This window comes from Natronincola peptidivorans (genome assembly GCF_900111615.1).
Taxonomy (GTDB): domain Bacteria; phylum Bacillota; class Clostridia; order Peptostreptococcales; family Natronincolaceae; genus Natronincola_A; species Natronincola_A peptidivorans.
This window is the reverse complement of sequence record NZ_FOHU01000016.1, coordinates 1-57,671: the sequence shown is the minus strand read 5'-3', so window position 1 is coordinate 57,671 and position 57,671 is coordinate 1. Positions and strand designations below refer to the sequence as shown.

Here is a 57,671-nt window from a genome sequence, read left to right as displayed (position 1 = left end):
AAAAAACACCGGTAAAGGTTTATGTAAAGGGACAATTAAGTGAGATCGATTGGAGTAAATGGGAAATCAAAAGCTTTATCACTGGTGATACAGGAGTAATATTTGGTGAGTGGAAGGTAATATCTCGATTATTAGAGGAAGTAAAAAATAAAATCGAAGACTTTGTACTAGAAAATGATAGAAGAAATTCAGCCATACCTTTACTGGATATGAAGGAGATACCTGCTAGAATTGAGCCCGGGGCTATCATCCGTGAAAAGGTAGAAATTCATAAAAATGCTGTTATTATGATGGGGGCTGTTATCAATATAGGAGCTATCATAGGTGAAGGTACCATGATTGATATGAATGTTGTTGTTGGAGGAAGAGGAATCATCGGCAAAAACTGTCATATTGGTGCTGGTGCTGTAGTAGCTGGCGTGGTAGAACCGCCATCAGCAACACCTGTTACTATTGAAGATGATGTAGTTATAGGAGCTAATGCAGTGATTTTAGAAGGTGTTAGGATTGGCAAGGGTTCTGTAGTGGCAGCTGGAGCCGTTGTGACTACAGATGTACCAGAAAATGTTGTGGTGGCAGGAACACCAGCTAAGGTGATAAAAGAGATCGATGATAAAACGAAATCAAAAACTGAAATTGTTCAAGAGCTTCGTGATCTATTGGAGGCATAGCAAGAAATGAAGATTGTAGTACAAAAATATGGGGGCTCCTCTGTAGCAACAACAGAAAAAATTAAAAAAGTAGCCAATAAGATTATTAAGAAAAGAGAAGAAGGCTATCATGTGGTGGTAATCGTATCAGCTATGGGTAAAACCACCGATGAGTTGATATCCTTAGCAAAGGAAATCACGGATTATCCTGTACCCAGAGAAATGGACATGCTTTTGACAACGGGTGAGCAGATTTCCATAGCATTATTATCTATAGCTCTAAATGCTCAAGGGTATTCAGCTGTATCCTTTACTGGTTCACAGTTAAACATACAAACAACCTCAATACATCAAAAAGCAAGAATCAAAGATATCGAAGCTTCTAAGCTGTTAAAGGCCCTGGAAGAGGATAAAATCGTAGTAGCAGCAGGTTTTCAGGGTGTTACAGAGGACAATGAATATACTACCTTGGGCCGTGGTGGCAGCGATACCTCTGCAGTGGCCTTGGCAGCAAAAATTGGGGCAAGCTGTGAAATCTACACAGATGTTGATGGTATCTATACAATGGACCCAAGGAAATTGAAAAAAGCAAAAAAGATTAATAAAATCAATTATGAGGAAATGATGGAAATGGCCAGCCTAGGGGCGGGAGTAATGCATTACCGCGCTGTGGAGCTAGCCCATAAATACCATATACCTATCTATGTTGCTTCCACCTTTTCTGATGAAAAAGGAACAATTATAACAAATGGAGGAGACGCTTCAATGGAAGAAACCTTAATTACCGGGATGGCTTCAAGCTTAGAGGATATACAGGTTACATTATTAAACCTCCCATCCTCAACCACTAGCTTATATAGATTATTTGGGGAACTAGGAGAAGAAGAAGTCAATGTAGATATGATTTCCCAAATGCTGACAGAGGACAATAAAATGAATGTTAGTTTTACTATCCCAAAAACTGATCTCCATGCAGCAGAAGAAATCGTTGAAAAATGGAGACAAGAAGATACCAGTATCCAGTGGGAGGTCAACACAGATATTGCAAAAATATCCGTTGTAGGATTGGGGATGCGCTCTCATTCAGGGGTAGCAGCTAAAGTGTTTGAGCTTATGGCAAAAAATGATATTGAGATCAAAATGGTGACAACATCAGAGATCAAAATCACATGGGTGGTTGATCAAAAAGATGAATTAAAAGCCATTGAATTAATAGGTAAAGGATTTGAATTGGAGAGGGAAGAATGATGACGGATTGGATGACACTGGACCAAAAATATATCTTACCTACCTATGGCAGAATGCCCATTGTGGTAAAGAAAGCGGAGGGTATGTATATCATAGACGAAAATGATGATAAGTATTTAGATTTGTTTTCAGGTTTAGCGGTGAATGTGTTAGGACATTGTCATCCTCAGCTTTTAGAGGAAATGCAGTATCAAAGCAGTCAGTTTGGACATATCTCCAACTTCTTCTATAATAAACCAGCAATAGCATTAGCAGAAAAGCTTGTAAAGGCAACCTTTGAAGGAAAAATATATTTTGCCAACTCTGGAGCAGAAAGCACTGAGGCCGCCTTGAAATATATACACAAGTATAGTAAGGACAAAAACACAAAGGGCGTGGTAGTATTTAAAAATAGCTTCCATGGAAGAACATTAGGGGCTTTGAAGCTAACCAGAATGGAAAAGGTACAACAGGATTTTCCTACACCTGATTTCCCTGTATATGAATTAGAAAAAGAAGATTTAGCACAACTAGAAAAAGTATTTCAACAGCATGCTCCAGCGGCATTATTATTTGAGCCTGTCTTTGGCTCAGGGGGTGTGCAGGTTGTCTCTACAGAATTTATAGAGGGAGCTAGAGCTCTATGTGATGCATACGATGTACTACTTTGTATGGACGAAATACAAACAGGTATAGGGAGAACTGGAAAGATGTTTGCCTATCAGCATACCAGTATTACCCCCGACATCCTATTATTTGCAAAGGGTGTGGGAGGAGGCTTATCCCTAGGAGGAATACTGGTGGCAGAAAAAATAGCTGATTATTTTAAGCCTGGAGACCATGGTACTACCTTTGCTCCAAACTCTATAGCCTCAGCTTTAGGCAGTAAGACAATAGAAATACTTCAAGAGGGTATATTAGAAAAGTCAGAGGAAATGAGTCAATATCTAAGAGGAGAACTGCAACGGTTGAAGGAGGACTATCCTGAAATCATAGGTGAGATACGTGGTAAAGGTCTTATGATTGGTGTAGTTATACTAAAAAATCATGAAGTATTAAACAACGAGTTTGTAAAAAGAGGTATTTTGGTGAATGTAACAAATGTGAATATCTTAAGACTGCTTCCATCTTTAATCATCAACAAAGAAGAGATTGACACATTTATTGATAGCTTTACAGATATAATAAAGGATTGGTAAAAAAGAATGGACCCCTAGAGGGTCCTTTAGACTGTTGAAAAACCTCCATCTTCTTCGTTGCTTCAAAAACCCAGCACCTTTACGTATTACGTATACGCTGCAGTCGCTGGGTTTTCTTACGCCTCGAGGGTCTTTCCTAAGCGGTGTTACAATCTAGCATTCAATTAAAACTCATCAAAGTAAATCATTTCTTCTTTAAATCCTTTTTCTACTAAAGCTTCAATGGTAGATTTTATCATAGGAGCACCGCCACAAAGATAAGCTTCCTTGTTTTCCCCCTCCTCAAGGTACTTTTCTATCAAATCAGTAACCCTACCTTCTTCACCCTCCCATTGGTCCTCCTCAGTAGCTCTGGACAATACAGGGACAAATTTAAATCGGGGAAGGGATTCCTCAAACATTTCCATTTCATCCAGCATGAATAAATCCTCTCTTGTTCTAGCACCAAAATAGAAAACAGTGTTTCTATCAATCTCCTTGTGGAGCATTTCATAGAGAATGCTTCTGATGGGAGCCATACCTGTACTTACTGCCACCAGCACTGCATCTTTATCTGAATCATTTAAATAAAAATCTCCAAAGGGACCGTTAAAGGAAACTTCATCACCCTCTGATAAATGCTTATGGACATAGGTAGTAACAATGCCGTCAGGAACATAACCAATGATCAAATCAATAGAATTAGTCTCTGTAGTAGATGAAGCAATAGAGTAAGCCCTATATACCTCATCAGGATTTCCAGGGTATGGAGGTGCCAGCAACTGAACGTACTGTCCTGCTAAAAACTCTATTTCTTGTCCATCAGTAATTTTAAGCTTTAAGAATCGGATGTTAGGTGTGAGGTCCTTTGCCGTCTCTACTACTGCTGTGTACTTTTTAGCATGTAATAGATCCTCAGGTATCTCAATGTACATATCCTCCTTCACCTTCACCTGACAGGTTAAACGAATGTTATTTTCAACATCCTCTTCAGTTAAGTAAGAAAGCTCTGTTGGCAGCACTGGACCTGCACCCTCATTGATTTTACACTTACAGTAGCCACAGCTGCCTTTACCTCCACAGGCAGAGGGGAGATAGATGTCATGCTCTGTCAAAGAGGATAAGAGGCTGCTGCCGCCCTCCACCACCAGTTCTTCATCCTTATTCACAATAATTTTACATTCTCCATAATCTGCAATATAAGCATCGGCAAAGGTTAGTAAAAACGCCAATAGGGTGGCAATCCCTGTGATGATCAGTACTGTAATTAATATCGTCGACATCAGCTCACCTCCTATTGAATGTTTACAATGCCGGAGAACCCAATAAAGGCTAAAGCCATAAGTCCTGTGATGATTAAAGTAATGCCCGCCCCTTGAAGGCCTTTAGGGACAGGAGCATTTTTTATCTTTTGTCGAATGCCAGCCATAGCCACGATTGCCAGCATCCATCCTAGACCCGAACCGATACCAAAGGCGATGGATTGTAAAAAGCTATAGCTGCGAATAACCATAAACAAGGAAACACCCAAAATAGCACAATTCACAGTAATTAATGGAAGAAAAATACCTAGAGAATAATACAAAGTAGGCAGATATCTTTCAACAATCATTTCAACAATCTGCACAAAGGCAGCTATAGTGATAATGAAAACGATAAAACGAAGATATTCCAGCTGATAGGGTATCAAAATATAATGATAAATTAGATAGTTGATAACACTAGTACCTGTTAATACAAAGGTAACTGCCTGACCTATTCCCAAAGAAGTTTTTATTTCCTTTGAGACTGCTATAAAGGAGCACATTCCTAAGAAATTGGCCAGGATCATATTACTAGTAAAAATGGAAGCCATTAGTATGGTGATAGGATGAATATTTTCCATTATTTAGCACCTCCCATAGATGGTTTTTCTTCCGATTCTTTTGGAACATAGTAGTTGGCTACCCAAATGAGGATACCCAGCATAAAGAAGGCACCAGGAGGCATAATCATAAAGATCCAATTGACCCACCAATCGCCAAAGACAGTATAACCAAAAACAGTTCCAAATCCAAGTAACTCTCTAAAGAAAGCAATAATAAGTAAAACTGATGCATAACCGACACCAGAGGCTACCCCATCGAGAAAGGAAGGCAAAGGAGGATTACTTTGCGCAAAAGCCTCACATCGACCCATAATAATACAATTGGTAATAATTAAACCAACATAAGGCCCTAGGGCCTCACTCATGTCGGGCATATAGGCCTTTAAAACGATATCAACAATAATAACATAGGCAGAGATGATAAGGGTCTGTACCATCATACGGATGTGCTTAGGGGTAAACTGTCTAATAATAGACACCGTTAAACTGGAAAAGGAAGCCACAAAAATCAATCCTAAACCCATGATAAAGGAGTTTGTCATAAGATTTGTAACAGCCAGTGCGGAACAAATTCCCAGCATCTGTCGATAAATAGGGTTATCTTTAAGAATTCCTAAAGAAAAGATCTCTTTGGTTTTTCTAGTCATTCTCTAACTCCCCCTTTACCTCTGATATATAGATGGATAAATTATTATTTAAAATTCTTCTAACAGCGTTGGAGGTTCCTGTAGCACCAGAGATAGAATCCACCTGACCGTCGGGGTCAGGATTATATACGATAAAATCATCTTCCTTATCCAGATCCAGTGTTATATTTCTAAACTGCTCTTTAAAAGAGTCTTCATCAATCCTACCTCCAAGACCTGGGGTCTCATTATGGGATAAAAAATCTATCCCTAAAACCTCTTGAAAATCAGGAGTGACTGCAATAATTGCCTTTAACTCCCCCCATACAGCATCACCTTCAATAGGCAAAAGATAGCCTATCAATTCATCATCTTTGTAGCCTTCATAGATGGTTTTATCACTTACCGTAATCTCTTGAACATGATCGTCATAGAGACTGTTGATTTCTTCAGCATTTTTATCAGATGTATCTATATCCAATGCATAGAGGAAGGCCTTTCGCTCCCTTAGCTGGTTATTCATCTGTATCCTATCAATGGTTGCCTCATTAATGGTGGCTAGAACACCTGTATAAATGATGGTAAGCACCATCATAAATGCTATAGGCTTAAAGCTAAACTTTTTCATCAGCAGCCACCTGCCTTTTGTTAGATTTCATATACTTTATACCTTCATCCATGATAGGGACAAAGGTATTCATAATAAGCACTGCAAAAGCTGCACCACCTACAAAAATACCAAAGGTTCTTATTGCAACTGTGATCATACCAATCAGTAGGCCATAGATCCATTTCGCTTCATCTGTTTTGGGGGCAGTGATGGGCTCAGTTACAAAAAAGATGGATAAAAATATAAAGCCCCCGGAAAACAAAGCATACGTAGGATTGGCAACACCAGGTACATTCAATAATTGTAATAGACTACTTAAGGCAACAAAGCCTATAATAGGAGATGCCATTAGCTGCCAATCAGCAGTTTTTGTGTAAACAAGATAAATAGCAGCAATCAATATCAAAAGAGCGCTGGTTTCTCCTGAAGAGCCTGAAACACCTCCCAAGAACAATTGATGGATGGAAAAAATATCAGCATTTTGATTGAGGGCAGCTAAAGGAGTAGCTTTCGTAATGGAGTCCATAGCAGGGGTCATATAGCTAGCAAATCCACCAGGAAATCCTGAAGCTACCAAATTCCAACGGGCAGTCAGATATTCAGGAAAACACACATATAGAAAGGTTCTCCCCACTAAAGCAGGATTAAAAACATTTCTTCCAAATCCACCAAACACTTCTTTCGCAAACATAACACCAAAAACGATACCAAGAATAGCCACCCAGAAGGGGGTAGATACAGGTAAAGTCAAAGTAAAAAGCATACTAGTAACAATAACTGCTTCTGTTATTGGTTTGTTCAGCCTTTTTTCAAATAGATACTCTGTGAGGATGCCACAAAGAGTAACAACCGTCATTAAAACTAATGTCCTCCAACCAAAAAAATAAACAGCCCCTAAGGTAATAGGAATTAAACTATAAATTACTTTTCGCATCATAGGCTGTTTTAAAAACAATCTTTTTGATTTTTCCACAGGTTAGACCTCCTTCACCTAAAACTTCTATTTTACCTTTTACCCAAAGGATAGAGATAAAAACAAAAGCAGCCCACTTTATATTTTATGAAAAGCCCTTGTTAAAGATGAATGTGGATATTTTATAAGCACTATGCACATCTAGGGAGGCGGTCATTCTGAGGATAGTGAAGAATCTAACAACTACAGTGATAGATTTTAATATTTCAATTATATTCTAGTTGCAAAACCTATAGAAAATATGCTATAATAACTCTCACATGGGCAATTAACTCAGCTGGTAGAGTGTCTCCTTGACGTGGAGGAAGTCAGCGGTTCGAGTCCGTTATTGCCCACCAAGTCAGAATTGGTAATTTGCGCGAATGTTGGACACTTTTTGCACCAATGTTGGACATTTTGCACCAATGTTGGACATTTTGTGCGAATGTTGGACAATTTTAACAAGAAAGAAAAGGGGGTAGTTGTTATTTACAACTATTCCCTTTTCTTTTTTTATAAAATAATTAATAGATGGAGAGATTATATGAAGCAAATAGATGTATGTAAACAAAAAGAACTATGGAATAAGACCCTTCCAGTACTTTCAAATCCTTTTCAAGGAGAAAGTTTAATAGGATATCTATTTAGACTAGCTTTTATTAATGGACTTTCTCCAAATGCAATTATCAAAGAGGTACTTCCTGAAAAATACTTACGATATAATTCAGACCCTTATAAAATAGCTGAGATTGAATCAAATATTGATATATCAAAGGTTACTGAAATTACAGGTATTACCCAGGATTATATAAATAATATTAGCGTAAATGGCATCCGTAAAAAGCTATATAAATATAATAATCGACATACAAAAAATGCTTTCAAAATATCTTTAATGAAATTCTGCCCCATTTGCATTAAAGAATGGAAAATCCCCGTTTTGTTTTTGTTTAATGAAGTGAATACTTGTCTTATTCATGGAGCAAAGCTGATATATAAATGCAGATGCAAAAGAACAACTGATCTTTTCAAGGTAAGCCAACCATTAAAATGCTCCAATAAAAAGTGTAGTGCTTCATATAGAGAGTCATACCAAAAACAAGATTATGGAATAATTAAAAATCAATCTTTTGTACAAAGTATATTTACTAATTTTATTAATGAAGATATAAATTTAGTTAACAAAAACGAAAAAATCGTTAAAAGCTTATTTAGAAAGATGATTTTTCTACAGAAGTTTAAATATGAAGATATTAATCATATTCAGAACTTTTTTTCGTTTTATATGGACATAAAAATGCCAATACCATATCAGAATTATAGATGGCATAATATTCTAAAATTTTCTGAAATTATATCAAAGATGGAGGAGTTTAGATTCACAGCATATGAATTTTCAACTCTTAAGGTTCCTGAAGTGGAAAATTTCCAGTGTAAAATCTTAAATGTAGCTATTGACGGAGAAAAAGAGTTATTTAGCAATTATAAACAAATTGATTCTATATGCATTTTAGAAAAGTTTAATTACTTAGTTATGCAATTAGATTTATTTGAAAAACATAAAATAGATTATCCACATAAATCTTATCTTTACAATCAATTTTCTTATGGTATAAAAATTAAGGGGAAAATAAAAGTAGTATGTAATGAAATTACAGTATTTTATGAGTTTGAATTAGTTCCTCACGTATATTACGGTTTAAAGCGAGTTCATACATTAAAAATATAATTGATAAATGTTATATTAAATTATTGGTAATAATATAAAATTATAACAATTATGGTAGGTGTAGATATGAATAAAGGTCTTTCTATTTTTAAGCTAGCGAATAAATCAATAAAAGGATGGTTTCCAACTTCAAGAAGTATAAGCGTACATATACCTTTTGTTAGCACTATAGAAGAAAAGTTTTTATATTATGCTGAGTATCGTTCAGACGTATTAAATATTGAAAGGGCTGATATAGATGATGCTTTTTCTGAGTCATATAATCTGCCAAAGAATAATTTAGTGCCAATTGAAATTCCTTATGAAGTGAATGACAAAAGACATAATTACTACCCAGATTTTCTTTTAACACTTCACGATGGAAGAACAATCATTGCTGAGATTGGAAAAAGAGAAGATAAAATAACAAATATAGGTTTATCTAAAGCGGTAGCAGCAATTGATTATTGTGAAGAAAGGAACTGGGAATATTGGCTTATCTTTGATGAAAATATTATTTCTAAAACTCATTACGATAATTTGATACTATTGAAATCATATGATAAGTCTATGTATAGAAACCAAGAGATTGAAAGCAAAATTGTGGCAATATTTCAGGATAACCAGCTTGTTTCTATAGAAGATATTGTAAGACTTATAGCTAGCAAATTTTCTGCAAAAGAAGTTGAAATGTGTGTTTATGAGTTTGTTAATCGCTTGACTAAAGAGAGAAGGTTAAAGTTTGATATTGAAAATGAAGAATTAAAAAGAATGAGTAAAATAGGAATTAATTCAAAAGATCAATTCCTATACTTAACTAGAAATATTCATTTGACATATTCAGAAATATTAGAAATGCATAATAATAATGATACTGATAACGAGTCTCAGATTGAAAAAACTGATGTTAGAAATAGTTTTATTGACAATGAATTTCTAAATGAAGAAAAGAAAGAAGAATTTTTCAAAAAACGTGCAGCAGTTTTAGAAGCTATATCTTCACATAGGAAATTATCAATATCACAAATAGCAAAAAACTTTAATTTATCAAGATCTAATCTATATAATTTAATAAATAAATACTTAACCTATGGTGAAAAGGCTCTCATATCTTACTGGGAATATAATGGGCCAAAGACTTTTATAAGAGAAGATGTAGTAAATGAGATAAGAAAAATACATAAAAAAAATGCAAGCTGGAAAGCTATGCAAATTTATGAGTCCGATGAGTTAAGAAAAGCAATAATAACCCTTGGAAAGAAAACAAATACAATGATACCTTTGCCATCTTATGACCAATTATACAGATTATTAAAAAAGTTAGAACAAGATTCAGATTTATTAACTTCAAAGGGGAGAAAAAAATCCTCCAAGAGAAAGATGACAACCCATGGAAGATGGGTTGATTCTATAGCTTCACCATTAGATCAAGTACAAGTAGATGCCAACTGGTTGGATATAAAAATTGTCACATCAGACAAACAAGATGTAGCTGGAAAAATATGGTCAGTAGTATTGATTGATGTAAAAACTGCCAATACATTAGGATATTCTTTTTCATTAAAAGAACCTATTGAAGAAGATTACATGAGGGCACTAAAATGTTGCATGGAACCCAAAGATTCTATTGTCAGTCATTATAATTGCGAAAATGAATGGCCAAGCACAGGAATTCCAAGGAAAATTTTAAGTGATAATGGAAAAATATTTATTTCAAAACGAGCTACGGATGTACTTGTAAAACGTTTTGGTATTACTGAAGAAATTGCACCTCCAGGTACCCCTGATATAAAAGGTGCTATAGAGGCACTATTTACGTGGACTTTAAGAAGGCTTACTTCGAGGTTACCTGGATATTCAAAGGGCCGAGATCCAAAAGAGCTTGAAAAGGAAGTGCTGAAAGCAGGGATTACTTTAGCTGATTTTGAAGAAGCATTTGTGCAAGCGATAGTAGATAGTTATCATCAAGAATATGATGATTTAAGGAAACATACAAGGTACAATTTATGGATGCTAGAAGAGAAAAATAATAAACTGATGGTACCACAATGGCTTGGTAGTAAAGATGAGCTAAAGCTTTTATTAATGAAAGAAGAAAAAAGTAGGAAAGTAAATACAAAAGGCATTTCATTTGGCAATAGATGGTATCAAAATATAACAATGATGGGAAATATAGTAGATCAAAGGGTTAATATAAGATATGATAAGCAGGATATTTCTGTAATATATGTATATCTTCAAGATGGAACATATTATTGTGAGGCATATAGCCAAGAACTTCTTGGAACTCGATTAAGCATATGGGAAGATAAGGTTCTAAAAAAAGATTCTGAGAAACTAAAAAAAATAAGCAATAAAAAAGCAAGGGCTAATCATAATCGAATTATAAGTAATACAAAAAAGATTAAAAAATCTACTCTAAAAGAAAAAGATGCTCAATTTATTGAACAACAGAGATTATATAATAATCAAGATATTCATATTGAAAAGGTGCAAAAGGTATTATCGCAACAACGATTAAATGAAGATATAAATGAAATTTGTGATATAAAACCTGTAGATGTTAATATTGATAAATCTTCATTAAAAAAATTACACGTAAGGAAATTTTAAAATAAGGGTGTTAGAATGATTAACAACATTAATATAATTGACACGAATAGCAACATAGATGAAGAAATAGAGATTAAATTATTAGACATATATAAATATACATTCATTGAAACTGCATTTTCCCAGCGATTTCAAGACTTTATTAATGAAGTTAGGTTAAAGAAAAAGTGGGCAATTGTTGGTGCACATTCAAGAAATGGTAAAAGCTGGTGTATAAAAGATTTAGTTAAAAATAGTGGTGCAATAAAAGAATATAATGGCATAACACGCATACCAGTTCTTGCAATTAGATCACCTGAGAGTAATAATGCAAGTGATATAATTTCTTCATTATGTAGATGCTTTGGCACTCTTCCAAAATCAAATAATTCTGTTTTAAAAAAATGGCTTATCGATAATATCCCCAACTTTGGGGTTGAACAGCTGATTATAGATGATGCTCATGAATTAAATATACATCATTTCAAATTTATCAAGTGGTTAACCGACACACTAGAATTGGAAAAAAATTATTATATTAGTGTTGTATTAAGTAGCATACTTAGTGGTAATCAAATTAGTGTATGGAGTAAAATTATGAATACTAGAAGTGAAGATTGGATGCAGCAATTCTACGAAAGATTTGCTTTGTTTCGTGTGGTACAAGGTCATACTCCTCAGGAAGTAGCCGAGGTATTATATGTATATGATGAGTTATATAAACCTTTCTTATCTCAAATTAATTTAATACAGTGGTCTGATACTATATTTGCTTGGCTTACCCACCCTGATCTCGACGTCCATAATTGTAGAAGAGTTGCCATGGAGCATCTAGCAAAACTAATATATGAATCTGTTAGAGTAGCTTCTATACAAAAAATGAATGAAATTCCAATAGATTTGTTAAATTATATAGCAAAATTACATTTAATTAATAGAAATAAGTTATATTCTACAGAGAATGAACCAGTATATAAAAAGGGAAATACTCATAAAGGTAATCCACAAGAAGCTAATGCTTAATTAAGGACTAGATGTCTAATTGTTTTTTCGTTTATATATTCTTCTAAGAAAAAAACTTGCCTCATTACCTATAAGCTCGTGAGACCATTTTTTAAAATCCTCTTTTTGCTTTTGAGCATATTCCTCTAGGATAGCAATAAGACCGAGACGGTCAGCAAAATAACTTTTTCCTATGGGAATACCTGATGTTTTAAATGCTCCTGTCAAAGTGATAGGAACTCTTTGTTTAATCATATCGTTACAAGTGTTTTTTAACTTTTCTTGCCAAATACTGATTCGGCTACGTGCTCTTTCAATATCATATACTCGTAAACCTGGGTTATAATCATAACTTTGGATAATATCATTGCCAATAAATCTTGTACCACAGACCTTGCAATACCTTTCAGTAATGACCTCATCAGATTTTAAAGTCTTATTTCCATAGTGTTTTACGTTTCCCTTATCCTTTTGATTATAATATTTACAATAAATATTAGGACATTTCCAAACAGACTTCTCCTCTGCTTTAAAATGGACAGATTGTATCTTCTGTGCATTATAAGCAAATTCAAGATCTCTAAATTCCCTTACGGTACAATTAAAAAAATATAGCATTTCAGCAATTTTAGATATGGACAAATTTGATAACCCATGACCATTTTTAGTTAGCGAGATTTCATAGCCCAGCATATTCTTTATCTGCTTTGTTGGTATTTCATTTAAATTAGCCAAGTACTGCAACCTGTTTTCAAATCCAGCCTTTATATCTTCATGGTCATGAATAAGACTAATATTGTCATGCAGGAGGCTATTATATATATTGTTATAGAATAGCTGTTTTTTATAGGTAGCATTTTTCACATCAGCTTTGACAATAGGAAGAGTTGCATAAGGGGTACAACAATAAGGACAACAGTAGGAATCAGATTCAATAGAAAATATTTTCACTTGATTACCACATAGACATTTGTGATGGAGCAAAGTATTGTGTTTAAAACAAATAGAAATGTTATTAAAGACATGTACTAAAGGTAAATTTTTTTCAGCTATACAATTGGGACAAATTTTAAAAAATGGAGAGTAGCCGATTAGCTTTGGATATATATTATCCACCCTAAATATTTTCTTAATAACAGGTATTAGTGTCAATTTAAGCATGTCATCAATTCCCAAATTGATTAGTTCACAGAGTTTTGGTAGGTTTAGGACTGTAGCCACTGTAAATAACCCTGGGCGATTAAGAGATACCCGGCCAGTGTTATGATTTTTTATTATATCCAAAATAGACCCAGGAGAAAAATTATTAATTGAATCTAGCTTTAGTAAGTAACTATAGAGACTTTCATCATCATTGGGAATTGCTAAACGAGGTAATGTATTTTGCCAAATATTCAAATTACTTTTGATATGTACAGATTGAGTTTCAGCTATTTTTTTCATCATTTTCTTTCCTTTCTTTAGTTTAGTCTTTATCTATAAACACCAAGAGCTACCCCTTAACTCATACTTATTTTCCCAAAGAAACAACATTTTCAATGATCTATTGTTAGTGGTAATTATTTGAAAACAGAGATTGATTGGAATAAGTTGCAAATAAGTTGATGAAATTTGGAGGAATTTACAATTTTTAGTAGAAATAATAAGAAAAGTAGTAGAATTGTTGTGCTTAAATATCCCGAATAGATATTGAGCTAAAAGCTTAGTAGAGAAAGAGATAAGTAATATTAGCGAACTTGAGTTCATAAACATCTTACCACTGCAAGGGATTTGTGAACTTAATGTCGCTAATTGAAAAGTTATAGGAAATAGGCGTTCTGGGCATCTTTTACAGGTTTATTCGAGACTAAGAAAAGCAAAAGAAAATAGCTATAGGGGGTATATATATTATGGAACTAAAAGAATTCATAGAAGATGAAGATTTTATAAGTAAAATGAGCAAGGCGTTTGCAGATTTGAGAGCAGATTTTGAATTAGACTTACATGATACTGAAGAGAAAATTAGAGAGCTTAGAAGTACACATGTAGATTATAAAAATAATCTAGATAGTTTAGTTTCATGCTCAACGGTATCAAGCGGAGTAATTTCTGGATTAAGAGGAACTGGTAAAACTCATTTGTTTTTATTAGCTAGGGATAGAATAAACGGTGATTATGAAAATTGCAAGGTTTTGTGTGTTTACTTGAATGTGAAAAGATTACACTTACCTGAGGATTATAATCAGGAGATATTTAATAGAGTTTTTAGTATATATTTATATGATAACATAGCAAAGCAATTAGTAGGGTTTTTAAAGAATTTAAAAGAAGAACGTATCATAAATAAAATATTGTCAATATTCGATAACGATAAAAGAAAATTATATAAAAACATTGAGAATACTATTGTAAAAATATCTGAGTTTAAAAATATAGTAAAGAATGGTACCAATAAGTTAGAAGAATTATCTATTGGCAACATTAATATAGATGAATCTAATAGAGAGTTAATAGAAATAAAAAATTCAATACTAACAAAATTAAGCCTTTCTGACCTGGAAGTCGGTAATTCGTTAGATATCAGCATGTTAGAAGAATTATCAAGAAATATGGCTAAAGGAAATACTTATATTAATTTTCTAAACATTTATGATGTTAGGCAACAGTTAATTGAGATTAAAGAACTGCTAAAACTTAGATCTATTACTTTTTATGTAGATGAATGGGAAAAACTGTATAGAATAAAAAGTGCACAGGAGTTTTTATCATTCTATATTGATAAAATTAATGATACTCCTTTTTATTTTTGGATAGGAGTAGTACCTAATAGAGGAGGATTACATCACTTGCAAAAAGGTGCAGATCTCCAACACGAGATTAATTTGGATAAAAACCTAAAGATTGAATTATCTAGCCAAGACAAGGAAGAGTGTATTGCTTATTACAAGAAATTCATTAATCAAAGACTAAAGTATTACTTTAAAGAATTAGGCATTAGTTACACCATATTAATTGATAAAACAAAAAAACTCGAAATGTTGATACTTGGAAGTATGGGAATACCAAGAGATTTTGGAACAATTCTACTGGATTGTTGGGTAGAATTTAAGGAGTACAGGTTAAGTAAATTAATTCAAGGAAGGCCAAATAAATATATAACAGAAAGTATGATTATCAAAGCTATAAGAAATGATGGTGAAAAAAAAATAAGCAACATTAGTGATAATATAGCTGTTATGCAAGTTTGGAGGGACTTAGAAAACTTTGCAACTAACAAAAAATCTAGCCATATATGTATTGAGACAAGCCGCGATAATATTGAAATATTATCAAAAGAGTATTTTTCAGAATTGATATACCATAGGTTATTACATTTTAGGAAGGGGCATGTTCCACCAAAAGATAAAGAAATAAAAAACAAATTAGCTGTCTATGCATTAAGTTATTCTTGTACTTATGACTTACATCAGAAGGATAAGTTGTTTAGCTTTGTTACAGAATATGAGACTATACATGATAAAGTAAGACGATATATCTATAACCCCAAAGCAATATCTAATTATATTGATATTAAAGAGGGAGAAATAATACTATGCAAAAGTGAAGGATGTAGACAAGAGATAAATTTACATAAAATGAAACATGCAGTGAGTTCAAATGAGTGCCCATTTTGTGGGAGCAAGTTGTTTAACCACTAGAACTCTCTTAGAAGGAGCAGAAAAGCTGAATTTCAATGCACCTACTTCCTATAACAATGCATTGCCGGCTCCGCTGTGCTACGACCCAAACCTTTTCGATGGGAGACAAGCTCCGCCAAGAAGTATTCCTTTGGGGTCCAGCTCAAAGGCTTCGGCAATGCGAGACGTTAGTGCGCCAAGCAAAGCTTGGCATTTCTTGCAGGGTGGAAGTCCCTGTTGGGCAAGGTCTAACCAACCACCCATACCGAGTGTTGCACCGAAACTGGTAACAGTTAGGTGAAGCGTACACAGGGAACCATATAGACCACAGGGGAGACCGTAATCCCTGAAGCATATTGAGCCTCGTAAACGCTAAAGCAGATGGCGACATGTTTAACGTCATGGAAGCCAATACAGAGAGGTCGTTAAAGGTGAGACTTCCGAGGATCTGTCGGGGTCCAAGAACGTGGTATGTATGGAGAGAGATGTCAGGAACTTGGGAGGATCCTGTTGCTCCTGATAATACAGGTAGGTCTATCCAATCGAAAAAGAGGACGACCAATGTACACAGGAATTCGGATTAACTCATAGTACTCTGAGGTTGGGAGAGCCAGCTACATGGGGAAGGAGTTAACAGATATATGCAACCCGCAAAGGAAACATTATCCGGACTGCAGGACTGGAGGAAATAATGCAAACCTCACTGCGGGGAATAACAAGAAAAGCAAAACAAGAAAGAGACTATCGTTTTGGTAACCTATATGGACTACTGGATAAGAATGCTTTGTATATTGCATGGAAAGAAATTAACAAGAAAGCATCAGCAGGAGTGGATAAGGTAACAGCAAAGGAATTTGAGAAGAACCTTGACCAAAATCTGAATGAGCTATTAGAGGATTTAAAGAAAAAGACGTACAAAGCAAGACTGGTAAAAAGAGTTAATATACCAAAGGGAAATGGAAAAACACGCCCCCTAGGAATACCGACAATAAGAGATAAAATAATACAAAGAGCAGTAGCTAACATATTAGAAGCAATATACCAGTCAGATTTCCTAAAGAGTAGTTATGGATACAGACCAGGAATAGGACCACAAAGAGCGGTGACAGAACTCACAAAAGAAATACAAGGGAAATACAGCTACATAGTAGAAGCCGACATAAAAGGATATTTCAACAACATAGACCATGAATGGTTAATGGAAATGCTAAAGCTTAGAATAAAAGACAAGACATTCTTAAAACTGATAAAGAAATGGCTAAAAGCAGGGATAATGGAGACAGAAGGAAAAATAATACACCCACAGACAGGTTGTCCACAGGGCGGAGTAGTAAGTCCAGTTTTAGCCAACATATATCTACACTACGCATTAGATTTATGGTTTGAAAAAATAGTAAAGCCAAGAAGTGAAGGAGAAGCATATATATGCCGCTTCGCTGATGACTTTATATGCGCCTTTAGATACAAGAAAGATGCAGAAAAGTTTTATAGTGCATTAGGAAAAAGGCTTGGAAAATTTAAGCTGGAACTAGCAGAAGAAAAGACAAAGATAATAAGCTTTACAAGATTTAGAAAACATGAAAATACCAGCTTCGAATTTCTTGGATTCGAATACCGATGGAAAGAATCACATAAAGGAAAAGACATAATAGTCAGAAGAACTAGTCGGGATAAATTGAGAAAATCAATAAAAGCCTTTACTAAGTGGTGTAAGGAGAATCGTAATAATCGAATAAAGAGAATAGTAGATAAACTAAATATCAAGCTAAGAGGATACTTCAACTACTATGGAGTCATAGGAAATAGTAAAGGAATAAACGAGTTCTATAATATAGCCATAAAAATACTATATAAATGGCTAAACCGCAGAAGCCAAAGGAGAAGCTTTAACTGGGATGAGTTCAAAGAAAAGATGAAGTGGTATGGGCTGATAAAACCCAGAATAACAGAAACATCAGATAACCAATTAAGGTTTGAAGACTGTTTTGCTTGATTACGGAAGTGAATATATCTGAAGAGCCCGGTGCGGTAGTTCCGCACGCCGGGATCTGTGCGGGGTGCGTCGGGTAATCGACGCGTCTACCGTGACCATGAAAGTTGGAAAAAATTTAGTGCTTTTTCGGAGGTTGAAAAAGATTGAAAAGATTTTATAAGTTCTTTATACATTTTATAGTAATAGTACAGTCAATGTTAATTTATCAACTTTACTATTATCACAGCTATACTAAAGAGACAATACATTACTGGATTAACTTACCATATAAATTTACAAAAAGATCTTATATGAGTCTATATGTTAGATATGGAGAGATAAAGACTTATCTTATTAATAATGATCTTTTATTAAGCAATCGGCAGTTTGCTATTTTAATTTGGGCGACTGTTATCGGTGTAATATTGTTAAAAGAAAAGAAAATAAGGAAATCATTTTTACAAGTTCTTAAAACTTTCTTTTCAAAAAAATTGCTAATATTGTGGTTGTTAGCACTTGCTTACAATATGATAATTATCTATTTTATGTGGAAACAAGGATTTTGGAATATTAGTCACTTTAAAGTAACTATATTGTGGATGCTATTTATTGGCTATATTATGCTGTTTAATGCAATAGGTGTTGCTAAAGATAATAGATATTTTTTGAAATTGATACTTCAAAACCTAAAGGTTACAATACTATTCGAATTTATTTTGAACTTATATTCATTTTCCTTGGTTACAGAGTTAATTATAGTTCCAGTGACAGTGTTCATTTCAATGATGGTAGCAGTAACTGAACATAAAAACAAAGAAGATTATCAAAAAATAGCATCTTTTTTAAACACTATATTGTTTTTCGTCGGAGCTTGGATGATGTGGAATTCAATAAGCCAAATAATCGCTCAGTTCAATAATTTGAATTTGGAGAGATTAATAGTTTTGTTATCAATGGGATCAATACTAAGTATATTGTTTATCCCCTTTGTAATTATTGTAGCTGTTGTTTCTGCTTATGAATGTCTTTTTATCCCAATATCTTTCAAAAAAGTAATTAAAGAAGATATTAAAAAATATCTTTACTTTCAAATAGTCTTAGCATGTGGTTTCGATGTCAAGAAAATTAAGAATTTTATCAGTGATAGCAACGTACTACTTAGTTCCATGAGCAACAAAGAAGACGTTAATAGCTTCATTAAAGCATATAAACTTAGACAAAAAGAGGGAAACAACCTTCATCTAACAAGCCATTCCCACAAGGGTGCAAGAAGAACCGTCAGGTAGAAAGTCTCTGTAGGCACCGTCATGAAGCAGATCAAGTTGGTCAGGTTCAGGGAAGCCACAGATGCAAGGACGTTCAAATTGTTTGCAAAAGATTGAACCATCCTAGGGCGCTTTTAGTAAAATTAGACTTTGAAGTTTTGAGGAGAGTTATTTGTAAGCTATAATCGTAGACATGAAGAGTATTTAAATTAGGAAAATCATGGGAAGTTGAGTTAATATAGATTGATAGAAATGCGTGGTAAAAATTAATATTAAAGAGTTGATTTATAGATAATGGAAAAAGGAGGCATTAGATATGTCAAATCATCAGGCTTCAGAACAAATGATGGGATATTTGTATCAAGTTAGATATGCACTTAATCTTTTGCTCAAGAATCGTGATGAACAAGCTCAGATAAGCATTGAAAAATTTGATGATATTGCATTTAGTGACGAGGATGATTCACGAGTATTAATTCAACTTAAGCACCATATAAAGCATTATGGAGATTTAACAGATAGCAGTACCGATATGTGGAGAACATTAAAAGTATGGATTGATGCAATAAAAAAATCTCCTGAATTACTTAAAACAACTAACTTTATTATTATTACAACAGCATCTGCACCAGAAAAAACAGCAGCTTATTATCTTAAGAATCATAAAGATAGAGATATTGAATTGGCGTATCAGTTATTAATTAAAGTATGCGAAGAATCTAAGAATAAAAAGCACACTACATACTATAATGCCTTTTATACTTTGGATGAGAGAGTAGCAAAACGATTATTAGCCAATGCTATTGTGGTTGATGGAAGCAGTAACATAGTTGATGTGGAGAGTGAAATTAAGCGAGAAATCCGATATAGTTGTTTACCTAAATATGAAGATTTAATTTGTGAGCGTTTAGAGGGATGGTGGTTTAAAAAAGTTATTGAAGCCCTATGCTCTGATGATCCGATTTACGTTACACAGAGTCAAGTTCGTTCTTACATTGTGTTAGTTAGCCAAGAATATAACCCTGACAACCTACCTATTGACATAATAGATTTTGGAAAATTAAATTTAGATGATTTGCCTCCTAATGACAGAGTTTTTTACGAACAATTAGAATTAATTAGCATGGGAAGTAATCGTGTACGAATGGCACTAAGAGATTATTATCGTGCTTTCAAGCAGCGTGCGAGTTGGGTTAGAAATGACTTGCTGTATGTTAATGAACTAGATGATTATGAAAGAAGGCTTATTGATGAATGGGAGCATTGTTTTTATACTATGCAAGATAATTTGGACGAATATGGTGATCAGATTACTGAAGATATAAAAGTGAAAAGCGGAAAAGATCTATTTTCTGATATACAGAAAAAAGATATAAGAATAAGAGAAAAATGCAGTGAAGCTTTTGTAATGCGAGGGAGTTATCACATTTTGGCAAACCAACTGAAAATAGGATGGCATACGGATTTCTATGAACGTCTTAAGTGTTTATTAATATTGAGGTGATACTAAATGAGAGAGTGGAACAACCGTTCAAAAGAAGTAGCTTATTTACTTAATCCAGCTTTCTGTGGAAGAATTATATATAGCACAATAAAAACATATGGAGATATAACTCATAGAGCATTTTCATTTCCTTTGATTTATTTAATATTGCCATTAGTTCTTCATAAAAGCACAAGAGAATTGATTAACAGTAGAACTCAAATGTTAGTATGGTTACAACGCTATCCTGAAGCTTTAATTGACTTTCCAAAACGAGCAAAGGAATTAGTTTTGATTACAAATGAAGCTGTTGAATTACTATTGCAGTCAGGACTAGTACAGTTAACTAACAATGGTGAATTAGAAATTGTTCACACAATAAAAGCTCTCAGTAAAACAAAATACACCAATGATGAAGTAAAAGATTGTATAAACAAAAGTGAACATATAGCTAAATGGTTTGCAGCGACTGGAAAAGCTGAAACTATATTTATTAGTATGGGGGTAAAGCCATGATGCAAATAAAAGAAATTGTTATATATGGACTTAATGGGAAGGTGCGACGTTTGTCATTTAAATTGGGAACAGTAAATATTATAACAGGAAAATCTAAATCTGGAAAATCAGCTATTGGAGATATTATAGATTATTGTCTTGGTGGAGACTCTTGTAATATTGCAGATGGTGTTATTCGGGAAAATGTAGCATGGTATGGTTTATTACTTCAGTTTAAAAATGAAAGAGTGTTTCTCGCGCGTAAAAATCCAGATCCAGGACAACAATCAACAGGTCGTTGTTATATTGAAATAGGAAAAGAACTTGAAGCCCCAGAAAAATGTGATTTTGTGGCAAATAAAAACGTCGCAGGATTAGAAGAAACTCTATCATCTAGAGTTGGAATCTTAGAAAATTTACATACCCCACCTGATGGACAAAGTAGGAATGCACTATCGGCAAATATACGACATGCACTATACTATTGCTTTCAAAATCAAGATGAAATAGCTGCTAAGAATTTTCTTTTTCATAAGCAATCAGATGATTTTATTACACAAGCAATTAAAGATACACTTCCTTATTTTCTAGGCATAGTGAATGAAGAAGCATTAGCCTTGGAAAATGAAAAAAGCATATTAAAGCGACGCTTAGTTATTGAAAAACGTAGACTTGAAGAAAATAGAGTTTTACACGGTGGAGGAATGGAGCGGGCTATTTCTCTTATTTCTGAAGCAAAGCAAGTAGGAATTATAGATTATAGAGCAGATATAGATTATGATAACTATAACGCACTATATACTCTGCTTTCAACTATTGAAGAGTGGACTCCTAACAGTACGCATGAGGTTGGAATGGATAGGCTTAGTTATTTGCAAAGCATATTAGAAGAACGGAAACGTGATTTAGAAGAGTTAGAATTGAACATTTCAAGTGCAAAATCTTTTGCTGGAGAAACAACAGGATTTGCTGATGAGGTTTCACATCAAAAAATGCGTTTGGAGTCAATTGGATTGTTTGAAAAAATGGATTTTAGAGTAGGTGTTTGTCCACTCTGTTCAGGAGAGTTAACAAATCCATTGCCGGAAGTAGAAATGATAAAAACAGCTATTAGTAATTTGGATAAAAATATAGAAAGTGTTACTCGTGAAAGACCTAAATTAAGAAATTTCATTGATAGTTTGGAACTGGACAGACAAAAACTTAGAGAAGAAATTATAAACTTAAAAGCTGAAATAGATGGTATTTATATTCAAAACAAAGAAGCAGAACGAGTGAAAGACTTAAATTCCAGACGTGCAAGAGTGATTGGGAGGATTAGCTTATGGTTAGAGAGTGTTCAAAAGGATACTGAGTCTGGAAATAAAGAAATGCAAATAAAAGAACTAGAAAAACGGATTGCTGAAATAGATGAACTTTTAGATAAAGATACTTTGTATGAAAGGCGTCAATCTGCATTGTCTCGCATTTCAGTTGATATGAGTGAATGGGCAAAAAAATTAAACTTAGAGCATAGCGATAATCCTTATCGATTAGACCTGAATAAAGTTACAGTTGTCGTTGATAAGGCTGAACGTCCAGTTCCATTAAAACAACTAGGTAGTGGATCTAACTGGGTTGGTGTTCATCTAATAACATATTTTGCACTACATAAATATTTTATAAATGCTAATAGACCAGTCCCTCGATTTATTTTTTTTGATCAACCATCACAAGTATACTTCCCTTCTGAACTTGATGAAAAAAATACAGATTGGAGTATGGTGTATGACCTTTATGATTTTATTATTGAAAGAGTAAATGATTTTAAAGGTAATCTTCAAGTCATAATTGTCGATCATGCCGATCTGAAAGATGGAAAATTCCGCCAATTAATTACAGAGGATTGGTGGCATGAAAATAATCTAATACCGGAGAATTGGTACAAGTAATTAATTAAGCTAAGGAGCGTAGAAAAGGCAGAATAACCAATTAATTAACTTTCCATTATACATATGAGGTATAAACCAACAAGAATGACTTTGCAGGTTTTAAGAGGTCGTAATTTATGATGACCTTTGAATACGGAGGCAACAACTTCATTTAGCAAGCCATTCCTACAAGGGTACAAGAAGCAACGTCAGGAAGAGAGTTTCTGTATGCACCGTCACGAAGTAGGGTCAGCACCACACCTTCTCATTAGGTGACAAGCACCGCCAAGGGGGTATTCCTTTAGGGTCCAGTTCAAAGGCGTCGGGAATGGCAGAGACGTTATCTGAAATAATCAATACTATCATGAAAGAAGTTGGTTTTAATGTTTAAAAAATATAAGTCAATACTTACGTTAAGTATTATTATTGTTCTTTTGCCAATAATAATTAATTTTATTTTATTAATTAAAACACCAATTCCCGTAGCAGAGAACAATGACTGGATAAGTTTTTTTGGAGGATATATAGGTGGAGTAACGACTCTTCTTGGGGTTTGGTTTACAATTGATTATTATCGCAAGAAAGATGAAGAAGAAAGAAATAAAGCAGATGAAAAAGCCAGATTGAGTCTTATGCCATATTTTAAGGTGGTCAATTTGGATAGCCTTCCACAATATTATAAGGAGGTGTTCTTTTCCTGTATAGATTCAACTGGTATGATGACTACATTAACAAGCCCGTTTATGATCAAAAATGTCGGTCTAGGAACAGCAGTAGATGTTAATTTCCTATATTTAACCAACTTTGATTGGAATGCAGACTCTCTAAGATTAACTTTGGCTGTAAAGGATGAAGAACATATTGAGCTTAATATCCAGATTCCAGAGGATGGTATTGGAGGTAATACCTTATGGTTAACTATCAATTATGCAGATTTGCTTGGAAATAAATATGAACAAGCAATTTCACTCAGAATAAATTTAAGTGTACAAGTTGAAAGATATTACATAGCAGTTGTTGGGACGTTACCTCCAAGGCTATTGGAAAAATCCTAGAACAATATAATTACCTGGCATAACACGTCTGTTCTCACTTGCGAGTCCGGAGTAGCATATGTATGTTGACCAACTTAAGTTTGAGGAACGTCTCATATATTCTAGCATCAAGAATAATAAGCTAAATTAAGCACTCTACTTGGAGGTAGGCATGAAATATACTATTATAATTGAAGAAAATAATAAGTTATTTCAAATATCAAAATTGCTTTTTATGAATTGTGGTGGGTTTTCTGTATTTTCTCCTTATCATAATGCTAATACAGGATTGTTAGGTAAGTATAGAGTTGATTATACAAAGAAATCATTTTCGCTAGAGTGCATTAACTATAAGACATACTCAGCAAAGAATAAAGCAAAGCTATCATTTCATGGTGATGGTTTCATTCAATTTTCTTCAGTAGTTGAAGGTACTATTATATCTGGCAAAAAAGAAGACGGTAGTTTTAAAGGTCTAGGCATCCAACGATCTACATTAAAAAATATTCTTACAACTGGACCAATTTGTAGTATGACTATATGGGGTTTAGATGATTATAAATTGTTTACAAAAAAAAGGAAAAAGGATACCATTATCTTAGCAGAACAAGACATGAATTATCGGCACTGTGATGAAGAAAAGTGGAATGCTTATGTAATTGAAATCACTCAATTTCCTAAACTCTTATTTAAAAAAATCGAGTATGTAAGGGATAATCCTACAATAATATTGAGACATCATAATTACGAAAAACCCAACACCATTTTTTTTCACAGAGTTATTCCTTATAAGAATAATGAATATTTTCTTGGAATACTTATCAGTAAGATTAAGGGTAAATTCAAATCAAAATCAGGGTTTGTAGTTCATAGTCCTAGTGAGATGCTTAATGAACGTTTAGGTGATTGCTTAATAGGAGTTTACCCGATTGATAATAATTTGATAAAAAATATAACCCAATCATTAGACTATCAGTTATAATTAATTCATACTTCTTTAGTTATTATTTTTGGTAATGAATGTCCAACATTAAAGCAATATTTCATTGCACCAATGTTGGACACCCCTAGTATTTTAAGGCATTCTATTTCAAAAAGTGTCCAACATTCCTGCAAGTTACCACAGAATATAATTGCAAAAAAAACTAGTTGGAGGAAATCTGACTAGGTTTTTTGTTTTTCCAAAGACACATCATTTTCAATGATGTTTTGAAACTGTTGAAAAAGTTAGATAATGAAAAAAATTAAGGTTGTCATTCTGAGTCTTAGGGAAGAATCTAGCATTTGAAAGGCTTTGAAGATTCTTCATTACACTTCGTTCCATAGATTGACAAGAATTTGAGGCTTTTTCAACAACCTGGATAGATCACTTTCAATGATGCATTGTCAGTAGTAATAGTTTAAAAGCAGAGATCAATTGGAATAAATTTCAAATAAAATGATGGAAGTTGGAGGGATTTACAATATTTAGTAGAAATATATAAAAATAGTAGTAGAATTGTTAGTGCTTAATGGTCCTAAATAGATATTGTTAGAATCGGTTATTATCTCCCATGAGTACATTTTTGTAAAAGTAGAATTAATTTTATAATAACATCAAGAAATAAGGTTAAAAACTTAAATAAATAATGTAGTTACACAATTAGGGAATATAATATTAACAGCAGAGGATATATCGTCAAATAGAGTATCTAATTTGGAATACTAGGAAAAAGTGAAGTATCAATTAGCAGTTAAAAATGATACAAAATAGTGGTTTATACAAGAGGATTAAAAAGGAGGTAAGTATATTGCAAGATTTTGTTAAAGCTGCATTTCCGTGGGTTGTTATGGGAGTATTTGTTGCAATTGTCACTGCACATATGAGCTCAAAGGAAAAATAGAAGATATTATCTAAGTTGTTAGAAGAAATTTAACATATCTGAATTAACTCTTAACGATCTGATTTTAGGAAAGTTACTAAAAGCATCAAAAAATCTTAGAAGAATTTATAGGGGATTTGATGTAATACAAGGATTATCAACAAGCGATACCACATCTAATAAATATAAAGAAGAAGCGATAGAGCATTTAATACATATACTTAGAGCAGAAATGAATTCTAAACGAATAGTAGCAATATGTTTAAAGATATTGAGCATTGTAAGGAATTATACTTCTCATGATATTGATAGTAATTTTTATGTTTTTCAAGATAGTAAGTATGCTATTGAAATGTATATGATTATCCTGAATTGTTATTTGATAGCCTATAAACTTGTATATTGAAAGATAAGATTTGAGGTGTTCCCATCCGTGGTCGCATCTGACTCAGCACGGAGCATGGTCCAACACCTAACAGTGCATTGTGTGAGTTTTGCAAGTCATAGTTTGCTTATCAGTGAAAGTCTGGTCATGGTAATTGGCAGAGAGCCGTTTAGCAAGCACCCCCAAGGGGTAATCTTTTTGAGTCCAGTTCCAAGATGATGGGAATATGACCCCGCTAGGTTACATACCGCTGACGGGGATAATGCTGGGAATGTATTATGGAGGAAAGCAAAGATGGAGATAAGAAAAGCAACGATTGAGGATGTTAAGGATAATAGTCGTATTCATGCTTTAAGCTGGAAGTTTGCATATAAAGGGATCATTCCTCAAGCCTTCTTAGATGAGCTAAAAGAGGACTATTGGGAATCAACATTTGTTGAATGGATAAAGGACAATGGTTTAACTGCACAGATTTTACTTGAAAAGGGCAAGCCAATTGGCTGTGTTGCATATGGAAAATCTAGGGATAAGTCTCTGCCAGATTGGGGAGAGATTGTCTCTCTTTATTTGTTGCCTGAATATTACGGGAAGGAGTATGGTAATAAGCTGTTGCAATTTGCGTTATCAGATTTAGAAGAATCGGGTTATGAAAGCATCTTCTTATGGGTACTAAAGGACAATCAACGGGCAAGAGGCTTCTATGAAAAAAATGGGCTGAGATGCAAGAATGATGAATATCTTTTAGAAATCATGGGACAGCAGCTTATTGATGTACGATATGTATATTCTTTTAACAGCTGTTCCAAATGATGATGAAATGAATCAATAATATCATAGTATATACAATCTGGATGTTTGAGACAACGAGACAGCATATAACAGAGACTTAGCAGACAGCGGAAAGTGGATTTAAAGGGAAATTCTGACGTCATTAATCCTCAGACCGTTATATGCAGTGCCACAGAATTAACGGGTGTCCATGGGCGGGCTATGAAGATTAGCTTGTAGTGATTTCATATTGGTATAATATTGTGATTTACATATTATTTACATTTTGTAGAGGAGGAAAAACTAAGTGAAGAAATTTTGTTGGATTGTTGTAATTGTTTTTGTAGTAATAGCATTCATGTTTACTTTATCGAGGTATGGGTGGAGGATATTTGGTTTTTCCATGTGTAATTCTCCAAATTCGCTTTATGCTGAGACTGTTTCTGTTGAGAATGGCTCAGTTCGTATTAAGGGAGGAATAGGAAGTAGTGCACCTGCTTATGTAGGACATATTTATGAGATAGAGGATAACAACCTTTACATAGGCGTAAAGCATAATACACTATTGGGATTTATAAATCGTTGGGGCAATTTTGATATAACGATATCAGTAGATAATACATATATTGAAAATGTTTATTTTAAAGACAGCAACAGCGAGAAACTGATATGGAATGTCGATGAGGGGATTATCAGAGCTATTCCTCAAACAACACAAAGTAAAGATGGTGCAACCGAAGATGATGAAATGAATCAATAATATCATAGTATATATAATCTGGATGTTTTAGATAAAGGGAAGGCATATTAAGAGAGACTTAGTAGATACCGGGAAAAAAGGTTTCAAGGAAAGTCCGACATCGCTTCTGATGAATTGTGTGCTGCAACAGAGCATAAATTATATGCTGTTTTATTATTTAAAAGGGAGGCGATTTCTTGTGAACTTTATAAAACCAATAATAGCATTGCAAGGGTTATATTATCTTTATATAGGTTGGCGTTACTTACGCAGTTTTTTATCTACAAAAGAAATTATATATTTATATCCTTCTACATCGATTATTTTTGGTGCAATATTATTCTTCTCAGCTATAAAGTTGCAAGATAAAAAATTAATTCATTACTATAATATAATTGTTGTATACTGTGTGTTGATTATTATTAGAACTGTCAGTGGCATTAATTATTTAAGATCTAATGGAGTTGATTCAGGGACATTCATAGGATTAATAGTTGGGAATGCATTAATGGTAGGGTTGTGCTATTATGTTTACAAAGAAAAAAATGAAGTAATCGATATTAAAGATAATTCCTTATAACCAAATTATAGAAACCTAACTAAGGCAATTTATAGCTCATCTGCTACATATTATTTATTTTAGTAGTCACAGATGAAGTAGCAGAAAATTATGATTGTTATATAAGTTTTATTCATATTTGATTCATAAAATACAACCAAATGAGAGGTGGTTTTTTGAAAAAAAGTATAAGCTTATTAACATCTATTTTTGTTTTAGTAATTTTAATTGCTTGTTCTAGAAGTGTTGTTACATCCAATGATTTTATTGAAAATCCTGAAAAGGTGGATAAGATTTTAGTAACTACTAAAGGGACTATGTTTCCAAATGAAATCGATGACATCGAAACAATTAATAAAATTGTAGATATGATTATGGATATTGAAGTTGAAAAATTTTCCGAAGAAAAAGCAAAAGAATGGATAGAAAGTACACAACACGATGTGAAATATTATATTTTATTAATGGGTGAGTATGGTGCGAACAATTTTTACTTTGTTAATGATGGATCAATAGTCTTTCCAAACATTGAAAATGTATTAGCCCCCACAAAGTCCTACATCACTACTGAAAAACAAATTGAAAGTTTAAATAAGTTAGATGAAATAATTAACAAAATTGCATCAGAATATACTAATTTATCTGGAGTTGTAATGGAATTGTATAGTGTCGCTTCAATGATTCCTATGATAGAAGATATGAAAAGTCTTAATGAAATGGTAACAGAAATAGATGATATTATTGAAAAATTAAATGACGAAAAAGTTCAGCATTTTTCTAAAGAGGCAGAAGAGCATATAGAAAAATTGATTATTTCAACTGGTAAGATAATAGAGTATCACAGGCAGTTTATCGAGATATTTAAAGAACCTGGGTATTCAACTAAAGCTACAGAGATACATGAGCAGACCTTAGGTGAAGTTACAAACTTAGCTGAACTAGTAAGGGAATATGCAGGTATTTATAGTGAGTTTAAAAGTTCCAGTTCTTAACTAAAGTAAGTTTGTATTTAATTAATGATATAGTATATATTTTCTATTTAATAAGACATGTTTTGTTAACACCTATAAGATTTTTAAAATATTGGTGAAATAATTTCTATTTAAGGCGTAACAGATGGATGATGTGTCATTAATCAGGCGGTCAAAGACCGCCCCTACACATTGACAATATGCAATTGTATCGACCAATAACTGGCGACCACAGGTCGCCCGAATATGTAATATATTACGCATGATCCATCTCATGTGCTAATACCTTCATATCAATTGTAACAAGAACTGATATAATTATCAAAGTAAAAGGCAATGCTTTAAAAACCTTTTCATCTAAAACAATGGGTATAAGTATCAATGGCTTTTTTAGTCCCTTTATACTATTGCCGCATATATTGTTTAAAGTAAAAGGTTTCTATAACAATCGCTGGAGAATTAACTACCGCAATGTTTATTATAGAATCAAAACAAATTACAAATAAAATGATGGAGGTTAGAGGAATTTGTAATATTTAGTAGAAATAATTAAGATAAGTAGTAGAATTATTACTGCTTAAAGGTCCTAAATAGATGCTAGGTTAAATAATTAACAAAGATAGGAAACAGTGTAAAAAAACTGGAGGTTTTTCATAAGAAAAATCGATTTTTTTGTGTAAATTATTAGAAGAAATATAGTAATTATATAATATGATTAGAGTTTAAAAGATGAATGGAGTATATGGCATTATTTAGATTGCAGCATATAAATATATTTCAAATAATGATTTATATGACAATAGTATAACTAAAAAGGGAGGACTAAAGTCTATGAAACAAAAGAAGGTAAAAAAAATATTAGCTCTTTTACTAACCCTTGCAATGATGTTAAGCCTTCAAGGGTGTACCTCTGAAGAAGAATCATCAATTTATGCAGTACAATTAGTAGCTAATCCAACAGGAGGGGGATGGACGGACGGCACGGCACTCTACGAGCCAGAGGATACAGTAACAATAGAAGCGGGAGCCTATGAAGGGTACGAGTTTGTGAATTGGACTATAGATGGAGTAGAGTTTAGTGATTCTTCAACCTACAGTTTTACAATGGGAAGGGAAGATATAAACATAGCTGCCAACTTTGTAGATGTAGCAAAAGATAGGGGTGACGAAACAGGTTATGAGGTTTCAATCATTGGTGCACCTTTTAGTGCATCTGCCTATATAGGTGAAGGATTCTATGAAGAAGGAGAAATGGCAACAGTAGCTATTTGCACCAATTCACTATATGAAGCGTATATGTTCATAGGTTGGTCATACACTGGAAATAAAGAGGATATAGTGGAACTGTGTGATGTATGGGAGTTTCCTATGCCAGATTCCCAGCTAACCTTATATGCACATTTTATGGAAAAAGATAATTACTATTCTGGTTATGATAATGAGATAGATGAAATATGGTCTATATCATGGGCTTTAAAGGGAAATACAGTAAGATCGTCTAACCCTGTTATTGAAATAGACTGGGTTCGTGATCAAGATGGAAATGATATATTGCCGATGATTTTAGCAAACTTCGATAAAGAGATTCATAATATACAGGTATGTTATAGAACAGAAGATGAAGGAAAACCCCATACATTAGCTGTGTTTTTAAGAAAAGATGGTTTTCTTGAACTTGCCAAATGGGATGGTGCAGTGGTACCTATAACTGCTGAGGAAGCTGGAGAGTACCTCTTAAGTTTTACATACAAAGGCATTTATTCTGATAATGAAAATAAAATTTCTATTGTAAACTGAAGATGTTACGCTTTCTACTAATTTAAAAATGTGACACAATATGCTCTTTAGAATGTTGCAGGTAGAAGGTTGGCGGAATGATATAGTTTTTATAGGAAAGCAGATAACTATGGGACTATCAATAGCAAATGCTAATTTAAAGCTTTTTTGTATTTTGATTTTAGGCTATTAGTATTTACCAAAATAAAAAAGGAGTGTATTAATTTATGAACAATGAGAAAATAAATAAACAATCACCATCAATCGATGAATGGCTCAAAGAAGCAAAGGCTGATCCGGCGGCTTTGCAGGAAGGGATGTTTTTAGTGCATAATGGCGTTGTACGCCAAACCCCCAAAGCCAAGGTGCGCCAAGGAATTGATGATGGTTCGATGGTTAAGGGAATGGAATTCTCGTATGATGCAGCAAAGGTTGATGCTGCAATTGCTGAAACCTATAAGATGGAGGGTATCTTCCATGTCAGGGTTTGGCTTAATGAAGGTCAGCTTGAACTTGGTGACGACATAATGTATGTGCTGATAGGGGGCGACATCAGACCACATGTTATTGATGCCCTACAATTTCTGGTTGAAAAGATTAAAAGTGAATGTGTTACTGAAATTGAACAAAAATAGCGTACTAACTATATTGTAGAGAGGTTGGCTTATAACGTCCACTGGTTCTAAGGATGTAAGGTATCGGATAACAATATAGTAGCTATATACTTTTTAAAATCATATGCAGCTAGTATTTTTCTTATATTATATTTATGAAAGCCCAATCTACAATAGATTTAGTATAAAATAGGGTCCTTCTATGAGAGGATGGATAGAAATGAATACAGAAGGAATTGTTTTAGGGTCAACCTTTATGTTACTGGTAGGGAGTATAATTTTTGTAGTTATTACAGATTTACCAAGAAGACTTAGGCTATTGGCAAAGGGATCACTTATCTTAGGGGCTAGTATGTTGATATTTAGTACTATTGGTAGTTATTATTTCCCCCAGCTTTACATTGATACAATAGGGCGAGTCTTATACTATGTCTTAATTCACTTAGGAATTATGACAATTCTATATGGAAAAATTTATATAAGGTTTGAAGACATAAAGTATAAAGATTCTAAATGGAAACCAACTAATAATCAACCTTTATATATTTATATTATAACCTTCTTAATTATTCAAATGCTGGGTTATGGTCTAAATATTGATGTTTTGAAGGTGGTAGTACTAACAGAAAATGCTGCTCGAAGTACTTTTCCTGGAGTTCCACTTTTAATGTCCTTAATAGCAGGGGGGACTGTTTACTATAATGGTCTTCGTCAGAAGAACTCTAATTGAAAAAGACAGCAATTCAGATCTCACATAGTCGATATCACTGGGTGCCAAACACTGTCAAAAGGCAATCCTTTTGAGTCCAATTCCAAGGTGATGGGAATAGGACCTCGATAGACTGCAATTTAAATTTGTGCACATTTCAAACTATGCATAAAGCTATAGCATAAAATATCTTTTCAGCTTTTCTTCTAATTGGTTGATACTAATAAATCTAGCTTCACGTATTAGTTCCTTACCATCAATATAAAAAAGTATACATGGAAAAGTGAATATACTAAAAGCTCCCTTTGTCTCTGGATACTTATCAGCCTCTATTTTGCCACAATTGATCTGGGGATATAGCTTCAAGAGGGTTTTAATTTTAGGTAATAAATCTTCGCATACACCACAATTATTTAGAGAAAAGTATAACATAGTGTATTTATTTTCCTTTACAAAGCGATGAATAGCTTCTATATCTCTAAAATTTTCCATATTATTTCCTCCTATCCGATATATATTTTTTCGGGAAATCTTATAAAGACGCTGTGAAGCAACGATTTGGTAGGGAGCGACCTCTGTGTCGTTCCATGCTGATAAATACCAATCCTAATGTGGAACGTAACAAGGGGCGTGCCTATGATAGTAAAGAATGATTTTTCTGCGTCTTTTTCGTCTTACATACTAATACCTACATGTCGATTGTAACAAGAACTGACACAATTATCAAAATAAAGCACTATATTTTAAAAACCTTCTTATCCAAAACAGTGGGTATAAATATCAATGTGATTTTTTAAGGCCATTTATACTATTATCGGCGTATATTGTTCAAAACAAAAAAATCTCTTTTTGACTTAGGCGGCATTGCCTTCAACTTAGTCATTGCTGCAATAGTTTTTGGAGCAATATATTATTCAGTCTATGACTTTCTTTTGACTGGAAAAATCACATCATTGGTGCATATACTTTTAAAAGTGTAGGGTGCGTGGATTATGGATTTTTCTAAATGGTCTTAAAAGGAGGATCTCATTACTCAATGCTAAAAATAATTTACGAGTATTTTTTTATTCTTATGTCTAACGTGATGTAACAACCGTAGGGAAATAATATAACTGTATACAGGGAGGCAGAATCATGGAAAATAAGATCCCCAATATTTATAAATTGGAAATAGTAGAAGTCGTTAGAGAAAGTTTATCTCTATATAAGAACAATTATAAGCTTTTACTAAAAATATCACTACTTAGTTTTCTCATCTCTGTGATTAGAACTGTATTATTATATGCTAGGACCATTTTTGTACCTAGTACGTCATATTTCATAACTCTCGCTATAGCTCTGCCAATAGGTCTTCTGTTACTTTATTTTGAGATGAAGTTGAAGGTAACAATGTATATTTCCATTTCAAATTGTTACAGTGGAAAGTTCATCACATTTAGGGAAGCATTTGTAAGGGCGAAGGAGAGGGTCTATTCTTTTATTGGAATAAGTATTGTTTTTGGACTGATTATATTACCCATAGCATTGATTGGATCAGGGATATTCCTTTCTATAGAAGCCAGGCTATTAAAGTATTTAATACTATTGATATTTGCAATACCTCTTATATACCTTGGAATAAAATATCAATTTGCACCACTAGCTACCGTTATGGAAGAAGGAAATGAAAATTACTTTACACTCAGTGAAAGGCTTGTTCAAAATAATTTTTGGAGGATAGCATTATTAATGATCCCTATGGTAGCTATAGGAAACCTGCCAAATCTTTTCACTTCAAATCTAAATCCATGGGTAAAGTCACTAAGCCTCTTGTATCAAAATACTATTAGTTTATCCAGTGATTTAGTTTATGTATTTATATCTCCTGCTATTGCCTGCATAATCGTAGTGTTGTATTTGACATTAAGAAAAAAAGCAGCATATAAGCAAGTGTAAAATATATATAAAGCTTGTATAAAAATAGTTAAAGGAGCTGAAATAATTATGAAGATAGTAGAGATTATTAATCAGTTTATACCAGAGAAATTGCTATATGCTGGACTAATCCTAGGTGTAGTTGGATTATTCATAATAGGCTTAAAATATGGAGATTTCACTATTATAGTAGGTACAGTGGCCGCTCTTATTGCTATGTTCAAATATGGAGTATGGATTAGCCAAAAGAAAAATTAGAAAAAATAAGGAGAATGAACATGATTAGAGAAATGAGAAGAAAAGATAGGGAACTGCAAAAAGATGAAGCTTTAGAAATTTTAGATAAAAGCCTTTATGGTGTTCTGTCAACTGTAAGTGAAGACGGATTTCCTTATGGTGTGCCCATAAACCATATTTACATTGATGGTTCAATATATTTTCATTGTGCCGTAGAAGGACATAAATTAGATAATATAAAGAACAATGATAAAGTATCTTTTTGTGTAGTAGGGGAAGCTGAAGTTTTGCCTGATAAATTTAGTACAAAATATCAGAGCGTAATTGTATTTGGAAGGGCAATGGAAGTTCCTGATGATGAAAAGAATATGGTTCTTTTAGAAATACTAAATAAGTATTCACCAGATTATATTGAAGAAGGAAAAGAGCATATTCAAAAGAGAGGTAAAGCTAGTAAAGTAATAAGAATAAAGATTGAACATATTTCTGGTAAGGCAAGACGGTAGTGCATAGCAATGAGAGAGAAACTTATAGATAAAGTACTACATGGCAGGTTGGGAACTGAAAATCAAATATTTGTTGCCCCATGTGAGGCTTTAAAGAGGTATGTTGCAAAGTATACAATCACTTTTGAAAGCAGGGGTGTTGCTTCGGATACCTTAACCTTGATTCCTGATGCAAGTGGATGCTTGATATTCACTTTTAATGGTGCTGCATTCACAAGCTTGCTATGGGGAACAACTACAAAAACATCTATCGTAAAGAATGATTTAAATGATCACCCAATGCAGTTATTTATAGAATTTCTACCTGGTGGACTTTATTTTTTAACCGGTATAAATCAATCTGATTTAGCGAATAGACAAATACCGTTAACCCAAATAAATAGTCAATTACACTCACTTATTTTAGATGTCTTTGAAGGTGCTAAAAATCTGAATGATTTTATTGATAGAGTGAATAGGGTTTTGCTATCCTATATACAAAAAAGACCTTATCCACAAGTGTTGCTTTCAGTATTAGAGAGTATAAAAGGAAGCAAAGGCTGTTTATCTGTGAAGGAATTGGCAGAAATACAGCGCTATAGTCAGAGACATTTAAATCGTATTGCCAATGATTATCTGGGGGCCAGCTTAAAAACTGTATCAAATATTATTAGGATTCAAAATGTATTACTGGAGATGAGTGGTGGGGATTGCTCATATACTGATATAGGACAAGTATCAGGGTTTTACGATCAAGCACATTTTATTCATACCTTTAAGTCCATATGCGGCAAGTCACCTAAGGAGTTTATGAAAACATGTCCGAATTTTACAATGAATAGCAGTATCTTTGATATATACTAAAAGTACAATTTTTAGTAAAGGGGAGAAATATAATGAAATTTGGTGGTCCATTACTTGCGGTAAAAGACATTGAGGCATCTAAAAAGTTTTACATTGAGGTGTTAAAGCAAAAAATAGTTTTTGATATAGGTCCTCATGTTGGATTTGAAGGGATGTTTTCTCTTCAAGAAGGCTATGCTGAGCTAGTTGGTTTTGACAAAAATGAAATGCTCCAATGCCCAAAAAATTTCCAGTTGTACTTTGAAGAAGAGGATTTAGATAGCTTTATAGAGCATCTGGGAAAATATGCTGACATTAAATATCTCCATCATGTGAAGGAGTATAGCTGGGGACAACGGGTGGTACGCTTCTTTGATCCTGATATGCATATAATTGAGGTGGCTGAAAGCATGGAAATCGTTGTAAAGCGCTTCCTAAAGCAGGGGTTATCCGTTGAAGAGACAGCTGAGAGAACCATGTTTCCTATTGATTTTGTTAAAAGCTGTATATAATTCACCTAAATTTAAGAACATGACAATTGAAGGGAAAATATCTTAAAGAATTGTCAATGGTATTAAAAAAGAAATAACCACTTATTTTGTCGGTGGTTATTTCTTTTTTGGAGTTTTGCTGCAAAACTTAAGTTATAATACATTTTCTTGGTACCTATCTAATGGGGTGAGGATTAAAGCGGATAGATAGTTATTTAGTTTATCTATAATATAATAGAAATAGTATGATTTAAGAGGACCTTAGCATCATTATGTAGAAAGTTATTATCATGTACAAGATGGATTATGTTCAATAATGATTTTGTAGGGAACGACCTCTGTGTCGTTCCATGGTGATAAATACAAATCCTAATGCGGAAGGCCACAGGGGGCCTTCCCTACGATGGCAAATAATGTTTTTACTGTGTTTTTTATTTTTGAGACGAATTAGATGTAAAAAAACTACCTTAAAGACTAGTGCCTTCATTGAAGAATTTAATAAAATTGACATCATAAGGAGCGATATTATGTTTAAACTAGATAAAATTAAACGATTTATGCCGTTCATAATGGGGATTATAATTTATCAGGTGGTAACAAAGGTTTTAAATTTCCTTGATAAAAATACAGGAGTTATTAGATTCACTGCTTTTGCAATAGCATTAATATTATATGGCATAGCAGTGGGGCTATATGAGAGGAAGCAATCATAATATCTTTTTAGCAACATAAAACTGTAGCAAAAATCAATGCAAAACCAATAGAAAAAAGAAAGAAAAATTTAATGAAGGGTGGGAAGGAATTACTTAAAGGAGAATGGAATATCTCCTAGGTTGAAACAAATATTTATTTAATCCGTCATTATAAAGAGGGTAGAGAAAATATTATAGAAGTTGACTGGTATGAAGCTAATATAAAATCTATGTAAGACTGCAGAATTTCGACGATGCCTAAAGGCTATATACTATCTAAGGAAGTGAAACATGGGTAAAAAATATAAGAAAACTAGAATCCTCCTTACTGCAGCTATTATTGTTTTAATCCTATCTTTATTTTTTGTATGGCAGAATAATGCTATAACTACAACCAAGATTGATTACAGTAATACTAAAATACCGAATGAATTCAATGGATACAGGATTGTTCATATTTCGGATCTACATAATAAAAAGTTTGGAAAAAATCAGGAAGGTTTATTAAAGAAGGTTGAAGCAGCTTCTCCTGACATCATTGTTGTCACAGGGGACTTGATTGACAGAAGAAAGTATGACCTTGAAACTGCAATGGAATTTATAGATGGTGCAATGAAAATTGCTCCTATCTACTATGTTTCAGGAAATCACGAAGCATGGTCTGGTGAATATGAAAATATTAGCCAGAGACTGCAAAACAGTGATGTACAGATACTTGATGATACTAAAGTTAACTTGATAAAAGACGGGGCAATGATAGAGATATTAGGCTTATCGGATCCAGATTTTTTGACATCTAGCTATATGGAAAGCACGAACACATCTAAATTAGAAGAGCATCTGGCAGGCCTAGCAGATGATTCAGTTTTTCAAATTTTACTTTCCCATAGACCAGAGCTTTTTGACCTATATGCAGATGAAAATATAGACATCATTTTTTCAGGGCATGCCCATGGAGGGCAATTTAGAATCCCTTTTATTGGAGGACTAGTAGCACCAGAACAAGGACTGTTTCCTAAGTACACAAGTGGTGTCCATATACAAAAGCAATCAACCATGATTGTCAGTAGAGGCCTTGGTAATAGTATAATTCCTGTTAGAATCTTTAACAGACCGGAGATTGTGGTGGTTACTTTGCAGATGTAAAATCCGTCATTAACAGGCGGTCAAAGACCGCCTCTACACAATGACAATATGCAATTGTAGGGGAGACCTGTGGTCTCCTGTGTGTCGTTCCATGCTGACAAATATAAACCATAATTCGGAAGGCCACAGGGGGCCTTCCCTACGATGGTAAAGAACGATTTTTCTGCCCCTTACATCTTATGCAACGGTTGATAGCTTTTGTAGTAATTATATTTTTGTTATTTCTTTGGGGTTGTTCCAGTGATAAGAATTTAGTAAGTGATGGAGAAGTAATTGTGATTAAATAGTCATGGCAACTGCTATTCTTTATGATAATCTTCCTTTACATATCTTCAAACATTCAGAACATCCTTTAATAGCATAAGGAAGGCAGCGAAAGGTATGGAATTTATTGTTTTCAAAAGCTTTTGCTGGACATGAACTGATACATTGCTGGCAATCTATACAATGCTGTTGGTGATCTTGTGTTGGTCTAGCTTTAGGAGAAGTTATTTCTAGAGGTGCATCAGTAAAAATGGCAGCAAAAAGAAGACCTGCTCCATGCTCTTTATTTACGATAATACCGTTTCTGCCCCAGTCCCCGAGTCCAGCCGAAACAGCAAGAGGACGGAAATCACCATATAATGACCAAATGGTTTTATATTCAGCTTTATAACCCTGAGACTTTAAAGTCTTAGCGATTACATCCTGAACATGTATGCTTGTAGCAGAAGTTTTGCCCAGTAGCTTTGAAATACTTAGAGGATGTTTAAAAAACCAAGTATCTGTGAAAGAGAAACCAAGTATAATTACTGGTTCAACTCTTCTTATTTTTGTAAAGCCGGCCAACAATGCTCCTGCATCTAAAGCTTGTTTTTTTATATAGTAGGTTAGATCATCATGTATTTTCATGAAACCTCCTGTTTAAACGAATTTGTATTATTTTATAATACTGTGTTGATTAAGAAATAAACGTTTTACTGAATTTTAAACCTACTCATTTCTATGGATAAGATATTAATGTCATTTTTATTATTTGTTTTGTATATAACTCTATACATTATCTGAAGGTCTAATCAAGTATTAGGAAATCCCATTAGTGGAGGTAGTGAATACATAGTCAAAGGGTGGCATATAACAGAGGCTTAGCTGACAGCGGTAAACGATTATATAGAGGATGTATTATGGAGGAAAGCAAAGATGAAGATAAGAAAAGCAACGATTGAGGATGTTAATGATATTAGTCGTATTCATGCTTTAAGCTGGAAGTTTGCATATAGAGGGATCATCCCTCAAGCCTTCTTAGATGAGCTCAAAGAGGATTACTGGGAAGCAGCATTTGTAGCTTGGATAAAAGATAATGTTTTAACTACACAGATTTTAGTTGAAAAGGGTAAGGCAATTGGCTGTGTTGCATATGGAAAATCTAGGGATAAGTCTCTGCCAGATTGGGGAGAGATTGTTTCTCTTTATTTGTTGCCAGAATATTTCGGGAAGGATTATGGTAATAAGCTATTGCATTCTGCGTTAGCAGATTTAAAAGAATCGGGTTATGAAAGCATCTTCTTATGGGTACTAAAGGATAATCAACGGGCAAGAGGCTTCTATGAAAAAAATGGGATGGGATGCAACAATGATGAATATGTTTTAGAAATCATGGGGCAGCAGCTTATTGATGTACGATATGTGTATGCTTTTAACAGCATAAATACAAATCCTAATGCGTAAGGCCACAGGGGCATGCCCGGCAATGGTAAATAATGATTTTTCAAGGTAATCATCAAAATTATTTATTTAACACATAAAGTAAAGTCCAAGGGATAGCATCAGCAAGAAAATGGATTATTATTGCTGGTATTAATCCATTTTTATAATAAACATGTGCCAGTATTGCTCCATAGATAATAGCAAAAGTATTAATACCTCCATGCATTAATCCAAATAAAAATGACGATATAATTATACCCACTATCACAGATTTCTTTGCCGAAACAATTACTATATTTGCTAAGTATGTCACTATGGTAAAAATGAAGAGTCTAAAAAGTATTTCTTCATGCAATCCAGCCCTCAGTGAAAGTAAAATGACTTCTTTATAATTTGAGAAATCAAGCCAGGGAACAGTTGATATCAAATCTTGGTTTAAATAATACATCAAAGTATTGGGAATAATTATGGCTAAGCCTAGAGTAATAAGGGTAACCAATTGCCTTCTTAAAGATATACTAGCATCTCTATTCCACCATAAAGGGAAACCAATTTTTGATATTAAGTATTTGCCTATAAACCCTGCTATTATAATAATGACAGCATCAGTTAAAAGTTTTCCAATAATGTTTTCATTAAGCTTGTCTTGAATAAATGATGTCAATCCTATATTTATAATTGAAATACTCAATGCAACAAAAATTATATCCAAATTCCAAAGTGGTTTTTTAACCTGCATATACCTTACCTCCACTCAAGCTTCTTTATGGATAATGCATCTAATTCGTCAAAAAATATGATGTGAAATAACAATTTTGTAGGGAACAACCCCTGTGTTGTTCCATGCTGATAAATACCAATCCTAATGCGGAAGGCCATAGGGGGCTTTACCTATGATGGTAAATAATGATTTTTCTGTGTCTTACATCGTATGTACTAATACCTATATGTCAATTGTAACAAGAACTGATACAATTATCAAAATAAAGCACTATATTTTTAGAGCATTTTTACCAAAAACAGTAAAGATTTCTGTTGACAATATTGTTAACCAGGTTTACAATACTTATATGGATAGAGAAAAATTAAATGAAATGCTAACAACTAAATATGCTCAATATGCCGATATCCTTGAAAAAAGTCTGAAGTTTATTAATGTTTATAATGAGTATGAACGTAAACCTAAAAGCTTTGGAACAGATGAGCTTTACTATAGCTTGGAAATACATACAATACATGCTATCGGAAAAAATGCAGAAATGAATGTTACTGAGATTGCAGACTGGCATGGCATTTCAAAAAGTGCTACTTCAAAGGTATTAAACAAGCTAGAAAAAAAGGGGGCAGTACATAGATATAAAGCACCCAATAATAAGAAGGAGGTATTGTTTGGATTAACTGAGAAGGGGAAAAAGGCATTTTATGGGCACATTGAGGATCATATTAAATTTAAAAAGGAAATTTTTCAGAAATTTGATAGTATCTCCGATGAAAAATTGAAGAACTTTGAAGAAGTACTGTTGTCTTTAATAGAGTTTGGACAAAATCAGGAATAATCATTTATCACATTGTTAACCAGGTTAACAATGTTCTAATAACTCACTAAAAGAATCATTAAATAAACCAAAGGGGGAACTGCTAGATGATTGAAAAAAATATTTTTATCGAGAAGCAGGATGGGAAAAAAATATTTGTAAATATTTTTGAGAAGGATAAAAAAGCGCCTAATGTTATTTATATACAAACACCTATAGCTTCTGTTGTGGAATTAAAAGAGTGTTATTATCACTTAAGCAAATATGGCCTTAATGTATTTGCCCTTGATCTATCAGGAATAGGGAAAAGTGAAGGTGCGGTTAAGGATTTTGATATAAAGACAATTGGCGAAGATATTGATGCTTGTGTTGAATACATAAAAAGGGAGTATAATGATGTTATTCACTTGTTTGGAGGAACTGGTACAGGTGGAATTTTAGCACAACACTACATATCTGGAGATAATTCCTTAAAGAGCTTTGCTCAATTTGGATTGGCGATACATAAGGATATCTCCCCCATGATAAACCCTATTGTTGGAAAAGCAATCTATTTAGTAACACCTGTTATAAAAAAAGTAATCCCAAATTTAAACATAAAAATGAAACCCAATAAATTTAGCGGAAAAAATGCAGATAAAGAAAATCAGTGGTACAAGGAAGTAACGAAGAAAGGTATTATGGACATCAATATTAGCGTTTTACATACATTACTAAAAATTTTCATCTCTGATACTAGTAACCTCAAGGAAAAGCCATCTTGTCCAGTGTTAGTATTTGCACCGAAGCATGATCGATATTTTCCAATGTCATATATGGAAAAATACTATAACTGGTTAAAGGAACCTAAGAAAATTCATGTAATAGACGACGCTCACCTGTCTTTTATTTGGCATTCAGAGGAAATATGTGAGGCTGCAAGCAAGTGGTTTTTACAACACTCAGGTAATGATTAGGATTTTATTTAATATATGGATAAGCTAGTCCAAGTAGCTGAGGGACTTAAAGAGGAAGTAATGGATCATCACCACCTTTGTACTTTTGATCCAGTACTTCCCATCTATCAGTTAAATCTTCTGTCTCTAACCATGATGCTCCTCCTTTTGATAATAATCTGTTACATACTTCTTATTTATTTCGTCTTAGATGGATCATGCGTAATATATTACATATTCGGGCGACCGCAGGTCGCTCCTACATGGTGCGTGGTGCCCCTATCTGTTGTGTGGTATCGTATATTGTAGGGGCGGTCTTTGACCGCCTGATTAATGGCACATCATCTTTTTAATACGAATTAGATCAACAACATAAAACAGGGGGTGGAGATCATATGAATGCTAAAAACAAGAAAGCAAAACTGGTCATTATAAGCAGGATAGTTATTTCATTAATTTGTATTACTTTTATAATATTATACTTCATGGATAGAGCTAGAGAGACCTATTATTACATAGGAAATGCATTTTTAGGTCTAATAATCTTCTCATTTGGAATTGATGAAGGAATAATGAAAAAAAATAAAAAAGCTTATATTTACTTGGCTATAGGGCTGTTTATCTCGGCATATTCAATATTAAGGATAGTTTGATGTAGCGTATAAATTATCTAGCTTTTAAAAAACTAAATCTTTTTACTACATAGCAACCGCCAGTTGCCCAAGATATACATCAAAGTTGGTAGGATTTATATTGGTTGTCAGGTATAATGATAATTAACCTTTAAGATGATTTTAATACAGAGAGGATGATTATATGCAGCTTGGCGATAAACTACGTACCCTTCGAAAAAAACAGGGCCTCTCCCAAGAAGATTTGGCAGAGAGATTACATGTATCCCGACAGTCCATCTCCAAATGGGAATCCGGGCAATCCACTCCAGAGATACAAAAGATCCTTCTTCTTTGTGATCTTTTTGAGATTAGTGCGGATGCACTTTTAAGAGATCAAGATAGTTCTTCCGATAATCCTTCTTCTATAAAAAACACCCAAGATCCTTTTCTTCAATGGATGAAAAGACACCAAAGAGAACTAGCTATTATCCTTGCTTTCTTCTTTTTTGTATCTATTATGCTTAATATGCAAGCCCGCTCTACAATACAGAATTATCAGTGGAGCACCACATGGGTCAGAGATCGTATTTATGTCAGTTTTTTCGATGAACTTCATCGATACCAAAACCACATCAATGATTATTTCAATCAGGAGGATACTTTAGATCCTCATGACCTTAAGATACAATCAGATAGAATGTTCCAGATGGCGAATAATCATGTTGGGCTGGACAGGGGCAATAAGAAGGGTGCTTCTTCTATTCTTATTGGAATTTCCAATTCTGCCCAATGGGTCTCAGATGCTTTGGAGGATCAAGAGTCTCTTACCACCAATGAATTGCAGCGGATTCAGGAATTTCTCCTATTACTGGAAGAAATTCTCCTGTTAGAAGAATCTTATCGAGAAAAGCTTCGAACTCATGGAGAGAACATCAAAAGTACTGATACCTATGAAGCTTTGTATTCTAAAGTGATGGAAATGCTCCTGCTTACTTTCCTTTATGGATTAGAAGCGGATCAGGTTCGGTTATAGTAAAGAGCAGATTGCTTTGAAAATAAACTATAGTAGAGATAGGAGATATAGAGATGATTGAAACGAAGGGGCTTTATATAATGGATGCAACAGAAGACGATATTGAAAGCATTATTGATTTGGAAAGCCATAAGGACAATCGGGATTTCGTGTGGATTGGTACATATGAGGAGCATAAGGCTGAGATTGAAGATGAAAGCCATTTGGTTTTTGTATTTAGGCGAAGAGAAGATTATTTCATTGTAGGGTATGCCTTAATCAGAGTAGATTTCAAATCTGAAGTCTTTGAATTACGAAGAATTATTGTTTCTCATAAAGGATTAGGCTATGGAAGGGAAGCTATGACAGCATTATTAAAATACGCATTTGAAGAGATGAATATGAACCGTTTTTGGTTGGATGTATATCCTCATAATAGGATAGGTATTCAGCTTTATGAAAATCTTGGGCTGAAGCGTGAGGGCGTCTTAAGGCAGAGCTATAAATCAGAAAGAGGCTACATGGATCAAATCATATATTCTATGCTGAGAAGCGAATATTTTAAAAAGTAGTAGCTGCTACAATCCATGAAACAAATGTATGATTTTTACGTCTATATTTATGTAGGCGATTCAATAGTATGAGAAAGGGGCAGGCTTGAATCATTTATATATCCATTTATAATTAGAGACACCTCCCGGTAGAGGTGCCTTTAAGATTACTTAATAATTAACTGTTGTCCAACATATAGTTGATTAGCATTTGCAATATTATTGTTCTTAATAATGGAATCCATTGTAACACCATAAAGCTGTGAAATCGTCCAAATGCTTTCTCCCGCTACAACAGTATGGGTTTTGGTTTGAATAGTTTCCTTTGATGGAATAAGAATTTTTTGTCCTACATAGATCATATTTTGATTGGTAATTCCATTTAAATCAGCAATCTCCTGCAGACTTACCTGATGTGCTGCAGCAATCTTTGAGAGAGTGTCTCCAGCCTTAACAACATATTCAATTGTTGTTGGTACAGGCACCGATGGTGCTGGTGAAATAGGCTCTCCAGATTTTGTAGGAATCATTAAAACTTGTCCAACATAAATCATATTGGGATTCGTAATCCCATTTAGACTAACAATCGCCTCTACAGTTACCTGTTGGCTTGCAGCAATTTTTGCGAGAGTATCCCCAGCCTTAACAACATATTCAATTGTTGCTGGTGTAGGCACCGATGGTGATGGTGAAACGGGCTGTACTGGTGTTGATGGCACCTTTAAAGGCTGTCCAATATAAATCATATTAGGGTCAGCTATTTTATTAACCATAGCTAGATAATCAGCTGTTGTATGAAACCTTGCTGCAATCTTACTTAGGGTATCACCCCTTTGAACATAGTAGGTATCATATACCTTGGGATCTTCAGGAATTACATCCTTAGGGTTTTCCTGTTGGCCTATAAAATTAAGAGTCTGAATACCAGCTTTGTCAGCTATAATAAGACGATTTCCTACAATCATCATTGGCATATAGCCCCTATTACCATAAGGAAGCTCCTGAAGCTTTTCTCCCGTATGAATATCATAGATTTTAATTTTTTGACTGTTTTCTAAAATAACCAAGTTATTGGTTAATAACACAGGAGTTCTGCTTATGGCAATCTGTGTACTATTGATAGCATCTGCATACAGTGTCTTCCAATTTTCTCTGCCAGTATAGATATTTAAGGAAATTAGATTACCTCGGTTATCTAAAAAGTTGACAGAACTATTGCTGACACTTACTACGCCAATATTATTTGAAAATGAAAAACGATTTTCCAGCTGATATTCCCAAACAAGTCTTCCAGTTTCAGCATTAAATGCTCTTACAGAATTTTTGCCGCCTGATGGAGATACATCCAAGAATACCATTCCATTTTCATAAACTGGATATCCTGAAGATGGAGAGAGATTAGGATGAATTGGTGCTACCCATTGAACAAATGAGGTTTTTTGATCAATTGCATATAGGTTTGTTGTCATGGTCATCTGATTGTTAATAAAGAAAAAGATTTTTCCATTCCCAACTGTTAAGCGATTTGGAACTGGAGTGTGATCTCCTAAGGAGTAAGACCATTTATTTTCACCAGTCATGTAGTCTACTGCAATAATTCTATTGTTCTTTAGAGGATATCTAGTAAAATCATCATAGGAACCATAAAAAACCTTATCTCCATCCACCGCCAGTTCTCCAAATTCTTCATTAGTGGATGAAGCAATCATCCATCTAACTGTATATTGATGACCTCGATTTTCTAGGGCATAGATTTTATTTACTGTTGAAATATAAACCATATCTCCAGCAGTTACTACCCTGATAATTTCCTTAGAATCGTCAGTAACAAACTCCCATTGAATGGTGTTACTCTTTAAATCTATTGCATAAAACTGCCCAGGCTGACTTAAATGAGTGGCATATAATGTATCGCCCTCAATAGCTCTAGGCATATTTCCTGCCACAATTGTATTGTGTTCGACGAACAAGTTCCCCTGAATTGTGATGGGTGAAAAGTGTGAATTTGTTCCTCCACCATGGGTTGGCCAGCTAGTAGAATTTCCATGTACTACTAAAGGGACCATGCCTAAGGTGAAAATTAATAAGATAGACATAATTACATGAATTTTTTTTGATTTCAAATGAAATCTCCTCTCCTGATATAAATTAAATCACTCCATATAAAACTAACAGGTTTACATAAAGTAAGCAATGATTAATTATTGGTAAGTGCACAACTCAATAGTATAATCAATGAAACAACTATACATCCATTGAAAATACTTGGTTTAAGAGGATGAATTAAGGGGACAGTTCTAGTGGTCCGCTTACGCCTTTGAGCAAGGTACTAGAAATCAGTTAACAAAACATGAGGAAAACTGTATAATGGTTTTATATGCTATGCCTATACAGGTATCGCCATAGCATATAAAACCATTAAGCCTGAAACATATTTAGGATTTATTCGTCTTTATTTATATAATGAGATTTTAATAGTATCTTTTAAAATATTTTTTGTGAAAGGTGATATGATGAAAAAGCTAAGGGTGGGTATAGTATTTGTGATGGTCATTTTCTTGTTGGTTTCTAGTATAGGTTATGCCAATTCAGGACCTGTTTTTTGGCAGGGGTATCCAGCTTCGGATATCATGCTGATTGATGAGAATTCTTCTATTGAGGTGCAAAGTGAAGAGCTCATTTTCGATTTTTCTGATAGTGATGATTTTTCCTATACAATAGGTGGGAGGGTTACTGCAACCTATCAGATGGTTAATCCAACAGATGAACATTTATCAGTAAAAATGGCCTTTCCTTTCATAGGAAGACTGGATAACTCTTTATTGGAGGAAATCACCATAACTGCTGACGATGATATCTTACCCTATGAACTATATATAGGAGATGTGGTGAACAGCTATGGCAATTCTCGGCAGGAGGAAAAAGAAGCCAGCTTTGATTTTGCCAATATTATAAAGACCATTACAAATGAACCCTATGAAGCAAAAAGCTTTAAAGAAAATGAAAAGGGGAAGCTTTATTTAATAGAAGTAAAGCCTACTACTGACCAAGAGATAAATTTTGCTGTTGATTTCAGCTTTGATTTTGAAGAAACCAAAATAATTACATATGGCTTCAATCGATATGAACGAAAAGATCATGAAACAAGGATCGCCTCCTGGTGCAGACAACCCCAGGTTCTAGAAATTTTTGTTTTAGGGGAAGATATTGATCTTAGCATCAATGGTTATATAGATGGAGAGTTAAAGAAGAAGACTGACCTATTCACTTATCATATCTCTACAGAAGAGGTGGAATTAAGAAAATACTTGATGGAGTATACCCATAATCATTCTCTAGAACAAAAGCATCCTATGATATCTGAGACCCAATTATATAACCTCTATGCCAAATCTTTAGATAACCATTTTACACGGAATATGGGTTATATTTCTGAGCATGATCTCAAGGGGCAGGAGTATTATATGAGGGTCTTTACCCTTGTTTATACTGTTGATTTTTCCGAGAAGGATGAAAAAGAAGTAAGTGTAAGCTATAGAGCATCAGGAACCATGGATAGAAGGCAAACGGCAAAGCCTCTATATACATTTGACTATATTTTAAACCCTGCTAAAAACTGGAGTGACTTTAAGAACCTAGGCATTACCATTATGCCGCCTAAGGAGGCACCGTATATTGTTGATAGTAATATTGAATTAGTTAAAGGAGACAATAACCTATATACCGCCAGTTTAGCTGATTTGCCAGAAGAGGATCTATCATTTACCTTCTATGAAAATGAGGAGATTACATTATTGGATATGGCTGCAGGAAGTTTATATAGCAGCTTTGGCTATCTTACCCCCCTTGTATTAGGGGCAGTTGTATTATTCCTTGCTGCTAGTGGGATTATGGGCATACGGACATTTAAAAGAAAAAAACGCAAACAATAGGGATGTAATGAAGGAAACCATTTTAAATAGAACAAACATCTTCATGTAAAGGAATTGATAGTATGAATATATTTAATATATATGCCATTTTCACCATATTGATTATTTCTATGATTGGAAAGTTCCTCTATAGCAATAGGAGAAGTAGATTTCATCTATTAGGATTTGGAAGCTTCTGTCAGACGTCTGCAATCCTAGTAACCGTTATATATGGATTGATGAACGATCATGCACTTGTTTATGTTAGTGAGCCTTATGATGAGATTTGGTACATCCTAACCCTCAACCTTTATGCTGCTTTAATCAACCTAGGATTTCAGCTATATACCAGATTTAAATTCAATGAACAATAAATAGTGCTATTGATGCTGAGGAAATGGGATGTCTGGTAAAGTAGCTTTGTAAATTATATTTTAATTGGACTAAAAATGTATTTATTGTTTTGGCTGAAAGCGTTAAAAATAGTTGCAAATAATTAACAGTTTAATACTCCTTTTTTATATAAGATGAAGTTAGATGAATTATACGACATAGCTTATATTCCACCTAAATTAACCATTTATATATGTACACTTCTTTGCTTATAATTATAATAAAGTGGAATTAAGGTGATGTTATGTTTTCATGGATATTTGAGATTATTTTGATGGCGATCGTGGAAGCAATTATTAAACTTATAATCTTTCTAATAATTAATCCCTTTATGTGGATTTATAAAACTTTGTTCAACTTCAAAAACAAGTTTTGAAGTTAACTATTAAGCATTATCTTATTAATACGAAGCATAAGCTTGCTAGCTAGGCAACTTTATGCTTCATTTTTATCTTGACAATTCAATGATGCAATAAAAAAAGAGGAAAAAGTGTCACAAAATCAAAAGTGATTACGTTATAAGGGTGAAAATCGATTTTCAATGAAAGTGTCAATGAAGAAGGGAGCTAAGTTATGAATGAGTATGATCTAGATAATAGCTTCGTCACAGGCGAAGAAGAGGCATTACGTTGTGCTATAGAACGATATGGCCAGCCCCTTCTAAGGTATTGTCATAATATCCTGTGTGATTATACAGAGGCTCAGGATGCTGTACAGGTCACCTTTATTAAGGCCTATAACAAAAGAAAAAGCTTTAAAAAGGGAACCTCCCTTTCCTCATGGCTCTACCGGATTGCGTACAGGACTTCTATTGATATGGTGAGGAAGAGAAAAAGGCTATTCTTTATTCCTAAAAAACAAAATAAAGAAGAAGATCAAGGCTGTGATTTTATAGCAGAAGACTTAAAGGCAGCACTTTCTAGTCTATCGCCGGAGGATCGTGCCTTAGTATTTAGCAGGGCAATAGATGAAAAAAGCTATGCGGATTTAGAAGACATTTATCAGGTTCCAACCATTACATTACGGAAGCGTTACCAAAGAGCTAAGACAAAGCTAGCAAAAATCTTAAAAGAAAATAATTCCTATTATTCAAGATTGGAGGAAAGATAATGAAGTATGATTCTGATGAAAGAATTATCCAAAATGCTTTAAATAGCATTCATACCCCCCAGCATGATATAATGGCCAATATAAAAAGTGAAATTCAACCATCAAAATCTTCAATGAACTATAAAAAAGTGGTTACAATTACTTTAGCAGCTGTATTCTGTTTCATGCTATCCATCGGTGTTGCCGCAACCAATATTCCAGCAGTAAACAATATCTTATATGTGATTAGTCCTGAAATTGCATCGATGCTTCAGCCCATCAATGCCACCAGTGAGGATCAAGGAATTAGAATGGAAGTAATCGGTGCCATCAATGATGATGAAATGGCGGTTGTTTATGTAACCATGCAGGATTTAACGGGAGATAGAATTGATGAAAGCTTGGATCTCTATGACTATTCAATTCGTGGAGCAAGGGCCTTTACCCATGAAGTGGTAGATTATGATAAAGAAAGTAATATTGCCACTATAAGAATACAGGGTAATGGTGGTAAAGAATTAAATGGTAAGAGGGTACAATTCAGCATAGCTTCCTTCCTTAGCCATAAAGAGTGGTTTGATGCAGTTGATACATCCATCAATCCTTTGGAGGTGAAGAATGTAACCATTGCAAAAACTATACCCTTCAATCTAGATGGTGCAGGAGGCGGTGGAATGTTACTGCCAGAATTGAAAGAACAAGGAATAAAAACAATCAATCTTTTAAAAACAGATGAAATGGAGCGATTTTTACCAGGGATAGATTTCATGCATATTTCCAATATAGGGTATATAGATGGACGTCTTCACATTCAAACCAAATGGAGGGAAGATTCCATAGATGATCATGGTTTTTTCTACCTTGTAGATGCTTTAGGAAATAGACTAGAAACTGATAATTCAAATCTTTATTTTGATATAGACAGAAGGGGAAAAACAAAATTTGGTAGAAGATATGTTGAATATATCTATGATGTAGAAAATCTTGATTTAGATGGAGTACAGCTAAAGGGATATTTCGTAACCAATGGTAAGTATGTGAAAGGAAACTGGAGAACCTCCTTCGTCATGGAATCGGTTGTAGAGGAAAAGAAAGCTGAATCCTTTATTGAGTTTGATACATGGACAGCTAATTATATTTCTGTATCACCTTTAGGGGTAACAATAGCAGGTATTGCTGAAGAGATTAATTTAGATAATATAACCATTGAGGTCTATATGCTTGATGGTAGCATCAAGACATTTGATTCAGTCGTAGCTTGTAGAGAGAATAAAGAGGCAAGGATAAAGTTTATCACCACAATGCCTTTAGAGGTTTCAGAGGTTGATTATGTAACTGTTAATGGAAAGGTTGTTGTGTTTAAGTAGTATATAATTATAGCAGTTTTAAAGATAGAATAACCACTGTTTTTTCCCATGCAAAAACAGATGAAAAGTGCCAGTGAAAATTAGTGCAAAAATTTGATATAGGTAATATATAACAAAGGCAATACTCAAATTTCAATAAAGGGATTATTGATAAGGGTATAGAAGTATATTGTTAGGTATCGGATGAAAACTATGCAACAAAATAGGTATACTTAGCTATTGATTTGTAAATTATTTTGAACTTAAAAAGGGGATGGAGATTCTATGCAAAATATTTTCACGATAATTATATTGAGCACAGCTATTTTGTTAAATGTAATCATGGTAAGAAGAAAGGGAAGTTCTTCATTTTTAAATGTTATTGCAATTGTTGTATGTGCTCTTGCTTTAGTAGTCAGATTAATGCGATAAATAACTAAAGAACTGATTTACACTTGTCTTACATTGTAATAATAAAATACTATTTGTATTTCACAATATCTATTTAAGACGAATTAGATAAATTATCTGTAATATTATTAAATTTATTAGCAGTATTTTACTAGGAGGTAGGATATGGAGGAGATATTATTTACTGAGGGGTTTATAGTACTATTCATACTTTTGTCTATGCTAATTCACTCCATTTATATTAGAAAACAGTTGGGTAGATTAGAATATAGGGTTTTTACTATATTTCAAAGCTTAGGAATACTTATCGTTGTATCCATAATGGTTTTTAGTATGGGATCTACTACCCATTATTATCTAACTTCTTACTTCAGAAGCTATGATACAACTTATCTAATATTGATTATTAGAGATATTCAAGCTATTGCCTACAAGCTATTATTTATTTACTCGCTATTTAGAAATGGAGAAATTAGAGAAAAAGGTATATATGCTAATTTCAGCGTATTAAAATGGCAGGATATAAAGTATTTTACTATAAAGACTGAAGAGATAATGGAAGTGACTACTAATAAAAAATCTGTTTTTAGCAAGAAGGATAAAATAGTTAAGTGGGAAGTTGATAACAAAGAAAAAATCGATATATTAAAGGGTTTGTTGAATGAACATACCCAACAAAATGATGATATTTTAGCTTAAAATGGTTTTTAAATATGGTGGGATAGTAGGTGTTATTCCTTGCATTCTCAGATGTTATAGATGAAAAGTGCGTCATTATCAGGCGGTCAAAGACCGCCCCTACACATTGACAATATGCAATTGTAGGGGAGACCTGTGGTCTCCTGTGTGTCGTTCCATGCTGACAAATACTAACCCTAATGCGGAAGGCCACAGGGGGATTTCCCTACGATGGTAAATCATGATTTTTCTGGTTTTTTTTATTTTTTTGATGCTTTTATATAAAGTCTGTTTCAAAAATAGGATATTTTATTTGTACACCCATGATAATTTAAAGGACTATAGGATTTAATGGAGAAAAGTATAGTAATAATATCATGCTGAAAAAAATAGGATGAAACTATACCAAAAAAATAAAGATGGAGGGGAATACATGATGATGAATGAGATTAAAACTCGTAGGAGCATTAGAAAATATAAAGATAAACCAGTTGAGGATGAAAAAATTATACAATTAATCGAAAGTGCAAGACTGGCTCCATCTGGTCATAATACTCAGCCCTGGCATTTCATTATAGTGAAATCAGAATCTACTAAACGAGAATTGGCGGAGGTATCTCATAATCAAAAGTGGATGACATCAGCTCCTGTCTTTATTGTTTGTGTAGCAGATATCCGGGCTAGGGTGAAGGAGGATGGTGGATTATTTATCTATGAAAAAAGTCCGCAAAAAGATCTAAAGCAGATTATTCGAGATACAGCTATTGCTACTCAACACATAGTACTTGAAGCCGAAAACTTAGCTTTGGGAACCTGTTGGGTTGCTTGGTTTATTCAAGAAGAAATAAGGCCAATACTAAAGATTCCAGCTGATAAATATGTCGTTGCTATCCTTACTGTAGGTTATCCTGATGAAGCACCAGAAGCCCGCCCTAGAAAAAAGCTGGAGGAAATAATCCATTATGAAAAATGGTAGGAAGACGATAGCATCATAGAAATCATTAAAAATTTTCACATAGGAGGAGATAATCATGAAGGTAGTAGCATTTAATGGAAGTCCTCGTAAGGATGGAAATACAGAGATTCTTATTAAACATGCTTTTAAAAAGCTAGAAGAAGAAGGTATCCAATGTGAGTTGGTGAACCTAGCCGGGCAAACCATAAGAGGCTGTACAGCATGTATGCAATGCAGAAAAAACTTAGATAAACGATGTGTCATTGAAACAGATATAGTCAATGATTGTATTGAGAAAATGTTAGAAGCTGATGGTATCATAATAGGCTCTCCCACTTATTTTGCAACCTTAACAGCTGAAGCTAAGGCTTTAATAGATCGGGCTGGTTATGTAGCAAAGGGGAACAATAATTTGTTGAAAAGAAAAGTTGGTGCAGCAGTTGTATCTGTTCGAAGGGCTGGAGCGTTGAATGTATTTCAAGCCATCAATAACTTTTACCTAATCAATGAAATGATCATCCCCGGATCAATCTATTGGAATATGGGGATCGGAAAAGACATAGGGGATGTAGAATCTGATGAAGAAGGCTTTTTGACCATGGAGAAACTAGGAGAAAATATGGCATGGTTATTGAAGAAAATAAAGGCATGATTTTTATATAAAATCTTTTAAGAAAGAGAGGGATTACCATTAAAATTGAGCATATAGCTTTGTGGACAAAAGACCTTGAAGGTTTAAAGCAGTTCTATGTAGAATATTTTGAGGGAATCGCTGGGAATAAGTACGTAAACACAAAGAAAAATTTTACTTCCTACTTTATTAGCTTTGCATCAGGAGCACGGCTTGAAATTATGGAGATGCCAACAATTCCTGCAAATACAAATGATGTAGAAGAACAGTATATCGGTCTTATCCACATTGCTTTTTCTGTTGGCAGCAAGGAGAAGGTAGGCAGTCTGACGGAAAGACTGAGAAATGCAGGTTATAAGGTTATAAGTGAACCTAGATATACAGGAGATGGGTATTATGAGAGTTGTGTGTTAGACCCTGAGGGCAATCGTATTGAGATAACTATATAAATTTTAAAAAAAATTATTATTTTTTTAGCTAGAATTAGCTAGAAGGAGTAGAAACAAATGAAAAAAACCAACGCAGTAAGAATTTTGGATAAACATAAGATATCCTATGAATTATTAGAATATGAAGTAGATGAAACAGATTTAAGTGCAGATCATGCAGCAAAGAAAGCAGGAGTACCTTTAGAAAGAGTATTCAAAACCCTAGTAGCTAGAGGGGATAAAACTGGAGTCATGGTGGCCTGCATACCTGGAGGGGCTGAACTAAACTTAAAAAAAATAGCTGGTATCAGCAGAGATAAAAAAGTAGAGCTAGTTCCTTTAAAGGAAGTGCAGCAGCTGACAGGCTATATCCGAGGCGGCGTATCGCCTATAGGCATGAAAAAAAGCTACCCAACCTATATTGATGATAGTGCATTACGATTCGATAGCATTATGATTAGTGCAGGCATGAGAGGTTGTCAAATCAAGATAAGGCCTGAGGATTTGCTAAAGACAGTATCAGGGGCTTTTGTTGAAATAGCAAATATAGAATAATGATTAGCAAAGGACAAAAATATAAACAAAGTTTTTGTCCTTTTTTGATTCAACAAAAAAGCAGAAAAAGTTTTAATAAAAAAAAGATTTAATGAAACTTTTTACGATAATAATCGTCTAACTATTTGAATAGAATAAAATGGGTATATAGAAATTATTAGAAAAATTAAAGGGGTATAGAAAAATGAAGAAATTATTTTTGCTTATTTTCATCACCACACTATTTCTTACTGGGTGTTCACAAATAAATAATAGAACGTATACATACATTGATGTGCCAGAAGAAATTAATTTATACTACAGAGGAGACATTGTAAATATTCAGAAGAATACTGAAAAATATGATATTATACTTTCCTTTATTAACAAAACGATTGCTGATACAGAGCCCATGGGAATCATGAAATCTGTCAGAATCATACCGGATGAAGAAAAAATTAAAACCACAGGCTATGCGTTAGAGCTAATATACGAGAAAACCACCCATAACCAATTGATGATTGATGGTAGAAAACAAGTGGTGCGCTTTGACAAAGTGTTAATACCCTTAGATAACAATATTATCTTTATTGGCGGTGAGGAGGGCTATTCATCAAAAGCATTAACGATATCCTTTATACCAAAGGAATTTGTAGCTACTCTGTTGGATTACAAAAATATGTAAAGCAAAAAATAATAGAAGGTTAGTAAAAAAAGATTTTTACTAACCTTCTATTTATGTTTTTTGACGAAATTGCTTTTTTAAGTTCACTATACAATCATCTTCACTAGCATAACCTAAAATAATATCCTCTGCCAATGCACGACAGGATGGAGAACCACATGCACCACAATCTATTTGTGGCAAGGTTTTTACAACCTCTTCGATCAGACTTAGCTTTTCTATAGCTTTAGAAAGATCTGAATCTAGCTTAATAGAGTACAAAGGATGAATTTTTTCAGTAAATAAAAAGTCTTCCGCAGTCATATCAAGCAGATCTGGTGTATAGGCAGATTGGGTTTCTGCTAATCGTCTTATACGATTCCTAGCTACAAAAGAATTTTCTACTGTTAAACTGCCTCCTACACAACCATTGGTACAGGCCTGACACTCTAAAAAGCTTAAGCCCTGAATTTTTTGATTTTCAATCTCCTCTAAAACATTCATAACGTTTTCAATACCATCAATAGCAAGATATTCTTTGATGCCTAAAGCTTTGCTTTGGCCTTCCACCCTGGCCCAATCTATTCCCTTACCAATAGGATATAAATTGTCTGTATCGTCGTTGGCCTCCTGCAAATTTTTACTGATCATTAGAAACATTGATTTTATTGAGATGGCGCCATTGACGTGGGTGGCTTTTGTGCCAATAGGCATCTTAAAGCTGAATATACGTGCAGTACATGGTGAAATATAAAATATACCTATCTCTTCTTTAGGAATATTTAATGTTTCAATAGCTTTTTTTCGAGCCTTAGCAGCAGCTATTTCAACAGGTGAATCAATAGGTAAAATATGTTTAATCAAAGCATGAAAGCGAAGCTGTATTAATCTTATGATAGCTGGACATGATGAAGATATAATAGGAAATTTCTCAGAGGCCGAGATGTGCTCTTTAGTATAGTTGGTGATAAGATTACTACCATGAGATACCTCGTACACATCATGAAAACCATATTTTTTTATACTGGCAATTATTTGTGGAGGTGTAACTTCTTCATGAAACTGACCATATAATACTGGATCGATTAATGCAATTCTATAGGGATAGCGAAAGATATATTCTAAATCATGGGTAACACCACTAAAGGCATTAAAAGGACAAATATTAATGCAATTTCCACAGTTAATACACTTACTATCTATGATTTTTGCCTTACCATCCTTTACACGAATTGCTTCTGTTGGACATCGTTTTATACAATTAGTACATCCAGTGCATTTGGAAGGATCTAAGGATATTGCATGGATTAAAGAATGCATAACAATTCCTCCTAGGGATATAATAAACATTAGTTATTTATAAAGATTATTATCTGAATATCTTTAGATACCTTCTATTATACAACGAAAAAATAGAAAATTAAAATGTTTTTCATCACTAATTATTTATTTTTTAGCAGCAGAGCTAATGAATTAGGAAATTGCTGCTTAAAAGATAAATAATTCTAAAAAAACATCTTAAAAACTAAAGTAAAGATAGTGTAAAGTAGGTTATGAAAACTAAGAAACAAAATTTTACAACATGATTTGTGGGGGGAGTACCTTCTTAAAAGAAGAAAACATCAAAAAAATAGATTGATGATACCACAAATAATGCTCTGGAACCCACAGCATTGATGGTGAAACGATGAAGTTTAGCAAAAGTGCAAAGGCACATTTAAGGGGAAGGTTGGTTTTGTTGTGAGAGGATGGTTTGTTGCCCTAAGTAGATCAGTAGCTGCCATTTGCCCGGCATATTATCGGCATTTGTCAGCATATCGACTTCGTTTAAAGGACGCTTCCACTCATGAAGCTTGTGAGGACGAAGAAAGTTATAGTAA

56 protein-coding genes and 1 tRNA gene (1 of these 57 running past the window's edge) are annotated in these 57,671 nt (G+C 33.7%); 46 read left to right on the top strand and 11 right to left on the bottom strand.

What is annotated here, in order from left to right:
* The 3 genes in view from dapD to BMX10_RS14390 are tightly spaced (at most 6 nt apart) and all read left to right on the top strand, a layout consistent with a single transcriptional unit that may run on beyond the window.
* Positions 1-671, top strand: partial view of a 2,3,4,5-tetrahydropyridine-2,6-dicarboxylate N-acetyltransferase gene (dapD, locus tag BMX10_RS14400; protein WP_090445796.1) — the 3' portion only. Its footprint begins 43 nt before the window's first position; the window shows 671 of its 714 coding nt (coding positions 44-714); its start codon lies beyond the left edge, outside the window; its stop codon occupies positions 669-671.
* 6 nt (positions 672-677) lie between these two features.
* Positions 678-1,898: an aspartate kinase gene (locus BMX10_RS14395; protein ID WP_090445792.1), complete on the top strand. Its 1,221-nt coding sequence runs from the start codon at positions 678-680 to the stop codon at positions 1,896-1,898.
* A complete protein-coding gene (locus tag BMX10_RS14390) occupies positions 1,898-3,076 on the top strand; it encodes an aspartate aminotransferase family protein (RefSeq protein WP_090445829.1) in 1,179 nt (392 codons plus the stop codon). The genes BMX10_RS14395 and BMX10_RS14390 overlap by 1 nt, the downstream gene beginning before the upstream one ends.
* 164 nt (positions 3,077-3,240) lie before the next feature.
* Here BMX10_RS14390 and BMX10_RS14385 read toward each other — a convergent pair whose 3' ends face one another.
* The 5 genes from BMX10_RS14385 to BMX10_RS14365 are packed head-to-tail and all read right to left on the bottom strand — an operon-like array spanning position 3,241 to position 7,131.
* The gene (locus BMX10_RS14385; protein WP_090445789.1) at positions 3,241-4,338 is read right to left on the bottom strand and encodes an NADH:ubiquinone reductase (Na(+)-transporting) subunit F; all 1,098 of its coding nucleotides are present in this window, start codon (positions 4,336-4,338) and stop codon (positions 3,241-3,243) included.
* Positions 4,339-4,349: 11 nt separating this feature from the next.
* Positions 4,350-4,940 carry an NADH:ubiquinone reductase (Na(+)-transporting) subunit E gene (locus BMX10_RS14380; RefSeq protein WP_090445786.1) on the bottom strand — a complete coding sequence of 197 codons (591 nt, stop codon included), beginning with the start codon at positions 4,938-4,940 and terminating at the stop codon, positions 4,350-4,352.
* Positions 4,940-5,569 (bottom strand): NADH:ubiquinone reductase (Na(+)-transporting) subunit D, encoded by a 630-nt coding sequence (locus BMX10_RS14375; protein ID WP_090445782.1) that lies wholly within the window; start codon positions 5,567-5,569, stop codon positions 4,940-4,942. The genes BMX10_RS14380 and BMX10_RS14375 overlap by 1 nt, the downstream gene beginning before the upstream one ends.
* The gene (locus BMX10_RS14370) at positions 5,562-6,176 is read right to left on the bottom strand and encodes an RnfABCDGE type electron transport complex subunit G (protein WP_090445779.1); all 615 of its coding nucleotides are present in this window, start codon (positions 6,174-6,176) and stop codon (positions 5,562-5,564) included. Before BMX10_RS14370 ends, BMX10_RS14375 begins: the two co-directional genes overlap by 8 nt.
* Positions 6,163-7,131 carry an RnfABCDGE type electron transport complex subunit D gene (locus BMX10_RS14365; RefSeq protein ID WP_244272728.1) on the bottom strand — a complete coding sequence of 323 codons (969 nt, stop codon included), beginning with the start codon at positions 7,129-7,131 and terminating at the stop codon, positions 6,163-6,165. The genes BMX10_RS14370 and BMX10_RS14365 overlap by 14 nt, the downstream gene beginning before the upstream one ends.
* Positions 7,132-7,393: 262 nt before the next feature.
* Here BMX10_RS14365 and BMX10_RS14360 point away from each other — a divergent pair.
* From BMX10_RS14360 to BMX10_RS14345, 4 genes are all read left to right on the top strand, one after another.
* A tRNA-Val gene (locus tag BMX10_RS14360) sits at positions 7,394-7,469 on the top strand.
* A gap of 185 nt (positions 7,470-7,654) precedes the next feature.
* Complete coding sequence (locus BMX10_RS14355; protein WP_170834837.1) at positions 7,655-8,839, top strand: TniQ family protein; 1,185 nt, start codon at positions 7,655-7,657, stop codon at positions 8,837-8,839.
* A gap of 66 nt (positions 8,840-8,905) precedes the next feature.
* Entirely contained in the window at positions 8,906-11,431 is a 2,526-nt protein-coding gene (locus tag BMX10_RS14350) for a Mu transposase C-terminal domain-containing protein (protein WP_170834836.1), read from the top strand.
* Between the two features lie 15 nt (positions 11,432-11,446).
* Complete coding sequence (locus tag BMX10_RS14345) at positions 11,447-12,433, top strand: AAA family ATPase (RefSeq protein ID WP_090445771.1); 987 nt, start codon at positions 11,447-11,449, stop codon at positions 12,431-12,433.
* Positions 12,434-12,448: 15 nt separating this feature from the next.
* On the opposite strand, the gene BMX10_RS14340 is transcribed toward BMX10_RS14345, so the two are convergent.
* The gene (locus BMX10_RS14340; protein WP_170834835.1) at positions 12,449-13,855 is read right to left on the bottom strand and encodes a TniQ family protein; all 1,407 of its coding nucleotides are present in this window, start codon (positions 13,853-13,855) and stop codon (positions 12,449-12,451) included.
* A 446-nt stretch (positions 13,856-14,301) separates the two neighbouring features.
* Between BMX10_RS14340 and BMX10_RS14335 the strand changes: the two genes are divergently transcribed.
* The 16 genes from BMX10_RS14335 (at position 14,302) to BMX10_RS14265 (ending at position 32,631) form a co-directional block, all read left to right on the top strand.
* The gene (locus BMX10_RS14335) at positions 14,302-16,089 is read left to right on the top strand and encodes a hypothetical protein (RefSeq protein WP_090445766.1); all 1,788 of its coding nucleotides are present in this window, start codon (positions 14,302-14,304) and stop codon (positions 16,087-16,089) included.
* The gene (locus tag BMX10_RS17795; protein ID WP_139176464.1) at positions 16,064-16,369 is read left to right on the top strand and encodes a hypothetical protein; all 306 of its coding nucleotides are present in this window, start codon (positions 16,064-16,066) and stop codon (positions 16,367-16,369) included. Before BMX10_RS14335 ends, BMX10_RS17795 begins: the two co-directional genes overlap by 26 nt.
* Before the next feature lie 390 nt (positions 16,370-16,759).
* The gene (ltrA, locus tag BMX10_RS14330; protein WP_090445763.1) at positions 16,760-18,061 is read left to right on the top strand and encodes a group II intron reverse transcriptase/maturase; all 1,302 of its coding nucleotides are present in this window, start codon (positions 16,760-16,762) and stop codon (positions 18,059-18,061) included.
* A gap of 143 nt (positions 18,062-18,204) precedes the next feature.
* Positions 18,205-19,326, top strand: a complete 1,122-nt coding sequence (locus tag BMX10_RS14325) for a hypothetical protein (protein ID WP_090445760.1) — start codon at positions 18,205-18,207, stop codon at positions 19,324-19,326.
* A gap of 295 nt (positions 19,327-19,621) precedes the next feature.
* On the top strand, positions 19,622-20,809 hold the full coding sequence (locus BMX10_RS14320) for an ABC-three component system protein (RefSeq protein ID WP_090445757.1): 1,188 nt from the start codon (positions 19,622-19,624) through the stop codon (positions 20,807-20,809).
* A 6-nt stretch (positions 20,810-20,815) separates the two neighbouring features.
* Positions 20,816-21,304 (top strand): three component ABC system middle component, encoded by a 489-nt coding sequence (locus BMX10_RS14315; protein ID WP_090445754.1) that lies wholly within the window; start codon positions 20,816-20,818, stop codon positions 21,302-21,304.
* Positions 21,301-23,214: a DUF3732 domain-containing protein gene (locus BMX10_RS14310; RefSeq protein ID WP_090445751.1), complete on the top strand. Its 1,914-nt coding sequence runs from the start codon at positions 21,301-21,303 to the stop codon at positions 23,212-23,214. Before BMX10_RS14315 ends, BMX10_RS14310 begins: the two co-directional genes overlap by 4 nt.
* Positions 23,215-23,576: 362 nt before the next feature.
* Positions 23,577-24,248 carry a hypothetical protein gene (locus BMX10_RS14305; RefSeq protein ID WP_090445747.1) on the top strand — a complete coding sequence of 224 codons (672 nt, stop codon included), beginning with the start codon at positions 23,577-23,579 and terminating at the stop codon, positions 24,246-24,248.
* A gap of 151 nt (positions 24,249-24,399) precedes the next feature.
* Complete coding sequence (locus tag BMX10_RS14300) at positions 24,400-25,209, top strand: hypothetical protein (protein WP_090445744.1); 810 nt, start codon at positions 24,400-24,402, stop codon at positions 25,207-25,209.
* Positions 25,210-26,768: 1,559 nt separating this feature from the next.
* Positions 26,769-27,284, top strand: a complete 516-nt coding sequence (locus BMX10_RS14295; protein WP_090445741.1) for a GNAT family N-acetyltransferase — start codon at positions 26,769-26,771, stop codon at positions 27,282-27,284.
* Between the two features lie 265 nt (positions 27,285-27,549).
* Complete coding sequence (locus BMX10_RS14290; protein WP_090445738.1) at positions 27,550-28,002, top strand: hypothetical protein; 453 nt, start codon at positions 27,550-27,552, stop codon at positions 28,000-28,002.
* 178 nt (positions 28,003-28,180) lie between these two features.
* Positions 28,181-28,561, top strand: a complete 381-nt coding sequence (locus BMX10_RS14285) for a hypothetical protein (RefSeq protein ID WP_090445735.1) — start codon at positions 28,181-28,183, stop codon at positions 28,559-28,561.
* A gap of 155 nt (positions 28,562-28,716) precedes the next feature.
* Positions 28,717-29,532 (top strand): hypothetical protein, encoded by an 816-nt coding sequence (locus BMX10_RS14280; protein WP_090445732.1) that lies wholly within the window; start codon positions 28,717-28,719, stop codon positions 29,530-29,532.
* An 810-nt stretch (positions 29,533-30,342) separates the two neighbouring features.
* Positions 30,343-31,308: an InlB B-repeat-containing protein gene (locus BMX10_RS14275; RefSeq protein WP_090445729.1), complete on the top strand. Its 966-nt coding sequence runs from the start codon at positions 30,343-30,345 to the stop codon at positions 31,306-31,308.
* 206 nt (positions 31,309-31,514) lie between these two features.
* Entirely contained in the window at positions 31,515-31,922 is a 408-nt protein-coding gene (locus BMX10_RS14270) for a molybdenum cofactor biosynthesis protein MoaE (RefSeq protein ID WP_090445726.1), read from the top strand.
* Positions 31,923-32,121: 199 nt separating this feature from the next.
* On the top strand, positions 32,122-32,631 hold the full coding sequence (locus tag BMX10_RS14265) for a hypothetical protein (RefSeq protein ID WP_090445723.1): 510 nt from the start codon (positions 32,122-32,124) through the stop codon (positions 32,629-32,631).
* Between the two features lie 153 nt (positions 32,632-32,784).
* Here the strand turns inward: BMX10_RS14265 and BMX10_RS14260 are convergent, their stop codons facing one another.
* Positions 32,785-33,102: a thioredoxin family protein gene (locus BMX10_RS14260; RefSeq protein ID WP_090445720.1), complete on the bottom strand. Its 318-nt coding sequence runs from the start codon at positions 33,100-33,102 to the stop codon at positions 32,785-32,787.
* 642 nt (positions 33,103-33,744) lie between these two features.
* Here BMX10_RS14260 and BMX10_RS14255 point away from each other — a divergent pair.
* The 7 genes from BMX10_RS14255 (at position 33,745) to BMX10_RS14225 (ending at position 38,418) form a co-directional block, all read left to right on the top strand.
* Positions 33,745-34,545: a hypothetical protein gene (locus BMX10_RS14255; protein ID WP_090445717.1), complete on the top strand. Its 801-nt coding sequence runs from the start codon at positions 33,745-33,747 to the stop codon at positions 34,543-34,545.
* A 48-nt stretch (positions 34,546-34,593) separates the two neighbouring features.
* The gene (locus BMX10_RS14250) at positions 34,594-34,782 is read left to right on the top strand and encodes a hypothetical protein (protein WP_090445714.1); all 189 of its coding nucleotides are present in this window, start codon (positions 34,594-34,596) and stop codon (positions 34,780-34,782) included.
* 20 nt (positions 34,783-34,802) lie between these two features.
* Positions 34,803-35,267, top strand: a complete 465-nt coding sequence (locus tag BMX10_RS14245; protein ID WP_090445711.1) for a pyridoxamine 5'-phosphate oxidase family protein — start codon at positions 34,803-34,805, stop codon at positions 35,265-35,267.
* Positions 35,268-35,276: 9 nt separating this feature from the next.
* On the top strand, positions 35,277-36,110 hold the full coding sequence (locus BMX10_RS14240; protein ID WP_090445708.1) for a helix-turn-helix transcriptional regulator: 834 nt from the start codon (positions 35,277-35,279) through the stop codon (positions 36,108-36,110).
* A 32-nt stretch (positions 36,111-36,142) separates the two neighbouring features.
* The gene (locus tag BMX10_RS14235) at positions 36,143-36,601 is read left to right on the top strand and encodes a VOC family protein (RefSeq protein ID WP_090445706.1); all 459 of its coding nucleotides are present in this window, start codon (positions 36,143-36,145) and stop codon (positions 36,599-36,601) included.
* Positions 36,602-37,107: 506 nt separating this feature from the next.
* A complete protein-coding gene (locus BMX10_RS17790; protein WP_139176462.1) occupies positions 37,108-37,293 on the top strand; it encodes a hypothetical protein in 186 nt (61 codons plus the stop codon).
* 270 nt (positions 37,294-37,563) lie between these two features.
* Entirely contained in the window at positions 37,564-38,418 is an 855-nt protein-coding gene (locus BMX10_RS14225; RefSeq protein WP_090445700.1) for a metallophosphoesterase, read from the top strand.
* 306 nt (positions 38,419-38,724) lie between these two features.
* Here the strand turns inward: BMX10_RS14225 and BMX10_RS14220 are convergent, their stop codons facing one another.
* Entirely contained in the window at positions 38,725-39,309 is a 585-nt protein-coding gene (locus tag BMX10_RS14220) for a 4Fe-4S ferredoxin (protein WP_090445697.1), read from the bottom strand.
* A gap of 288 nt (positions 39,310-39,597) precedes the next feature.
* On the opposite strand from BMX10_RS14220, the gene BMX10_RS14215 reads away from it, so the two are divergent.
* Positions 39,598-40,125 carry a GNAT family N-acetyltransferase gene (locus BMX10_RS14215; protein ID WP_090445694.1) on the top strand — a complete coding sequence of 176 codons (528 nt, stop codon included), beginning with the start codon at positions 39,598-39,600 and terminating at the stop codon, positions 40,123-40,125.
* 58 nt (positions 40,126-40,183) lie between these two features.
* Here the strand turns inward: BMX10_RS14215 and BMX10_RS14210 are convergent, their stop codons facing one another.
* Positions 40,184-40,843: a CPBP family intramembrane glutamic endopeptidase gene (locus tag BMX10_RS14210; RefSeq protein ID WP_090445691.1), complete on the bottom strand. Its 660-nt coding sequence runs from the start codon at positions 40,841-40,843 to the stop codon at positions 40,184-40,186.
* Positions 40,844-40,997: 154 nt separating this feature from the next.
* Here BMX10_RS14210 and BMX10_RS14205 point away from each other — a divergent pair, with 154 nt between their 5' ends.
* From BMX10_RS14205 to BMX10_RS14185, 5 genes are all read left to right on the top strand, one after another.
* The gene (locus tag BMX10_RS14205; protein WP_090445689.1) at positions 40,998-41,660 is read left to right on the top strand and encodes a MarR family transcriptional regulator; all 663 of its coding nucleotides are present in this window, start codon (positions 40,998-41,000) and stop codon (positions 41,658-41,660) included.
* Between the two features lie 86 nt (positions 41,661-41,746).
* Positions 41,747-42,595, top strand: coding sequence for an alpha/beta hydrolase (locus tag BMX10_RS14200; RefSeq protein ID WP_090445687.1), 849 nt, complete (start codon positions 41,747-41,749; stop codon positions 42,593-42,595).
* 374 nt (positions 42,596-42,969) lie between these two features.
* Positions 42,970-43,227, top strand: a complete 258-nt coding sequence (locus BMX10_RS14195) for a hypothetical protein (RefSeq protein WP_090445685.1) — start codon at positions 42,970-42,972, stop codon at positions 43,225-43,227.
* Between the two features lie 163 nt (positions 43,228-43,390).
* Positions 43,391-44,221, top strand: coding sequence for a helix-turn-helix domain-containing protein (locus BMX10_RS14190; RefSeq protein WP_090445683.1), 831 nt, complete (start codon positions 43,391-43,393; stop codon positions 44,219-44,221).
* A gap of 53 nt (positions 44,222-44,274) precedes the next feature.
* The gene (locus BMX10_RS14185) at positions 44,275-44,772 is read left to right on the top strand and encodes a GNAT family N-acetyltransferase (RefSeq protein WP_090445681.1); all 498 of its coding nucleotides are present in this window, start codon (positions 44,275-44,277) and stop codon (positions 44,770-44,772) included.
* A gap of 146 nt (positions 44,773-44,918) precedes the next feature.
* Here the strand turns inward: BMX10_RS14185 and BMX10_RS14180 are convergent, their stop codons facing one another.
* Positions 44,919-46,874, bottom strand: coding sequence for a LysM peptidoglycan-binding domain-containing protein (locus BMX10_RS14180; protein WP_090445679.1), 1,956 nt, complete (start codon positions 46,872-46,874; stop codon positions 44,919-44,921).
* A gap of 390 nt (positions 46,875-47,264) precedes the next feature.
* On the opposite strand from BMX10_RS14180, the gene BMX10_RS14175 reads away from it, so the two are divergent.
* The 10 genes from BMX10_RS14175 to BMX10_RS14130 all read left to right on the top strand — a co-directional run bounded on the left by BMX10_RS14175 (position 47,265) and on the right by BMX10_RS14130 (position 55,812).
* A complete protein-coding gene (locus tag BMX10_RS14175; protein ID WP_090445676.1) occupies positions 47,265-48,683 on the top strand; it encodes a hypothetical protein in 1,419 nt (472 codons plus the stop codon).
* Between the two features lie 62 nt (positions 48,684-48,745).
* Positions 48,746-49,036 carry a hypothetical protein gene (locus BMX10_RS14170; protein ID WP_090445674.1) on the top strand — a complete coding sequence of 97 codons (291 nt, stop codon included), beginning with the start codon at positions 48,746-48,748 and terminating at the stop codon, positions 49,034-49,036.
* Between the two features lie 592 nt (positions 49,037-49,628).
* Positions 49,629-50,165 (top strand): RNA polymerase sigma factor, encoded by a 537-nt coding sequence (locus BMX10_RS14165; RefSeq protein ID WP_090445671.1) that lies wholly within the window; start codon positions 49,629-49,631, stop codon positions 50,163-50,165.
* A complete protein-coding gene (locus BMX10_RS14160; RefSeq protein WP_090445669.1) occupies positions 50,165-51,511 on the top strand; it encodes a hypothetical protein in 1,347 nt (448 codons plus the stop codon). The genes BMX10_RS14165 and BMX10_RS14160 overlap by 1 nt, the downstream gene beginning before the upstream one ends.
* A 555-nt stretch (positions 51,512-52,066) precedes the next feature.
* Entirely contained in the window at positions 52,067-52,600 is a 534-nt protein-coding gene (locus tag BMX10_RS14155; protein WP_090445667.1) for a hypothetical protein, read from the top strand.
* A 412-nt stretch (positions 52,601-53,012) separates the two neighbouring features.
* The gene (locus BMX10_RS14150) at positions 53,013-53,555 is read left to right on the top strand and encodes a nitroreductase family protein (protein ID WP_330387933.1); all 543 of its coding nucleotides are present in this window, start codon (positions 53,013-53,015) and stop codon (positions 53,553-53,555) included.
* Positions 53,556-53,610: 55 nt separating this feature from the next.
* Positions 53,611-54,186: a flavodoxin family protein gene (locus tag BMX10_RS14145; protein ID WP_090445665.1), complete on the top strand. Its 576-nt coding sequence runs from the start codon at positions 53,611-53,613 to the stop codon at positions 54,184-54,186.
* A 32-nt stretch (positions 54,187-54,218) separates the two neighbouring features.
* Entirely contained in the window at positions 54,219-54,614 is a 396-nt protein-coding gene (locus BMX10_RS14140) for a VOC family protein (RefSeq protein WP_330387936.1), read from the top strand.
* A gap of 57 nt (positions 54,615-54,671) precedes the next feature.
* Positions 54,672-55,148 (top strand): Cys-tRNA(Pro) deacylase, encoded by a 477-nt coding sequence (gene ybaK / locus BMX10_RS14135; protein WP_090445663.1) that lies wholly within the window; start codon positions 54,672-54,674, stop codon positions 55,146-55,148.
* Between the two features lie 184 nt (positions 55,149-55,332).
* Positions 55,333-55,812 carry a hypothetical protein gene (locus BMX10_RS14130; protein ID WP_090445661.1) on the top strand — a complete coding sequence of 160 codons (480 nt, stop codon included), beginning with the start codon at positions 55,333-55,335 and terminating at the stop codon, positions 55,810-55,812.
* Positions 55,813-55,863: 51 nt separating this feature from the next.
* Here BMX10_RS14130 and BMX10_RS14125 read toward each other — a convergent pair whose 3' ends face one another.
* On the bottom strand, positions 55,864-57,111 hold the full coding sequence (locus BMX10_RS14125; RefSeq protein ID WP_170834834.1) for a [Fe-Fe] hydrogenase large subunit C-terminal domain-containing protein: 1,248 nt from the start codon (positions 57,109-57,111) through the stop codon (positions 55,864-55,866).
* Positions 57,112-57,671: the final 560 nt, after the last annotated feature.

Bases quoted from the DNA above. Each gene is read 5' to 3' on its own strand.
- BMX10_RS14395 (WP_090445792.1), top strand. From the start codon at position 678: ATGAAGATTGTAGTACAAAAATATGGGGGCTCCTCTGTAGCAACAACA.
- BMX10_RS14390 (WP_090445829.1), top strand. From the start codon at position 1,898: ATGACGGATTGGATGACACTGGACCAAAAATATATCTTACCTACCTAT.
- BMX10_RS14385 (WP_090445789.1), bottom strand. From the start codon at position 4,338: ATGTCGACGATATTAATTACAGTACTGATCATCACAGGGATTGCCACC.
- BMX10_RS14380 (WP_090445786.1), bottom strand. From the start codon at position 4,940: ATGGAAAATATTCATCCTATCACCATACTAATGGCTTCCATTTTTACT.
- BMX10_RS14375 (WP_090445782.1), bottom strand. From the start codon at position 5,569: ATGACTAGAAAAACCAAAGAGATCTTTTCTTTAGGAATTCTTAAAGAT.
- BMX10_RS14370 (WP_090445779.1), bottom strand. From the start codon at position 6,176: ATGAAAAAGTTTAGCTTTAAGCCTATAGCATTTATGATGGTGCTTACC.
- BMX10_RS14355 (WP_170834837.1), top strand. From the start codon at position 7,655: ATGAAGCAAATAGATGTATGTAAACAAAAAGAACTATGGAATAAGACC.
- BMX10_RS14350 (WP_170834836.1), top strand. From the start codon at position 8,906: ATGAATAAAGGTCTTTCTATTTTTAAGCTAGCGAATAAATCAATAAAA.
- BMX10_RS14345 (WP_090445771.1), top strand. From the start codon at position 11,447: ATGATTAACAACATTAATATAATTGACACGAATAGCAACATAGATGAA.
- BMX10_RS14340 (WP_170834835.1), bottom strand. From the start codon at position 13,855: ATGAAAAAAATAGCTGAAACTCAATCTGTACATATCAAAAGTAATTTG.
- BMX10_RS14335 (WP_090445766.1), top strand. From the start codon at position 14,302: ATGGAACTAAAAGAATTCATAGAAGATGAAGATTTTATAAGTAAAATG.
- ltrA (WP_090445763.1), top strand. From the start codon at position 16,760: ATGCAAACCTCACTGCGGGGAATAACAAGAAAAGCAAAACAAGAAAGA.
- BMX10_RS14320 (WP_090445757.1), top strand. From the start codon at position 19,622: ATGTCAAATCATCAGGCTTCAGAACAAATGATGGGATATTTGTATCAA.
- BMX10_RS14315 (WP_090445754.1), top strand. From the start codon at position 20,816: ATGAGAGAGTGGAACAACCGTTCAAAAGAAGTAGCTTATTTACTTAAT.
- BMX10_RS14310 (WP_090445751.1), top strand. From the start codon at position 21,301: ATGATGCAAATAAAAGAAATTGTTATATATGGACTTAATGGGAAGGTG.
- BMX10_RS14305 (WP_090445747.1), top strand. From the start codon at position 23,577: ATGTTTAAAAAATATAAGTCAATACTTACGTTAAGTATTATTATTGTT.
- BMX10_RS14300 (WP_090445744.1), top strand. From the start codon at position 24,400: ATGAAATATACTATTATAATTGAAGAAAATAATAAGTTATTTCAAATA.
- BMX10_RS14295 (WP_090445741.1), top strand. From the start codon at position 26,769: ATGGAGATAAGAAAAGCAACGATTGAGGATGTTAAGGATAATAGTCGT.
- BMX10_RS14275 (WP_090445729.1), top strand. From the start codon at position 30,343: ATGAAACAAAAGAAGGTAAAAAAAATATTAGCTCTTTTACTAACCCTT.
- BMX10_RS14270 (WP_090445726.1), top strand. From the start codon at position 31,515: ATGAACAATGAGAAAATAAATAAACAATCACCATCAATCGATGAATGG.
- BMX10_RS14265 (WP_090445723.1), top strand. From the start codon at position 32,122: ATGAATACAGAAGGAATTGTTTTAGGGTCAACCTTTATGTTACTGGTA.
- BMX10_RS14260 (WP_090445720.1), bottom strand. From the start codon at position 33,102: ATGGAAAATTTTAGAGATATAGAAGCTATTCATCGCTTTGTAAAGGAA.
- BMX10_RS14255 (WP_090445717.1), top strand. From the start codon at position 33,745: ATGGAAAATAAGATCCCCAATATTTATAAATTGGAAATAGTAGAAGTC.
- BMX10_RS14250 (WP_090445714.1), top strand. From the start codon at position 34,594: ATGAAGATAGTAGAGATTATTAATCAGTTTATACCAGAGAAATTGCTA.
- BMX10_RS14245 (WP_090445711.1), top strand. From the start codon at position 34,803: ATGATTAGAGAAATGAGAAGAAAAGATAGGGAACTGCAAAAAGATGAA.
- BMX10_RS14240 (WP_090445708.1), top strand. From the start codon at position 35,277: ATGAGAGAGAAACTTATAGATAAAGTACTACATGGCAGGTTGGGAACT.
- BMX10_RS14235 (WP_090445706.1), top strand. From the start codon at position 36,143: ATGAAATTTGGTGGTCCATTACTTGCGGTAAAAGACATTGAGGCATCT.
- BMX10_RS17790 (WP_139176462.1), top strand. From the start codon at position 37,108: ATGTTTAAACTAGATAAAATTAAACGATTTATGCCGTTCATAATGGGG.
- BMX10_RS14225 (WP_090445700.1), top strand. From the start codon at position 37,564: ATGGGTAAAAAATATAAGAAAACTAGAATCCTCCTTACTGCAGCTATT.
- BMX10_RS14220 (WP_090445697.1), bottom strand. From the start codon at position 39,309: ATGAAAATACATGATGATCTAACCTACTATATAAAAAAACAAGCTTTA.
- BMX10_RS14215 (WP_090445694.1), top strand. From the start codon at position 39,598: ATGAAGATAAGAAAAGCAACGATTGAGGATGTTAATGATATTAGTCGT.
- BMX10_RS14210 (WP_090445691.1), bottom strand. From the start codon at position 40,843: ATGCAGGTTAAAAAACCACTTTGGAATTTGGATATAATTTTTGTTGCA.
- BMX10_RS14205 (WP_090445689.1), top strand. From the start codon at position 40,998: ATGATGGTAAATAATGATTTTTCTGTGTCTTACATCGTATGTACTAAT.
- BMX10_RS14200 (WP_090445687.1), top strand. From the start codon at position 41,747: ATGATTGAAAAAAATATTTTTATCGAGAAGCAGGATGGGAAAAAAATA.
- BMX10_RS14195 (WP_090445685.1), top strand. From the start codon at position 42,970: ATGAATGCTAAAAACAAGAAAGCAAAACTGGTCATTATAAGCAGGATA.
- BMX10_RS14190 (WP_090445683.1), top strand. From the start codon at position 43,391: ATGCAGCTTGGCGATAAACTACGTACCCTTCGAAAAAAACAGGGCCTC.
- BMX10_RS14185 (WP_090445681.1), top strand. From the start codon at position 44,275: ATGATTGAAACGAAGGGGCTTTATATAATGGATGCAACAGAAGACGAT.
- BMX10_RS14175 (WP_090445676.1), top strand. From the start codon at position 47,265: ATGAAAAAGCTAAGGGTGGGTATAGTATTTGTGATGGTCATTTTCTTG.
- BMX10_RS14170 (WP_090445674.1), top strand. From the start codon at position 48,746: ATGAATATATTTAATATATATGCCATTTTCACCATATTGATTATTTCT.
- BMX10_RS14165 (WP_090445671.1), top strand. From the start codon at position 49,629: ATGAATGAGTATGATCTAGATAATAGCTTCGTCACAGGCGAAGAAGAG.
- BMX10_RS14160 (WP_090445669.1), top strand. From the start codon at position 50,165: ATGAAGTATGATTCTGATGAAAGAATTATCCAAAATGCTTTAAATAGC.
- BMX10_RS14155 (WP_090445667.1), top strand. From the start codon at position 52,067: ATGGAGGAGATATTATTTACTGAGGGGTTTATAGTACTATTCATACTT.
- BMX10_RS14150 (WP_330387933.1), top strand. From the start codon at position 53,013: ATGATGATGAATGAGATTAAAACTCGTAGGAGCATTAGAAAATATAAA.
- BMX10_RS14145 (WP_090445665.1), top strand. From the start codon at position 53,611: ATGAAGGTAGTAGCATTTAATGGAAGTCCTCGTAAGGATGGAAATACA.
- ybaK (WP_090445663.1), top strand. From the start codon at position 54,672: ATGAAAAAAACCAACGCAGTAAGAATTTTGGATAAACATAAGATATCC.
- BMX10_RS14130 (WP_090445661.1), top strand. From the start codon at position 55,333: ATGAAGAAATTATTTTTGCTTATTTTCATCACCACACTATTTCTTACT.
- BMX10_RS14125 (WP_170834834.1), bottom strand. From the start codon at position 57,111: ATGCATTCTTTAATCCATGCAATATCCTTAGATCCTTCCAAATGCACT.